The 56,199-nt window shown below is 63.9% G+C and carries 55 protein-coding genes and 4 pseudogenes; 39 read left to right on the top strand and 20 right to left on the bottom strand.

The genetic code is table 11. The features are described 5' to 3' along the window. Nucleotides 1-5: 5 nt before the first annotated feature. Both ACIBJI_RS40550 and ACIBJI_RS40545 read right to left on the bottom strand, forming a co-directional pair. Nucleotides 6-1,079 (bottom strand): HNH endonuclease, encoded by a 1,074-nt coding sequence (locus ACIBJI_RS40550; protein ID WP_397088408.1) that lies wholly within the window; start codon nt 1,077-1,079, stop codon nt 6-8. 171 nt (nt 1,080-1,250) lie between these two features. After that, entirely contained in the window at nt 1,251-1,655 is a 405-nt protein-coding gene (locus ACIBJI_RS40545; RefSeq protein WP_397088406.1) for a TerD family protein, read from the bottom strand. A 664-nt stretch (nt 1,656-2,319) separates the two neighbouring features. Between ACIBJI_RS40545 and ACIBJI_RS40540 the strand changes: the two genes are divergently transcribed. Next, nucleotides 2,320-3,420, top strand: a complete 1,101-nt coding sequence (locus tag ACIBJI_RS40540) for a hypothetical protein (RefSeq protein WP_364357770.1) — start codon at nt 2,320-2,322, stop codon at nt 3,418-3,420. Between the two features lies 1 nt (nt 3,421). After that, the gene (locus tag ACIBJI_RS40535) at nt 3,422-4,564 is read left to right on the top strand and encodes a hypothetical protein (RefSeq protein WP_397088403.1); all 1,143 of its coding nucleotides are present in this window, start codon (nt 3,422-3,424) and stop codon (nt 4,562-4,564) included. A gap of 223 nt (nt 4,565-4,787) precedes the next feature. On the opposite strand, the gene ACIBJI_RS40530 is transcribed toward ACIBJI_RS40535, so the two are convergent. Next, nucleotides 4,788-5,000 carry a hypothetical protein gene (locus ACIBJI_RS40530; protein WP_364357764.1) on the bottom strand — a complete coding sequence of 71 codons (213 nt, stop codon included), beginning with the start codon at nt 4,998-5,000 and terminating at the stop codon, nt 4,788-4,790. Between the two features lie 159 nt (nt 5,001-5,159). On the opposite strand from ACIBJI_RS40530, the gene ACIBJI_RS40525 reads away from it, so the two are divergent. From ACIBJI_RS40525 to ACIBJI_RS40495, 7 genes and pseudogenes are all read left to right on the top strand, one after another. Then, a complete protein-coding gene (locus ACIBJI_RS40525) occupies nt 5,160-5,507 on the top strand; it encodes a type VII secretion target (RefSeq protein ID WP_364357761.1) in 348 nt (115 codons plus the stop codon). Next, nucleotides 5,504-5,806: a WXG100 family type VII secretion target gene (locus ACIBJI_RS40520; RefSeq protein ID WP_396956428.1), complete on the top strand. Its 303-nt coding sequence runs from the start codon at nt 5,504-5,506 to the stop codon at nt 5,804-5,806. The genes ACIBJI_RS40525 and ACIBJI_RS40520 overlap by 4 nt, the downstream gene beginning before the upstream one ends. 87 nt (nt 5,807-5,893) lie before the next feature. Further along, on the top strand, nt 5,894-7,114 hold the full coding sequence (locus ACIBJI_RS40515; protein WP_397088400.1) for a hypothetical protein: 1,221 nt from the start codon (nt 5,894-5,896) through the stop codon (nt 7,112-7,114). Further along, on the top strand, nt 7,111-7,452 hold the full coding sequence (locus ACIBJI_RS40510; RefSeq protein WP_364357752.1) for a HEAT repeat domain-containing protein: 342 nt from the start codon (nt 7,111-7,113) through the stop codon (nt 7,450-7,452). Before ACIBJI_RS40515 ends, ACIBJI_RS40510 begins: the two co-directional genes overlap by 4 nt. 1,313 nt (nt 7,453-8,765) lie before the next feature. Then, nucleotides 8,766-9,347: a hypothetical protein gene (locus ACIBJI_RS40505; RefSeq protein ID WP_364357749.1), complete on the top strand. Its 582-nt coding sequence runs from the start codon at nt 8,766-8,768 to the stop codon at nt 9,345-9,347. 624 nt (nt 9,348-9,971) lie between these two features. Beyond that, the gene (locus tag ACIBJI_RS40500; protein ID WP_364357746.1) at nt 9,972-10,310 is read left to right on the top strand and encodes a hypothetical protein; all 339 of its coding nucleotides are present in this window, start codon (nt 9,972-9,974) and stop codon (nt 10,308-10,310) included. Between the two features lie 167 nt (nt 10,311-10,477). Then, nucleotides 10,478-10,668 (top strand): annotated as a pseudogene (locus ACIBJI_RS40495) (nucleotidyl transferase AbiEii/AbiGii toxin family protein); the annotation flags it as partial. Nucleotides 10,669-10,934: 266 nt separating this feature from the next. On the opposite strand, the gene ACIBJI_RS40490 reads toward ACIBJI_RS40495, so the two are convergent. Next, nucleotides 10,935-12,079, bottom strand: a protein-coding gene (locus tag ACIBJI_RS40490) for an IS3 family transposase (protein ID WP_397088397.1) whose coding sequence is annotated in 2 segments (ribosomal slippage) — nt 10,935-11,803 and nt 11,803-12,079 — 1,146 coding nt in all. Because the reading frame shifts where the segments join, the coding sequence is not laid out codon by codon here. An 88-nt stretch (nt 12,080-12,167) separates the two neighbouring features. Here ACIBJI_RS40490 and ACIBJI_RS40485 point away from each other — a divergent pair. The 6 genes from ACIBJI_RS40485 to ACIBJI_RS40460 all read left to right on the top strand — a co-directional run bounded on the left by ACIBJI_RS40485 (nt 12,168) and on the right by ACIBJI_RS40460 (nt 17,931). Beyond that, a complete protein-coding gene (locus ACIBJI_RS40485) occupies nt 12,168-13,322 on the top strand; it encodes a hypothetical protein (RefSeq protein WP_397088395.1) in 1,155 nt (384 codons plus the stop codon). Between the two features lie 102 nt (nt 13,323-13,424). After that, nucleotides 13,425-13,976 carry a tetratricopeptide repeat protein gene (locus ACIBJI_RS40480; RefSeq protein WP_364357740.1) on the top strand — a complete coding sequence of 184 codons (552 nt, stop codon included), beginning with the start codon at nt 13,425-13,427 and terminating at the stop codon, nt 13,974-13,976. A gap of 791 nt (nt 13,977-14,767) precedes the next feature. Beyond that, nucleotides 14,768-15,121: a hypothetical protein gene (locus tag ACIBJI_RS40475; protein ID WP_397088393.1), complete on the top strand. Its 354-nt coding sequence runs from the start codon at nt 14,768-14,770 to the stop codon at nt 15,119-15,121. Nucleotides 15,122-15,428: 307 nt separating this feature from the next. Further along, the gene (locus tag ACIBJI_RS40470) at nt 15,429-15,827 is read left to right on the top strand and encodes a hypothetical protein (RefSeq protein WP_364357734.1); all 399 of its coding nucleotides are present in this window, start codon (nt 15,429-15,431) and stop codon (nt 15,825-15,827) included. A 5-nt stretch (nt 15,828-15,832) separates the two neighbouring features. Continuing rightward, the gene (locus ACIBJI_RS40465) at nt 15,833-16,504 is read left to right on the top strand and encodes a TetR family transcriptional regulator (RefSeq protein WP_364357731.1); all 672 of its coding nucleotides are present in this window, start codon (nt 15,833-15,835) and stop codon (nt 16,502-16,504) included. Nucleotides 16,505-17,271: 767 nt separating this feature from the next. After that, the gene (locus ACIBJI_RS40460; protein WP_364357728.1) at nt 17,272-17,931 is read left to right on the top strand and encodes a hypothetical protein; all 660 of its coding nucleotides are present in this window, start codon (nt 17,272-17,274) and stop codon (nt 17,929-17,931) included. A 283-nt stretch (nt 17,932-18,214) separates the two neighbouring features. Here the strand turns inward: ACIBJI_RS40460 and ACIBJI_RS40455 are convergent, their stop codons facing one another. Then, entirely contained in the window at nt 18,215-19,114 is a 900-nt protein-coding gene (locus ACIBJI_RS40455; RefSeq protein ID WP_397088391.1) for a LysR family transcriptional regulator, read from the bottom strand. A 205-nt stretch (nt 19,115-19,319) separates the two neighbouring features. Between ACIBJI_RS40455 and ACIBJI_RS40450 the strand changes: the two genes are divergently transcribed. From ACIBJI_RS40450 to ACIBJI_RS40395, 12 genes are read left to right on the top strand one after another with little or no spacing between them, the layout of a single operon-like run. Beyond that, nucleotides 19,320-20,513: an acyl-CoA dehydrogenase family protein gene (locus tag ACIBJI_RS40450; protein ID WP_364357722.1), complete on the top strand. Its 1,194-nt coding sequence runs from the start codon at nt 19,320-19,322 to the stop codon at nt 20,511-20,513. A gap of 8 nt (nt 20,514-20,521) precedes the next feature. After that, nucleotides 20,522-21,055 carry a flavin reductase family protein gene (locus tag ACIBJI_RS40445; RefSeq protein ID WP_397088389.1) on the top strand — a complete coding sequence of 178 codons (534 nt, stop codon included), beginning with the start codon at nt 20,522-20,524 and terminating at the stop codon, nt 21,053-21,055. A gap of 46 nt (nt 21,056-21,101) precedes the next feature. After that, nucleotides 21,102-21,290: a ferredoxin gene (locus ACIBJI_RS40440; RefSeq protein WP_364357716.1), complete on the top strand. Its 189-nt coding sequence runs from the start codon at nt 21,102-21,104 to the stop codon at nt 21,288-21,290. Further along, the gene (locus ACIBJI_RS40435) at nt 21,287-22,471 is read left to right on the top strand and encodes a cytochrome P450 (RefSeq protein ID WP_364357713.1); all 1,185 of its coding nucleotides are present in this window, start codon (nt 21,287-21,289) and stop codon (nt 22,469-22,471) included. The genes ACIBJI_RS40440 and ACIBJI_RS40435 overlap by 4 nt, the downstream gene beginning before the upstream one ends. Before the next feature lie 13 nt (nt 22,472-22,484). After that, complete coding sequence (locus ACIBJI_RS40430; protein ID WP_397088387.1) at nt 22,485-23,876, top strand: MmgE/PrpD family protein; 1,392 nt, start codon at nt 22,485-22,487, stop codon at nt 23,874-23,876. After that, on the top strand, nt 23,869-24,687 hold the full coding sequence (locus tag ACIBJI_RS40425) for a mesaconyl-C4 CoA hydratase (protein ID WP_397088385.1): 819 nt from the start codon (nt 23,869-23,871) through the stop codon (nt 24,685-24,687). The genes ACIBJI_RS40430 and ACIBJI_RS40425 overlap by 8 nt, the downstream gene beginning before the upstream one ends. Before the next feature lie 4 nt (nt 24,688-24,691). Continuing rightward, a complete protein-coding gene (locus tag ACIBJI_RS40420; protein WP_364357703.1) occupies nt 24,692-25,915 on the top strand; it encodes an FAD/NAD(P)-binding oxidoreductase in 1,224 nt (407 codons plus the stop codon). 60 nt (nt 25,916-25,975) lie between these two features. After that, nucleotides 25,976-27,181: an FAD-dependent monooxygenase gene (locus ACIBJI_RS40415; protein WP_364357700.1), complete on the top strand. Its 1,206-nt coding sequence runs from the start codon at nt 25,976-25,978 to the stop codon at nt 27,179-27,181. Nucleotides 27,182-27,216: 35 nt separating this feature from the next. Then, nucleotides 27,217-28,380 (top strand): CaiB/BaiF CoA transferase family protein, encoded by a 1,164-nt coding sequence (locus ACIBJI_RS40410; RefSeq protein WP_396955203.1) that lies wholly within the window; start codon nt 27,217-27,219, stop codon nt 28,378-28,380. A 35-nt stretch (nt 28,381-28,415) separates the two neighbouring features. Next, on the top strand, nt 28,416-29,225 hold the full coding sequence (locus ACIBJI_RS40405; RefSeq protein ID WP_364357694.1) for a CoA ester lyase: 810 nt from the start codon (nt 28,416-28,418) through the stop codon (nt 29,223-29,225). A gap of 27 nt (nt 29,226-29,252) precedes the next feature. Further along, complete coding sequence (locus ACIBJI_RS40400; RefSeq protein ID WP_364357691.1) at nt 29,253-30,119, top strand: dioxygenase; 867 nt, start codon at nt 29,253-29,255, stop codon at nt 30,117-30,119. Next, nucleotides 30,116-31,171, top strand: a complete 1,056-nt coding sequence (locus ACIBJI_RS40395; protein ID WP_364357688.1) for a maleylacetate reductase — start codon at nt 30,116-30,118, stop codon at nt 31,169-31,171. Before ACIBJI_RS40400 ends, ACIBJI_RS40395 begins: the two co-directional genes overlap by 4 nt. 28 nt (nt 31,172-31,199) lie before the next feature. Here the strand turns inward: ACIBJI_RS40395 and ACIBJI_RS40390 are convergent, their stop codons facing one another. The 9 genes and pseudogenes from ACIBJI_RS40390 to ACIBJI_RS40350 form a co-directional block, all read right to left on the bottom strand. Then, entirely contained in the window at nt 31,200-31,697 is a 498-nt protein-coding gene (locus tag ACIBJI_RS40390) for a flavin reductase family protein (RefSeq protein WP_396955268.1), read from the bottom strand. Between the two features lie 147 nt (nt 31,698-31,844). After that, a pseudogene (locus tag ACIBJI_RS40385) lies at nt 31,845-32,159 on the bottom strand (FAD-binding oxidoreductase); the annotation flags it as partial. Nucleotides 32,160-32,188: 29 nt separating this feature from the next. After that, nucleotides 32,189-33,409, bottom strand: a complete 1,221-nt coding sequence (locus ACIBJI_RS40380) for a cytochrome P450 (RefSeq protein WP_364357685.1) — start codon at nt 33,407-33,409, stop codon at nt 32,189-32,191. 157 nt (nt 33,410-33,566) lie between these two features. After that, nucleotides 33,567-34,532 (bottom strand): LysR family transcriptional regulator, encoded by a 966-nt coding sequence (locus ACIBJI_RS40375; RefSeq protein WP_364357682.1) that lies wholly within the window; start codon nt 34,530-34,532, stop codon nt 33,567-33,569. A 225-nt stretch (nt 34,533-34,757) separates the two neighbouring features. Then, a complete protein-coding gene (locus ACIBJI_RS40370) occupies nt 34,758-37,076 on the bottom strand; it encodes an ATP-binding protein (protein ID WP_397088380.1) in 2,319 nt (772 codons plus the stop codon). 76 nt (nt 37,077-37,152) lie between these two features. Beyond that, entirely contained in the window at nt 37,153-38,355 is a 1,203-nt protein-coding gene (locus ACIBJI_RS40365; RefSeq protein WP_397088378.1) for a cytochrome P450, read from the bottom strand. Further along, entirely contained in the window at nt 38,352-39,650 is a 1,299-nt protein-coding gene (locus ACIBJI_RS40360) for an NAD(P)/FAD-dependent oxidoreductase (protein ID WP_397088376.1), read from the bottom strand. Before ACIBJI_RS40360 ends, ACIBJI_RS40365 begins: the two co-directional genes overlap by 4 nt. After that, nucleotides 39,628-39,954 carry a 2Fe-2S iron-sulfur cluster-binding protein gene (locus ACIBJI_RS40355; protein WP_364357670.1) on the bottom strand — a complete coding sequence of 109 codons (327 nt, stop codon included), beginning with the start codon at nt 39,952-39,954 and terminating at the stop codon, nt 39,628-39,630. The genes ACIBJI_RS40360 and ACIBJI_RS40355 overlap by 23 nt, the downstream gene beginning before the upstream one ends. Nucleotides 39,955-40,007: 53 nt before the next feature. Then, a complete protein-coding gene (locus ACIBJI_RS40350; protein WP_364357667.1) occupies nt 40,008-40,946 on the bottom strand; it encodes an SDR family oxidoreductase in 939 nt (312 codons plus the stop codon). A 679-nt stretch (nt 40,947-41,625) separates the two neighbouring features. Between ACIBJI_RS40350 and ACIBJI_RS40345 the strand changes: the two genes are divergently transcribed. The 7 genes and pseudogenes from ACIBJI_RS40345 to ACIBJI_RS40315 all read left to right on the top strand — a co-directional run. Next, nucleotides 41,626-43,104: an aldehyde dehydrogenase gene (locus tag ACIBJI_RS40345; protein ID WP_364357664.1), complete on the top strand. Its 1,479-nt coding sequence runs from the start codon at nt 41,626-41,628 to the stop codon at nt 43,102-43,104. 29 nt (nt 43,105-43,133) lie between these two features. Then, nucleotides 43,134-43,502, top strand: coding sequence for a nuclear transport factor 2 family protein (locus ACIBJI_RS40340; RefSeq protein ID WP_364357661.1), 369 nt, complete (start codon nt 43,134-43,136; stop codon nt 43,500-43,502). Nucleotides 43,503-43,510: 8 nt separating this feature from the next. After that, complete coding sequence (locus ACIBJI_RS40335; protein ID WP_397088371.1) at nt 43,511-44,521, top strand: fumarylacetoacetate hydrolase family protein; 1,011 nt, start codon at nt 43,511-43,513, stop codon at nt 44,519-44,521. Nucleotides 44,522-44,529: 8 nt separating this feature from the next. After that, nucleotides 44,530-45,735: a VOC family protein gene (locus tag ACIBJI_RS40330; RefSeq protein WP_397088369.1), complete on the top strand. Its 1,206-nt coding sequence runs from the start codon at nt 44,530-44,532 to the stop codon at nt 45,733-45,735. 11 nt (nt 45,736-45,746) lie between these two features. Continuing rightward, nucleotides 45,747-46,529 (top strand): SDR family NAD(P)-dependent oxidoreductase, encoded by a 783-nt coding sequence (locus ACIBJI_RS40325; protein ID WP_396955214.1) that lies wholly within the window; start codon nt 45,747-45,749, stop codon nt 46,527-46,529. A 52-nt stretch (nt 46,530-46,581) separates the two neighbouring features. Then, nucleotides 46,582-47,289: an alpha/beta hydrolase gene (locus tag ACIBJI_RS40320; protein WP_364357649.1), complete on the top strand. Its 708-nt coding sequence runs from the start codon at nt 46,582-46,584 to the stop codon at nt 47,287-47,289. A 64-nt stretch (nt 47,290-47,353) separates the two neighbouring features. After that, nucleotides 47,354-47,464: pseudogene (locus tag ACIBJI_RS40315) on the top strand (propionyl-CoA carboxylase); the annotation flags it as partial. 131 nt (nt 47,465-47,595) lie between these two features. Here ACIBJI_RS40315 and ACIBJI_RS40310 read toward each other — a convergent pair. After that, the gene (locus tag ACIBJI_RS40310; RefSeq protein WP_397088414.1) at nt 47,596-47,802 is read right to left on the bottom strand and encodes a hypothetical protein; all 207 of its coding nucleotides are present in this window, start codon (nt 47,800-47,802) and stop codon (nt 47,596-47,598) included. On the opposite strand from ACIBJI_RS40310, the gene ACIBJI_RS40305 reads away from it, so the two are divergent. Then, nucleotides 47,738-48,019: a hypothetical protein gene (locus ACIBJI_RS40305; protein ID WP_397088419.1), complete on the top strand. Its 282-nt coding sequence runs from the start codon at nt 47,738-47,740 to the stop codon at nt 48,017-48,019. The genes ACIBJI_RS40310 and ACIBJI_RS40305 overlap by 65 nt on opposite strands. 96 nt (nt 48,020-48,115) lie before the next feature. On the opposite strand, the gene ACIBJI_RS40300 is transcribed toward ACIBJI_RS40305, so the two are convergent. Then, complete coding sequence (locus tag ACIBJI_RS40300) at nt 48,116-48,703, bottom strand: TetR/AcrR family transcriptional regulator (protein ID WP_397088366.1); 588 nt, start codon at nt 48,701-48,703, stop codon at nt 48,116-48,118. Further along, nucleotides 48,693-49,466, bottom strand: coding sequence for an SDR family NAD(P)-dependent oxidoreductase (locus ACIBJI_RS40295; protein WP_396955216.1), 774 nt, complete (start codon nt 49,464-49,466; stop codon nt 48,693-48,695). The genes ACIBJI_RS40300 and ACIBJI_RS40295 overlap by 11 nt, the downstream gene beginning before the upstream one ends. 222 nt (nt 49,467-49,688) lie before the next feature. Between ACIBJI_RS40295 and ACIBJI_RS40290 the strand changes: the two genes are divergently transcribed. Beyond that, nucleotides 49,689-49,967, top strand: a complete 279-nt coding sequence (locus tag ACIBJI_RS40290) for a hypothetical protein (protein ID WP_397088364.1) — start codon at nt 49,689-49,691, stop codon at nt 49,965-49,967. A gap of 29 nt (nt 49,968-49,996) precedes the next feature. Then, nucleotides 49,997-50,086, top strand: a pseudogene (locus tag ACIBJI_RS40285) (hypothetical protein); the annotation flags it as partial. 99 nt (nt 50,087-50,185) lie between these two features. On the opposite strand, the gene ACIBJI_RS40280 reads toward ACIBJI_RS40285, so the two are convergent. The 3 genes from ACIBJI_RS40280 to ACIBJI_RS40270 form a co-directional block, all read right to left on the bottom strand. Next, the gene (locus ACIBJI_RS40280; RefSeq protein ID WP_364357637.1) at nt 50,186-50,629 is read right to left on the bottom strand and encodes a hypothetical protein; all 444 of its coding nucleotides are present in this window, start codon (nt 50,627-50,629) and stop codon (nt 50,186-50,188) included. 315 nt (nt 50,630-50,944) lie between these two features. After that, entirely contained in the window at nt 50,945-51,514 is a 570-nt protein-coding gene (locus ACIBJI_RS40275) for a TetR/AcrR family transcriptional regulator (protein WP_364357634.1), read from the bottom strand. A gap of 117 nt (nt 51,515-51,631) precedes the next feature. Next, on the bottom strand, nt 51,632-52,468 hold the full coding sequence (locus ACIBJI_RS40270) for an enoyl-CoA hydratase/isomerase family protein (protein ID WP_364357631.1): 837 nt from the start codon (nt 52,466-52,468) through the stop codon (nt 51,632-51,634). Nucleotides 52,469-53,044: 576 nt separating this feature from the next. Here ACIBJI_RS40270 and ACIBJI_RS40265 point away from each other — a divergent pair. Together ACIBJI_RS40265 and ACIBJI_RS40260 are read left to right on the top strand one after the other, a co-directional pair. Beyond that, on the top strand, nt 53,045-54,211 hold the full coding sequence (locus ACIBJI_RS40265; protein ID WP_397088361.1) for a serine hydrolase domain-containing protein: 1,167 nt from the start codon (nt 53,045-53,047) through the stop codon (nt 54,209-54,211). Between the two features lie 158 nt (nt 54,212-54,369). After that, nucleotides 54,370-55,971: a long-chain-fatty-acid--CoA ligase gene (locus ACIBJI_RS40260; RefSeq protein WP_364357625.1), complete on the top strand. Its 1,602-nt coding sequence runs from the start codon at nt 54,370-54,372 to the stop codon at nt 55,969-55,971. Nucleotides 55,972-56,199 lie beyond the last annotated feature (228 nt).

Raw genomic sequence — 56,199 nt, 5'->3', positions numbered from 1 at the left:
TCTGATCAGATTCGCGCGCCTTTTTCGAGATTGCATCTGCGGCAGAGGATCTGGAGATTTCCGACGCTAGTCGCGCCGCCTCGACTCAACGGTATGACGTGATCGAACTCGAGGTAGTGGCTATCGCCGCATTGGCAACACTTGCCGCCATCTCTTTGCCAGACTTCGGCTTTTATGTTTGGCGGTATCGAGCGGGTGTCCCGTTGCCCTGGAGCGAGTACGAGTCGCTTCGCTATCCGTAATGCCCCTTCGAGCACGGCCGCAACATATTCAGGGTCTGGGACGCTGTATGTTCCACCGCCGCGGGCCGTAGTCGCGGAGATAATGATATTCCCGTACTCGCTCGCTATCGAAACAATTTTCGCCCATGGAAGCTCGGTACCTGCTCCTGCCCCGACGAATCGGAACTTCTTGCTACTGCCGATAATCCTGCCGCTGTTGTGCCGCGGCCCACTTGCCGTGTATTTGATCTGTACTGCGTTGACGTCGATGTACGGTGTTTCGTCAGCTTCCAAATGTAGGTCCGATCGTTGTACGCGGGGCAGCTCGCCAGCGCGAACCTGGGTGAGCGATCGGCCACGGAGCATGCGTTGTCGAAGTTCGTTGACACGCGATTGGGCGACGCCCAGATCGACAGCCAATTGAAGATCAGTTACCGCTTGCTGAAAGCTGTCTAACTCGTGTTGCTCGATTTCGTCATCGGCGAAGGCGAAGGCGACCATCCGCTCCAGATAGCCGATTGCGAGTGGCCGCAATGCTTCCCGACCGCTTGTTTCGTGGATCCGCTGGAAGCGGAGGGCGATCCATAGCTCGTTCCATCCTGTGCCGCGCGGACCAGAGGTGGTCAGCACCTGCCACGCTTGGGACCGCCACATTTCCATGAATCCGTTCACGTCGGACTCACACCAGCGACACGGTGGTGGGGTACCGAAACGCGGCACTCGTTTCGCTCGGCCGCAGCGCTCGCAGATGGCCGGATCTACTGGAAACACCTGCCTGATTTCGTCGGTCCAGGTTGCACCGTTCCACCAGCGAAGACGATTCGAATCGATGGAGTCCGGATACCATGCGGGCTCCATATGCGGTGGGTATTCTTGCGGCGCAGCGTAGTTGGGCTCAAGAGCGGATGGTCCCACCGGAGGCGGGGTGGCGGGCGGGTCGTCGACCTCGACGCCGAACTCCTCAGCTAGTCCACGTAGCCCACTTGCCCATCCCTGGCCGACCGCCCGGAATTTCCATGCCCCGTTTCGTCAGTAGAATTCGCCGAGCACTATCGCTGTCACAGCATCGGGCTGGTCGACCTCGAACAAGATCGGTATGCTGTTCGTGCCCTGGACAGTCAGCGTGAGATCGGAAACATCTCGGAACGATCCCCGGTCGACCGATCCAGAAATGACGATTCGCGAAATGATGCCTTCGACATTAGTCAGGGAGACAGTGAGTTTTGCGCGCCCCACCGCTGACTCGTCCAGCGATACGGCGCCAGTCGGATGTTTCGCAGCGTTGTAGAATACGAAGTCATCGTTCGTCCGAATCTTTCCAGTTTCGGTCAGCAGCAGCGCTTGGGGGTCAACCTCGCACTGGGACCCCCATTCGAGTGTCACGGTCACGGTCGACGCGGTAACTGGAGCGTTTCCGCCACGTACGAGCTTCACGTTGTGCACACCGTTCCCACCGGGCCCGCTGTTACGCGCTGCAGCGGCGTGTCTGCTTTGCTGAAGGAGCCTCGCGTGTCGTCGCCCCTTCCGGGTGCGTGTGGGCAATCGGCGGCGCACACATCGGCTACCTAGAATGCGTTTACCAGACGCGGCCCCCCACTGCGACACACTGGTCCTAGACGTGACTTTTCGCTGATACAAACGGATCTCGGCCGCGACAGCCGCGTCGTAGTCCGGCGACCAACGACGTCGGAGTTTACCGGCGCGGCCAGCGCCCCTTGAGTGAGTCCTGCGTTGGATACGGGGATCGTCGAGCCGTGTGTAGCGTCGCCATGCGCGCCGCCCATTCGGTTTGGTCCGGTCCGAGTGCTTCGAGGCTGGCCAGCTTGCGAAACAGTGCTGTTCACTGTGGTCGGCGAAGTCGAGGAGTTCGACCGCCACGCCCCAGCCGTCGGCGCCGCGGCTGAGCGGATGGCGACCGGTGGGGTCGAACCAGAAGCGATTATGGGCACGGTGACCGCGTCGATGGTCAGGTCTGCAGGCACGAGATACAGGTATATGCCGGGCACGTTATACGCAGCCGCGACGGTTCGTTCGGTCGAAACCCCAGGAGTCGTCGGTGCGTTCTGTGATACTGGCCAGACCGAAAATGCTTGGGAGTGTGGTGAACACGGACGACGAGCCCGACAACGGCCAGTTCGTATTGGAGTGGGCGGAATCTGTTGCGCTCGCGACGATGCAGATCACGATGATGCAGGCCGATCTGGCGGCAACCCGGGACGAGGACGAGATCTCGGCGAAGCGGGTGGTTCGTGACGAGGCGGTAGCACGGTTGTGTACGAAGTTGTCGTCTGTCGAAAGTTCCACCGCCAAGACACAATTCGTATCGGAACTTGTCACCGAGATCGAGTCGAATGGCATCGCTCCCGTTGCGCAGCGAGTAGCCGATCTCGGTCGGCGGGCACCGCGAAGTATCGGTTCCCGCCCCCGGTCGCTGCTGGTGCTGGTCGACCTCGTGCTCTTCGATCCCTGGCCCGCCAAGCGCAAGTGGAATGCATCGGCTCGTCAGGAAATACTGCGGGTATTGACCGCGGGTTTTCCTGATGCGAGGGAATCAGACCTCGACGCGATGCTCGCCGAGCAGAAGGCACTCATCCGTCGGCTCCGCCGCAAGAACGTCCGTTGGGGTCGGGTAGCGGCGGCGGGTGTGCTCGGTCTTGGTGTCGGAGTTGCGACCGCTGGCTGGGCCGCGCCATTGATCGGCACCGCAATCGGCACGGCGGCAGGACTTTCCGGCGCGGCGGCCACCTCGGCTGGGTTGGCTACCCTCGGTGGCGGAGCGATCGCGGCGGGCGGCTTCGGTGTTGCCGGTGGTACGGCATTGGTCACCGGTGTCAGTGGCGTCGTGGTCGCGGGTGCAGCCGCGAGCGGTGCGCGTTGGACTCCGTTGGCCGCCGGACAGGTCGTGGTCGGGGCGATGCGTTTGGATCTGATCAATCGAGTTGTGCTCGCGGAGCAGACCGATCGGGACGAACAGCGTCGACGGGTGGTGCTGGCGCTGCATCAACGGTTGGAAAGCCTTGTCGCGGACCGTGAGTTGCTGATCGCGCGGATCGGGCGCCTCAGCGCCGATAACAAGCGACTCACGGCGGAGAACCGGCGGCTGCGCGACGAACTGCGCCTCGAGCGCGATCAGGTCGAAATGGTGGAGAGTGCAATCGAAGTCGTGCTCAGCCGCATCCCTGAATCGGCTGTGAGTTAAGATGGACGATTCATTTGATCGCAATCTCGATACCATCAGTCGGCGGATGGCCGAGCTCGAGGCCGCCACCGAATCGGCGCTCACCGACGGCGATGTGGTGATTGTTCGCGGCGAGCCGATGCCTGCTTCCTACGCCGAAATGACCGAGATCAACGATCAACTGCGCGCCGAATCCGGTTGGTCCGAAATAGATCTCGACGCCGCTCTCATACCCGGGCAACGTGCACAGTTCGAGAGTTGGCGGGCGCGCCAACGCATCGCCTGGGATCACGATGATCTGCTGGCGGTTGGTGTCACGGGCATCATCGGAGCGCTTGCGGCGTGGTTCGATTCGGCGCTGGATCGTGCCGTCGTCAAATCGATGGAGCCGATTCGACGCACCAAACAGATGCGGGCCTGGGAACGTGCCGGAAAGCGGCTGCCGATCGACTACACCGGGCCGGGATTCGGCGGGCGAGCACATCGTGTCCGCTCTGCCGGACACGATCTTGCCCGGCCGTTCGAGGCGCTGCGGCAGATCCGCACCGGCGAATTCCGTGGGGTGCGTTGGGATCACGGAGAGAAAGAAACGATCTCGAAATCGGGTAAGTTCCGTGAGGTCGAATCCACCCCGGAGGCGTTGGTACTGTGGCTCAAGCATCTCGCCGCAGATCTGGTGACACCGATGAGTCTGCCGCTGCCCGGGTCATCGTTGTTGTACGAGCTCGACAATCGAGATCTGCGTAAGTTCGCGCACGCGGTCTACCTCGGCCCTTCGGCGGGTAATGGGCTCAACATGCGATCCGGGGTCCTGACGCCATCGCTGAGTGTTCTGGCCACCGAAGTCGTCCTGCGAACCCACATCCATGCGAAAGCGTACGTCGTTACTGGCAGCGCCGATCTCGACGAGCGGCGTCAAAGGCTGCGTGCTGAACTTCTCCTCGCCGCGCACGCATTGGCGGGCGCCGCGGCGGCGGGCAAGACGCTGACCCGGTTCGTCACACTGGATGACAAACAACGCTGGACAGCGTTGCGTCACATGAATATTCCACTGGCACTGCGGATCGGTTGCCTAGCTGTCGAGAACGCGCGCGCGACGCGAGCCCGTCAGCAGTCCAGCGCCGAAGGATGGGATGAACTCGAGCGAATGCTGGCCGCAGACTAGCAAAAGGCAGCGCTCCAAGCGGCATGTCATCGAGCTTCATGATTTGTGGGCTGGGCCGATATTTCGGCACGACGTGAGCGTCCGCGACTTCAAGTGGTTGTCGTGAAATTGACCGGGGCACGGGCACGTAACGAGCCAAACGCCGCGGTCGAATACCACGACAATGCAGCCGGTGCCGCTCATCGATGTTGCTGGTCGTCGGTTCTCACCGGGTGGGTCGGATCTACTGGTGACCGTGGATATCGAGTCTGGGACGGGGTGTGAGTTCTCCGATGCGCGCCAGTGACAGATCGCAGCGATCGAAGAAGCGCAGGACATCCAGCAACGTCTCCACCACCAGTCGACCCCCAACCCAGTAGCGAGATAGCGTTGCGTCGGTTTCTGCGGCTCGCCGGACCAGCACCGGATTGTGCGTGGCGCAAATCGCGATCGGCAACGCTATCTCCCCGAACCAGAGCCACGATCGCGGCGGTGTGCTGATCGGTGTACAGACTGTCCACCCTGGGCGCATTCCGCGCTGAATACATATGTCCGTGCGGGCATGGCGGCGAGCAGCCTCGACGGTCTGACCGAAAGATAGGTAGTATTCGGCGGCATGAGCGACGGGGGTACGCCAGCTTCGGGACAGAACCTCTCGGTGGTACCCGAGAAAGTGCGCGAAGTGGGGGAGGAAGTATACGAGCTGTCCACCGCGATGCAGACCGCGCTGGGTTCAGCGGCCAGGGACGTCGAGTCGCTGGTCAACGGAACGTGGAAGGGCAACTTGGCCAACGAGTTCGCCGATGGCTGGAACGACATCCGCGACGGCGGTGGCCAGATCATCACCGCGCTGGCCGGGTTGGCTGAAAAGCTCGGGGTCACAGCCTCAACGTATGAAAACCTCGATGGCAGCAACGCGGAAGTGCTCTATAGCGCGAGTACGTCGAGCTTGGACCTGCCATGAGTTCAGAGGAGTTCGAGGTCGACCTGGACCACCTGGATGAGGTCGCGATCCGTCTGTCCGCCCTCGCCAGCGCTATCGCCGAACATCTCGATGCGATCGACGCCAAGGTCGCGACCTTGGCGGGAACGGGTTGGGACGGTGTTGCCGCGCAGGCATATTCGGATGCTCATCGTGAATGGGCAGCCGGGGCAAGAGAATTCGCCGAAGGTGCCCGCGATATCAGCGAGGTGGCGCGCAAGGCACACACCGGCTACACGACCGCGGTCGAGGAGAACTTGAAGATGCTCCGAGGGGGATGAGCGGTGAAGGTCAACTGGCGGACCTACTACGAGGCCGCCAAGCAATGCCACGACCTCGCCGGCGAGCTGCGGCACGCCGATAAACCCGTGCACGACGCGGTCAAAGGCGAGTGCGCAGGTATGGCCGGTGACGCTCCCGGCTGCAAACAGTGGGGCGAGGCGTACGACCGTTACGCCCGGGACACGATGCAGACCTGCACCGACCTGGCCGATGCGCTCACCAATCTCGGCAACATTCTCTACGCCAACGGGTACAAGTACGGGAAGGCCGACAACGCCAACCCTGAAAGCCCGCCTCTGCAACAGGTATCCGAGTACAAGGTCACCATCCCGACCTCGGTTCATGACAACGGCGACGGCGTCAAACACAACGGTGGCGTCGAGGAATTCTTCAACGAACTCACCTCGAAGATCGTTGGCACCTTCGAGAAACTTCCCAACGGCGACGTCGACAAGCTGTCGAAGGCCGCCACCACGTGGAAGACCTTCTCCACCCACGCCACCATCACCGGCGCACCCGCGAAGATCGCCACGATCGCCGCGTTGTTCGACGACATGGACGCCACCGAGAACCGCACGATCATCCAGGAACATTTCGGCACACTGAAATCCAGCGCCGACCTCCTGGTCTCCGCGTCCACCAACGTCGCCGCCCCTGTCGCGGATTATCACAGCTCGACAGTCGAAGTCGGTGACGGTATCAAGACGGCGATGACGACCTTCGCCTGGGCTGTCGGGCTGTTGGTCACCGGCGCCATCGTTGGTGCGATCTTCAGCTTCGGCGGGAGTATCGCTGTCGCCGGCGGTGGTGTCGCCCTCGCGGTCGAGGACACGATCGCGACCCTGCGCGGCCTCTACACGACGAAACGTCTCTTCCAGATCCTCGAGATCACGCTGGCCGCGAGCGTCGCCGTCGGCGTTATCGACGCCTTCGGCAAGGTCCCCGATCTCACCGAGTCCCTCGCCAAGCTCGCGGCGATCATCGCGTTGAAGGTCGCAATCGATGGTGAAGAGAAGAAGCTGACCTTCGAGCCTTCTCCGAAACATGGTCCAGAGCAACGAGGTAACGCTGCGCCGGAGCCGACGCATCCGCAGGAGACACTGGACAAGTCTTTACAGATCAAGCCCACCTCCTCCCGCCGCGTAGGCTTGGACTCCGAAACTGGGGAGTTCGACGTGTTCGATGAGACGTATCCGGAATCGGGGATCTTCCATGGCCACAAACGTGCATGGGACGAGCTGACACAGGAGATGCAGAACGCCTTGATCAAGGCGGGCGTGGTGAACAGGAAGGGCAAGCCGCTGTGAGTACGTACCAAAGCCTCGAACCGATCGGCCGGAACGAGGCGATCGCGATGCTCGATTCGGAGGACAACCTGGCGGTTTCGCAGGCCATACTGCGGTTGGCTCTTCACGACCCTGATGGCGGATGGGTCACCGACCGCGCGCTCGCCCTGCTCGAGAATCCGGACCCCAATGTTCGCTCCGGTGCGGTGACGGCCCTGGGACACATCGCGCGTATTCACAGGGCCATCGACACCGACCGCGTCGTTCCTGCGCTACGCGAACTCGTCAACGACCCGATCATCGGTGGTCGCGTTGAAGACGCATTGGACGACATCACCGTCTTCGGGGGACGGTCCTAGATCCCCAGCGCTGGCTGACAACAAGCAGGTGACCTGGCTGCCGGGTGGGATATAAGCGAGCCAGCGGATATCCGAATTTTGTTCTGCTACCGGCACGGTCACCGGGACCGGCCGTGGCTATCACGTCTTGGGATTCCACGGCGCTCGAGTGCCGACCGAACGGTGGTGTGGGCGACGTTCAACCGGTCGCCAATGCGGTTCAGCGACTCGCCGTGCTGGTAGCTGGTGACGGCGTGGTCGAGTTCGCTGGCGTAGGACGGGTCGTGGATCAGGAACCACTGGCAGATCCGTTCGAACCTTCGCGGCGGGGAAACGTCGTCTGCAGTTGCTCATGCTCTCAACAGGAGGAAACCGCCGCGTGCCATCACTGACCGAGCTTCTGGACCAGCTGGATCTATAAATTGCTAGTAGATTGCCAAAGTCATCAATGGGTCGGCGTGTCGGTCGGCGACATGCCGGAGAGTCTTCGGGAACTCGTGCCGGGTTGCAGGCGGGGTTCATGGTGCAAGCGGCGCCGCCTGTAGGGGCTATGCCCTTTTCGATCCTCGCCCTGCGTGCGGACGTCGTCTGCCATCGCGGTGAACGGCAGACTCTGTGAGGGACGACTCGACCAACGACACGCAAACGTCACGCTTTCAGTGGGAATTGACTGGATTCAACGGGATTTGTTGGGATCTTAATTTTCGGCATCCATGCAGCTCACGGGCACTATTGGGAACTGTCAGGAACTCAGAAACATCGCCTACTCAGAAACGGCAGGTTTCTGGTTCGAGTCCAGATGGGGAGCATAACTACCAGGTCAGGCACGGTCACCGTGCCTGACCTGTTTTAGTCTGCGGGCTGCTACCAAAAATACGCCAAGAATTCCGGGCCAAACTTCCTGAGGCGCTGTCACCGTTTCGCCTGTGGGTATGGCCCATCGGCCTGTCGCCTCTGGCTCGACGGCCCGGTCGGTTGAACGTCGCAGGTTCGTGCCCTCGGCGGGATCATCCACAGATGCGAACCGTACCGACCAGCATCTTCTTCTTCGTGGAGAGCTGACTATTGAAGCCGAATTTCCATTGCGATAGGCAGTGGGCCTCAGAAGCTCGAACATCGAACAGATCGACTGATAGCGTGAGCTTATGGCCGCTTGCGAGGCGGCCGTGCTCGAATGCTAGCCGGGGTGCGTTCCACTGGTGGTTGTGATCGCGTTCGCACGGTTCGCGTATAGAGCCCGCTGGTGTGCCTGGCGGGGGCTGGAGCTAGTGGGTCGTCTCATGGGTCGACACCAAAGTCTGTAGTTAATCCGTTGCCACGGATAGTATTTGGCCGTGTTGTCTCAATTGCTCGGCACGTTGGGTGGGGTTGTGATCGGCGGTGGGATCACCTTTCTCGCCTCTTACGTCAACGAGCGGTCGAAGTGGAATCGGAGTCAGGCTGCGCGGTGGGATGAGCGTCGATTGCAGGTGTATTCGGAGTTCCTGATCGTCACCAGGGGGATGCACACCTTGGCTGGCCGTTTGGTCAGGATACGAGCGGGCGAGACCGACACGTACGGGATCTCGTTGCAGGAGGGCATTGTTCAGCTCGGTGAGCTCGAGCGTGAGCGCATTCAGCGGTGGCAGGAGGTGCAGTTGCTGGGCAGTCCGAACGCGGTGGCGATAGGGGATGAACTCAACAGGTGCACATGGACTTTGGAATGGTTCGCGTACGGAGAGCTCGCCGGTGATGATGATTGGTTGCTGATTGTTCGAGAGGCTTACCGTCTGCGTAAGGACTTCAGTGTGGCCGCCCGTGAGGATCTCGGTGTCAGCGATACGAGTGTGGCGGTTCCTGTGTGGCGGGATGGGTGGACGCCGCGGGATCACATGATCGTGGTCCGGGGGAGGGCGCAACCGCTCCCGCCGGCCTAGTCGTCGTGCAGTCCGGGTGGAGGATCTCTACGCCAAGGCCATCTTCGGAGGTCGGCTGAGCTGGCATCCTGTTCTTTCGGTGCTCTGAGCTGGGGTGCTCGAGCTGACAGCAACCCCCCATGATGCGAACCTGCGACCGGCGACCTGGGGTTTCTCTGATGCGGTGGTCGGGTACTTGATGTGGGTACCCTGCCTGACCTGGTGAAAGGTCAAGGTCGGTGGTGCCCCGGCGGGGCGCGGTATAGATGGGAACAGGACCGACCAGCATCTTCTTGCTGGCCGAGTGGTTATCGAGGTTGATTTCGCCCTGCGCGGCGGCAAGCGCCAGGGGGTCATTGGCGTTGAGACTTCCTAGTGGCGGGTGGGTCGTTGCTGGGGTCGTCCCGTAGACGTGGATCGCCGATCGGCAGGGTTCAGGGACAGCCGGCCAGTAGTATGCATTTCAGTGGTTAATAGCCTACTAAATGCATACTCTCTGGGAGGTGGTGCTGGTGGCTGGGCGTCGCAACACCTTGTTGCCCAGTGAACTCTGGCGGGCACCGCTTCGGACCGTGCGGCCGCAGGACTTGGCTGGCATCTACGCTCAGCCGCGGCCCGAGGGTCGCGCGGCTTGTCGGTCAAGGTGTGCTGCACCGCGTTGCTCACGGCTACTACATCATCGTCCCGCCGGACTTCGTCGGCCGGACCTGGCTGCCTGGGCTCGAGGCAGCCGCCGCAGGTATTGCGTCGTCGATTTACGGGCCGGATCAGGCGATTGTCATGGGTATCAGCGCAGCGCGCATGCTGGGAGCCGTACCTCGTGGGCTGGCGACGGCGGTGATCGCGGTTCCGAACCAACACCGGCCGATCGCACTGACAGACCGCTCGGCGCAGGTTCGTTTCGTCCGTCGTGATACCGACACACTCGACGCTGAGCGCGTCGAAACGCCACTGGGCCCAGCGCTGGTCACTACTCCGGAATAGACCGTACTCGATCTTGCCCGTCGCCCGGAGCTGGGCAATGCCGAGGCGGAGGTTCGTTCGGCGATCGCGACGCTCTACCGCGGTAGAGATTTGTCGAGACTTACACAGCTCGCTGCAGATCACCGTCTGGGCGCGGCACTTCGACGTGTGGAAGGTTGGGTCGGGGCATGAGTTTCGGCGAACGTGACAGTGTCGCAGTGCGATTCGGGGTTCCCCGGAGCAGGTCGAACGCGACCATCTGATCTCCCATCTGCTAGCGGCAATCAGCCGCGGGTTCGGTGATCGGGTGCACTTCATTGGCGGAACTGCTCTTGCCCGTACGCATCTGGTGAGTGGCAGGCTAAGTGAAGACATCGATCAATGGGTGCTGTCGATGTTCGAAGTCGCGTGCACTGATGTTCGAAGTGGCTACACGCGGACGGGGTGTGGTGCATGCTCAGCCTGATGCGGATGGCGTTGGCCTGTCGCATTTTTCAAGCATCAACGCTGGTTTCGGTATCGCTGGAGTGGCGTGTGTGGGCGGCGTAGGATCCGGCAGTCAGAACTCAGAACATCGATGGCCGCGCCCGTGGCCGGTCCCCGATGATGCGACCATCCGGTCTTTGAGTCCGGGGTCGATCGGTTTCAGTTCATCTCGCAGACCACGGGGTGATGGGTGTGGCTGCAGGTGGCAGCGTACTCGGCCGGTGTCAGGTAGCTCAGTGCCGAGTGTCGGTGCCGGTGGTTGTGGTCGGTTTTGAAGTCGCCGATCACGACCCGGGCTTCGAGCAGGCTGGTCCAATGGTTGCGATTGAGGCATTCATGCCGCAGCCGCCGGTTGAACGACTCGATGTAGCCGTTGTTCCAAGGTGTTCCGGGTGGGATGTAGACGATCCCGACGCGATCAACGCAGAACTGTTGCAGCGCAGCCGAAATCATCTCCGGGCCGTTGTCCATGCGTAGTACCTTCGGTGGCCCGCCGGTGGCAGTGAACACGCGCTGCAGCTCGGCGACCAGCCGCTCGGCGGTGATCGACCGTTCCACGACGTGCAGTAGCGACTCGCGGGTGTGTTCGTCGACCATCGACGCGATCTTCACCGCCCGCCCGTCGACGGTCGAATCGAACTGGAAGTCCAACGCCCACACCGTCTTGCGAGCATCGGCGTCGACCACCGGCACCGAGGATTGCCCGGCCCGTTTCCGTGGCGAATGCGCACGGACCTGCAGACCTTCTTCACGCCAGAGCCGATGGACCCGCTTCTTGTTCACCGGGAAGCCCTCGTCGAACCGCAGTGCCGCCCATGCCCGCCGGAACCCGTGGCACGGATGTTTGCCAGCATACGAACGCAGCCATGCCCGCGCACCGGCGTCAGGATCGGCGGGTGTTTGCGCGGCCGGCAGCCGCCGATACGTGGATCTGTGCAGCCCAACTACCTTGCACGCGAACCGTTCCGACATGCCCATAGCCTGTTGAAGCATGTCGGCGGCGCGCCGCTTGGCGGCTGGGCTCAGAATTTTCCCCGCGAAATCTCGCGCAGCGCGTCTTTCTCCAACTCCGCATCGGCGAGTAGCCGCTTCAACCTCGCGTTCTGTTCGCGCAGCTCTTTGAGCTCTTTCGCCGCATCGGTATCCATGCCACCGTACTGGCGGCGCCAGTTGTCGAGTGTCGCAGCCGATACTTCGAGGTCAGCGGCGATCTGTTCGCCCGTCCGCCCTTCCGCGGCGAGCTCGTCGGCACGGCGCAGCTTCCGCACGATGTCCTCCGCGGAATGCCGTTTCCGTCCTGCCATGTCCTTCAGTGTCCCTTCCAGACCCAACCAGGGCCAACAAGGACCCTAAAACTGGACGGACTCATTCACCGGGGACAGGCCACCCGGTATGGTTCCGCAGCAGCCGGTCGACTTCATCACTCGTGCGCCGTTGGGCCGGTTACGCAAGCTGGTGCACCGTTCGCCGGTCGTCGTGGTGGTGACAGGGATGCGGGGTGTCGGTAAAACCGAGCTTGCCGCCGCTTATGCCCGCGAGGTGTTGACCGGTGATGGTGAGGGGTTGGTGGGGTGGGGCAACGCTGAATCCCGGGGTGTGTTGTTGGAAGGGCTGGCAGCGATCGCGCAGCGTCTGGGTGTGGATGACCCCAATGGTGATTCGGAGATCTCGGCGCACCGGTTGCGCGAGTTCTGGACCGGACGCCCGGTGGCGGGATTGCTGGTGCTGGACAATGCCACCGCACCCGATGAGGTCAAAGCGTTTCTACCGGCCGCGACCGGGATCAAGGTGGTGATCACCAGCACCGAACACGCCTTCACCACCCTGGGCGCCGCACTGGATCTCACGGTCTACACCCGCCGTGAATCGCTGCGCTATCTGAAGAAAGCCACCAAGCTCGCCGATACCGACGGTGCGGATCGGGTGGGCAGGGAACTGGGTGATCTGCCCTTGGCGTTGACCCAGGCCGCGGCCACGATCGACCGTCTGGGTATCGACTACGAGACGTATCTGGGGTTGCTTGCCGGATTCGGGGACCAGGCGTTCACCCGGATAGCGGGGCACGAATACCCCTTGCAGGTGCATCGGGCGATCCTACTGTCGATCGCTACCACCGAAGCCTCCAGTGGTGACCCCGCCTTGGATACCGCGGTCCGAGGCGTCCTTGAACTCGTTGCGATGCTTTCGCCTGCGGGTGTGGCCCGCGACCTGCTGCCCGATTATGGCGGGCGCCGCGATGAAGCCGTGGCCCGTTGCGTGCAAGCTAGTTTGCTCACTCGCTCGGTTGATCGGACCGCGGTCGTGATGCACCGGCTCGTCGCCCGCGTCATACGCGACCGCGCCGACAGTGACCAGGCCCGGGCGCGGTTGCTGGGCAATGCCCTCGACGTGATCGAACCCGGCCTGTTCGACCGTGGTCAGGCTTGGCAGCGCCGGATCGAAGGCGCTGGGCTTATCGACCACATCGACGCCATCACCGCCACCGGGCTGACCGGCCTCGACCCCGACAAACACAGCCCGCGTGGTCAATGCACGGATCTGGGCTAGCAATCAGCTGACCGCGGCCGCGGACCTCGCCGAGCGATCGACTACACCCGCCGAACACTCCTCGACGCCGAAACCCACCTCGGTGCCGAGCACCGCCACATTTTGAGTACCCGCCACAACCTCGCCGACGCCTATCGGAGTGCGGGGCGGCCGGGTGAGGCGATCGCCCTGCTCGAGCGGTTACTCCCCGATCGGGAGCGAGTGCTGGGCGCCGAGCACCCCGACACCTTGAGCACCCGCTACAACCTGGCTGGCGCCTATCGGACGGCGGGCCGACCGGGTGAGGCGATCGCCCTGCTCGAGCGGTTGCTCCCCGATCGGGAGCGAGTGCTGGGCGCCGAGCACCCGGGTACCTTGACCACCCGCCACAATCTGGCTGGCGCCTATCGGGCGGTGGGGCGAGCGGACGAGGCGATCACCCTCTACGAACAGGTGCTCCCCGATCGGAAGCGGCTGCTGGGCGCCGAGCACCCCGACACCTTGAGCACCTGCCACAACCTGGCTCGCGCCTATCTGTCGCTAGGGCGCACGGGTGAGGCGATCACCCTCTACGAACAGTTGCTCCCTGTTGTGGAGCGGGTGTTCGACCACGATGCTCAGATTGTTCGCGGGTTGCGCGAGCGACTGGCTGCTGCGGATAATCGGCCGGTCTGAGTAATCGAGGGCTCAAATTCCATTTGTCTAGTTGAGGTGCACCCCAACACCACAGCCCGACCGGCGCGAACAGCGTCAAAATATAGTCAGTTGTCGAGATTCTTGAGCTGGCGATCGACGCTAGCCACAAGGTCCATCAGCAGGTCGAGCGTGAGGCTAGGCTGGACCCGACCAGCACTCCGAGCAACTGATCCACCGAATGTGGTTCCTGCACAACAAACTCAAGCTGACTTTCCGATTCAGCGAACATGGGCACCGGCGGCAGGTGATCGTGATATTCCGTGAGGGCCGGGCTGGCTGTCGCACGGTCTGCGTGAGCAATTCGCAGACTGACCGGATGTCGGAGCGGTGGCCGGTCGCATCATCCAGCCGGCGACGTCACGAGGTGCCGCCAGGGTGTTCACAGCTGCTGATGGGGTGACGTCGCGCCAGGTCTCTACCAGCCGCCGCACCGACCGATGGCTGCCGGTGTAGGCGCGTTCCCGCAGCTCCTCAAGTAGGCGTAGCGCATTCGTGCACCCTGGTCCCAGCGTTGCCGCAGGCAGGGTGTGCTGTCCGACTTCAAGAAGACAGCCATCTCACGCCTCGCGGCGCAGCACGACGAAATCACAAGGCTGCGAACCACTTTGGCAGACCGAGGCGACGTTCACCCCTTGCCGCTCCCGCCGGCAAGACACGTCACGCAACGATCAACCCGACAACAACCCCCGCCGAACCGATGATCACCTGATCGCGGCGAACGATAACGACAACAACGAAAATCGTTGCCCTCCAACAGAAAGAGCACCCGAGTGTTCGTTTACCGATTGACCGAACCGATCGACTCCTTCGGCGGACTCATCCCGATGGACGACTGGCTCGTCGGCGACCCCGGCCGGGCAGCCTGGGCGCTGCAAGCCGTTCTCGCTCTCGCCGACGCCGCTGACGCCCCTGGCTGGCAAGGCGACATGCGCCATCTGCCCATGGTCGGAGGCCTGCCTGCTCCGGCCCTGCGTGTCAAACAGGGCAACAACGGAGACTGCTTCGTAATCAGCGCCACCGACGACATCCATCGACTCGATGCGCGTGCACTCTCCGTCGAAGTGGCCAACCGGCCTATCGGAGCGTGGTCGCTCGACGACGACAGTCACGAGCCCCCGTTCTGACTGTCGTTTGGCACCGTTGTGCTCACCACGTTGCCAGTCGTGGGACCACCGACAGCAGGTGATCCACTGAGAGAACATGTTCCAGATACGTTTATTCGGACCGATCATGGCTCCGGAAGCGGAGTGATGAACATTGGCATGGGGCGCGGTGCCGGTTTGATGTCCGGCCCGTTTGCCCAAGCATGCGCTCCCGAACCGGACAGGCCAGCTTTCCCGGCACGGTGTCGCGGCACTCACACTTGAACGTGTTCAACAAACAGCCTAGCCTCGTAGTTGAACACGTTCAAATAAGTGAGGAGCTGGGACAATGAACCTCGTCGTCGCCACATACGCGGCCTACGCGACCATCAGCTTGGTGCTCACGTTCTGGGTGGCACGCACCCTGCACAGCACCGGCGCACGGTTTCTGGTGGATGTCATGAATGGAGACAGCGATCTCGCCGAAGTCGTGAATCATCTGCTGGTCATCGGGTTCTGGCTCGTCAATGCGGGCTTCGTGGCGCTGGCGTTGCGCATCAGCGGCCCAGTCATCGATGCGCGCGCCGCAGTCGAGGAACTCGCCACGAAACTCGGCATGGTTCTGCTGGTGCTCGGCGGTATGCACTTCGCAAACCTGATCGCCCTGAACAAGATCCGCCGCAGCAGGCACCAGGAGAAGCAGGTCACCGTCCCTCCCGTTCCGGTCGCCGCAGCCACGCTAGCCTGAGCCGCATGACCCGCCCCGAGCCCGCGACCGCGCGCGGAGAGGAAACTCGCCAGCAGATCATCGACGCCGCCCTGCGTCTGTTCGAGCAGAACGGCTATACGAAGACCACCATGCGCGCGATCGCGGGCGAAGCCGGCGTCAGCGTCGGCAACGCCTACTACTATTTCACTTCCAAGGAACACCTGGTTCAGGGCTTCTACCAACAGATCCAGACCCTGCACGAACAGCGGGTCGAGCAGACTGCCCGCGGCGACTCTCTCGCCGCCCGGTGGCAGACGATGGAACTGGCCTTCGTCGACGTAGCCGCCCCCTACCACGAGTTCGGCGGTAAGTTCTTCGCCAGCGCCGCCGAGCCCACCAGTCCGCTCAGTCCGTTCAGCGACGAAAGCCGGCCTGCCCGAGAGGCATCCACCGCCATCATGCGCAACCTGGTCATCGGCAACGACGTCAAGGGTGACAAGCGGCTGATGGCCGAGCTGCCGAATCTGCTGTGGCTGGCCCACATGGGCATCGTCCTGTTCTGGGTCCACGATCGCAGCCCCGACCAGGAACGCACCCGACTGCTGGTCCGCCGGATCGCCCCACTCGTCGAACGCGTCGTGGCGCTGTCGAGACTCCGTCCACTTCGTCCCGTCCTGTACCCAGCCCTGGATCTCATCGAGGACCTCGACAACTAGACGTATATGCCGACGGAGGTAGCGGCCCAACGTGGAGGCGCGGTCAGCCCACGTCCAGACCTGGACGCACAACGTATCTCCATGCGCTGGTCGCGCTGTTCAGAGCGGCCACACGGAGGCTGACCGAATGCACTCTAGTAGCCGCATATCGGTCGTTCGGGAACGTTGCGTTCGCCGACCGGCAAAGCGATAACCTGTTTCGCTTGTGCGCTGCTGTTGGTGGTCCCACGAGAGGTTCGCGCTAGCACGAACCCCGCCAGCACATCGGTTTCGAACGCTGCCAGCTCCTCTGGGCTCGCCAGCTCCCGACGTTCACGCAGATCCTGCACCGCCGCCAGGCTCAACCTGACACCCTCACCTTCAGCTCGGACCGCAGAACCTCGGACCGGCCGAATCTACTTCAGAAATCCCGAGATCTGATCAAAATCCGAAAACCGGCTCAGGACACCCGAAACCCCCAGCTCCCATGCCAGACACTCGAGCCGAGACCACAGGAAACTCAGGGGTTATCTCTTAAGCCCTGGACAGTTTGCAGGCCAGCTGGCTGACCGCAAAGCTTGTCAGGGTCCTCCGAACCGGCCTGCCATCGATCATCCGCGAGGCTGTGCGCGACGGCCACGGCGAATTTGGTTGTATTACAGACAAATTCGACAGGTGTGTGTCAATGCCGAGGGAAGGTTCGCTCGGCATTGACGGCGCGGTGCCAGCCTTTCACCGGCGGCGACACACCGACACCCACGATCCCAGCTAGAGTCTAGGCTCCTGGCATGAGCACGGCCCAAACCGAGAAAAGCCGACCGGGGAACCGACGATACCGGTCACTGCTTAGCAGACATCTTCTGCTCGTCTGCACCATCGTGGCCTGCCTTGGGATACTCGTCTCGGCGAGCGAGCCGGCCAGCACCAAGCTGAAGTCGTTGTCGCCGTCGCCGTTGTTGATCCTCGGGGGGACATTCGTGGTGGTTGTGGTGTGGTGCATGGTCATCGTCTACCCGATCCTGGCAGTCCGATCCCGGCGGCTTCGGGTACCTGAGCTCGGCCCCCTGGCTGCTCCCGCACTGATAATCGCGCTCACGCCCATTTTATGGAGCGCAGACCTGCCAATGGCTGTGCGCTGGCACCTCTCGGCGCACGCCTTCGACGATGCGGCACAGCAGGTGAGTGCCGGTGTCGATCCACGGACGTTCGAAGGTGACCGCCTCGGCCTTTATCGCATTCGCGGTGTGGAACGCCTCGACGACGGCATCTACTTCAGGACTGGCCCTATGGCGGCCTATTGCTCGATGGGAAGTGGCTTTGCCAATCTTTCTGGCCACCGGCCCGCATCCCATCACCTCAGCGGCGAATGGTATTGGTTCTGTTTCAACAGTGCGTTCAACAGCGCGGGGGTTACAGTGCCCGACCACCCCATCGGAGAACTGCACTAGCCGGTGATGACCGCACTCAGCTGCGCTACTACAGGGTGCACGAGATGCCTTCCTTCCAAGGCCCGACGCGGGGCTGGACGCAGATACCTGTTCAGTTCAGTTCTAAGCCGCGGCGGCGGCCCGGGCCGAGGTGGCGCGCAGTTGGCAACAGCGTAGGGAACTCGATCTCGGGGTGCCGTTAATGCCCACCACGTCTGAGAAGTTGTTGAGCTGAAACTGACGGCCCGGCAGACCCGCCACGAAGGCGCTGGTGTCCCCACCTCGTCCGAGCGGTTGCGGTGATTCATCGACTTGTGGGGTGCTGCTGACGTTCGGTTTGCTCCGCGACAAACTCCAGGAACCGCCGGGCCGCGCGCCCACTCGGACCATGTGTGCGAGTCACCGCACCGTACTGCCGGAAGACAGCGTGGTCGCGAAACGGGATGGTAGGAGTCGTGGGCGGGTGCCCCGGCTGTGCGGCCGGGATGATGGCTACGCCCATTCCTGCCGCCACGAGTGCCCGGAGGGTGGACAGCTCGGTCACCTCGGTTTCGATTCTGGGGCTGAATCCCGCCTCGCGGCAGAGGCGGTCGGTCACCTGACGCAGGCCGTACCCGACTTTGAGCGCTACCATGGGCTCGTCCATCAGGTCGGCGACCGCGATATCGCCGCGACCCTCGAACGCGTGGCCCGGCGGGACGCCGAGGCCCAGTTCCTCGTGGCCCAGCGGCAGCCAATGCAGATCGTCCGCGGTGGGTTGGGGAGCGACGAAGCCGATATCGATTCGCCCATGGCGGACATCATCGACCACGGCGTCGGATGCACCGCCGCAGAGCTCGAAGGATGTGCGTGGCGCGAGGGCACGATAGCGATCCAGAAGCCGCGGTATCAACCATCCGCCGAATGAATGCAGGAACCCGAGTGAGACCACTCCGCGGTCCGGGTCCACGAGGGTGGCGATTCTCTCTTCTCCCTGGTTGATCTCATCGATAGCGCGGACCGCGTGCGCGCGAAAAATCTCGCCGTACTTATTGAGCCGCAGCCGATTCTGGCTACGGTCGAAGAGTTTCACGCCGAGTTTGCGTTCGAGCCGGGCCAAAGCCCGTGAGAGCGTCGGCTGACTGATGTTCAGTTGGTCGGCCGTAGTTGTCATATTTCCGGTTTCTGTCAAAGTGATGAACCATTCGAGCTCACGCAATTGCATGCCGGGGATGATACGTCGAAAAACGTTGCGGCCGAGAGTCGATTTTTTGGGTCGGTTGCTGCCCGAATGTGACTATGCGCCGGACGCATAGTGTGTGCGAAGTTCCTGGTCTTGTACTCCATCCGGCCGATTACGCATTCTGAAATAGCTGGCCCGTGATGTCGATCACGACAGTTTCTCGCATGATCACCAGGAAAGAGGCACCATGACACAGTCGTCGTTGACCGCCGTCAGGTCCGACATCGGCGCTCCGGACGCGGAGTTGGTTGGCCGCGCAACCAATCTTGTCCCATTGATCCGCGAATACGCCGCGCAGGGCTCCGAGGCTCGCCGAATCGCCCCGGAGGTGGTCAAGGCGATGACCGAGGCCGGCCTGTTCCATCTGCTCGTGGATCGGCGACTCGGCGGGCACGGGGCCAGCATGCGGACGACCGTTGAGGCGGTCGCCGAGGTCGCACGAGGCGACGGTTCCACCGCGTGGATTGCCGCATTGCTCGCCTCCGCCACCGGATTCGCGTCGACCTTCTCCGAAAAGGCCCGGGAGGACATGTTCGGGTCGAATCCGCAGGCGACGTCGTGTGGCATTTTCTCACCGGGTAAGGCGGAGCCGGTCGAGGGCGGTTATCACATCAATGGCCGCTGGCCGTACGCATCCGGTTCCTTCGCGGCCGACTGGGCGACCGTGGGTATTCCCCTCGACGGTGGCAAGGAGGTGGGACTGGCGTTGATTCCCGCTGAGGCCTTCACCATCGAACCGACCTGGTTCGTCACCGGAATGCGGGGCTCGGGTAGCGACACCATTGTGGTGGAGGACCATTTCGTGCCGGAGCATCGGGTACAGCGATTCCAAGAAATGGCCGAAGGCCGATACCTCACTCCGCACAAAGACGAGCACATGGCATCGATCGGCTTCACCGCTGTCGCCTCGGCCATTCTCGTAGCGGCACAGATCGGTATGGTTCGGCACGCGCTGGAAATCACTCGAGCCAAATTGCCGGAAAAGCCCGTGGCCTACACGAATTTCCCGCATGCGAAGCTGTCGGCCACCCATCAGATCGCCGTGGCTAAGGCAGCCACGAATTTGCACCTCGCGGAAATGACCTTGAATCGGATTTGCCTCGACATCGACCAGGCGGCCGCCGAACGCCGGCGACTCGACCTGGAAACCCGGGCGCGCATCCGGAATGACACCGGCGTGGTCGCCGAGCTGGCCACGCGAGCGATCGACGAGCTGATGAACGCCAATGGCTCGGGTTCGTTCGCCGAGGTCAATGTGCTGAGCCGAATTTGGCGGGACTCCTCGATCGCGGCCCGGCACGCCTACGTCAGCGCCGACATCGGCAGGGAAGCCTACGGTCGGGTGCTGCTGGGCAACGAAGAGCCCACGACGGTTCTGTAAGGACGGCCATGGATACCACAGTGAAAGCCGTCGAGACCGAACCGGCCGCAGCTCCCATCGACTACCGGCGCGTTCTCGGCCATGTCCCGACGAGCGTGGCCGTGGTCACCGCGGCCACCAGGTCCGGGCCGGTCGGTATGACGATCGGCTCGTTCACCTCGGTCTCGCTGGATCCGCCGCTGATCGCCTTCTTCATCGACCGCTCCTCCAGGAGCTGGCCGCGCCTGTACGGTGCGAGTCGCTTCGGCGTCAATATCCTCGGGCACAACCAGAGCGAGGTGTGCCGGACGTTCTCGCGACCGAGTGACGACCGCTTCCACGACGTGGGCTGGAGTGAGTCCGTCAACGGCGTGCCATTGCTCGACGAGGCGATCGTCGCCCTGGAGTGCACGCGATTCAAGGTGGACCTGATCGGTGACCATTACCAAGTAGTCGGCCGGGTCGAGACGCTGGAACTGCGTGCCAGCGAACCACCGCTGATCTTCCTGCGCGGTGGGTTCGTCGACTTGAGCGACGGCTCGGACAAATGCCAGCGGAGCTAGCCGAATTATTCGGCATTACGCCGCATCTCAGATGAAGGACCCCGAGATGATCAATGTCAAAGTAGATTTCGGCCGTTGCGATGCCAACGGCACCTGCGCCGCACTGATGCCCGATGTATTCGAGATCGGCGCGGACGGCTCGCTCGCACAATTGAAGACGCGGATCGAGGACGATCGGCAGGAGGAGTTCGACGAGGTCGTGCTGTGCTGCCCGATGGGAGCGATCTCTCGATGACGGAGACACTACTGCCCCGCTTCGATCCGTTCGCTCCGCAGGCCCAGGCACACGAGGGCGGAGCCTTGCCGGACGGCCCACTGGCGCTCGGTCCATCCGGTTACACAGTGCTGACCTACGATCTCGCGACCACGGTCCTGCGCAATACGCGCTTCAAGAACGCCGCGCTCGAACTAATGGAACAGTTCGGAATCACCGACGGACTGGCTCACGAATTCCGTGCCAATAGCGTCATCATGGCGGAGGGTGCGCGTCATTTCCGACTGCGCGCGCCGATGGCGCGGTTCATGGGTCCGCACACTGTGCAGGAAATCCGCGGAATTGTTCGCGAGATCGTCGAGAGCATTGTCGCAGATCTCGACACGAGCGCTCCCATCGATTTCCACACCGGGATCGACCAGCGCATTCCCGCGCGGATCTATTGCTATCTCGCCGGCGCACCCGCGGCGGACGAGCCCTTGGTCGCCAGCCTGTCGGAGCGGACGCTCTCACTGCTGCAACGGGACCGCTCCCTCACCCCCGTGATCGTGAACGCCTACGCCGAACTCTTCACCTATCTGCGTGCTCTCATCGCGCGAAAGCGAGAACAGGCCCTCGGCGAGGACATGCTGTCCTTCCTCATCGGCCAGCAGGAAGCGGGCAAGCTGTCGGAGGATGAACTGCTCAACGAGGCCGCCGCCATGCTCGAGGCGAGCTCGGTCAATACCTCGCATCAAACCGGCCTCGTCGTGTGGACACTGCTGCGTGATCGAGAGACCTGGCGGCGACTCGTCGAGGATCCCGAACTGATTCCTGCCGCCGTGGTCGAGGCCATCAGGTTGTATCCGCGGCCCGGAATCGTGAGCAAGGTGGCGACCGAAGATATCGAGCTGAACGGAACGATCATTCCGGAAGGCTCCGATGTGCATGTGGCGGTCTGGTCCGCGAACCGCGATCAGGCGCGCTTCGAACGTCCCACCGAATTCCGCCTCGACCGGGAATCCAATTCCCCGCTGACATTCAGTACCGGCAGTCACGGCTGCCTCGGTCAAAGCTTGGCCAGGGTCGAAATGGAAGAAGTGGTCAGGTATCTGGCCGACCGGCACCCCGATGCGCTGGTGGTCGACGACGGCACCGAAATCGGACAGAGTGGCGGCCGCTGGCTCGTCAAGGCGCTCACCGTGAACTTGAATCCGGTGTAAGGGGAATATGGTGATGAATGCCGAGTCTTTGACGGAGCGCCTGGCATCCAATTGGGCGAAAATTCAATTCGACGATATTCCGAGTGAAGTCGTCGCTGGTGTCAAGAAGAATATTCTGGACACCCTGGCCGTGGCGATGGCCGGTGCTCACACCGATGAGGCCCGGCGGGTGCGGACCGCGCTCACGGGCGTGCGCGCCGAGTCCGGAAGCCTGGTGTGGGGCACTCCCTTTCGGGTTTCGCCGGCTCATGCCGCGCTCGCGAACGGCACCGCGGCCCATGCGCGCGACTTCGACGACGGGGGTGGGCCGGGCCACGCCGGGTCGACGGTGCTGCCCGCGGCGCTGGCCGTGACGGAGGCGGCGGGCGGCGACGGGCGGACACTCATCGCGGCGACGATCGCCGGATACGACATCGGCTACCGAGCGTTGCAGGCGATCGGCGGTTTCGCCGCGCATACCGGCCGAGGCTGGCACTCGAGCGGCACCATGGGCAGTTTCGCCGCGGCCGCGGCCGCGGCGAAAACCCTTGGCCTGGATACGGAACGGTTCGCCGACGCGCTCGGAATCGCCGGCTCGTTCACCGGTGGTGTGTGGGCGTTCAAAGACGACGGCGCCATGACCAAACGCATCCATCCCGGCAAAGCGGGGGAGACCGGCGTGGACGCGGCGCTGCTCGCCCAGGCCGGAATTACGGGTCCCCGTAGGGTTTTCGAAGCCGAATGGGGTGGCCTGTATGCCACCTACAACAACGGACAGGGGTTCCCCGAGCAGGCGCTCGCCGACCTGGGCGTGGATTACAACGTGGCCACCGCGTACATCAAGCCCTACGCCTGCTGCCGGGGGTGCCACTCCACGATCGACACGGTTCTGGCGATGATTCGCACGCGCGACGTGAAACCTGCTGATATACACCACATTTCGATCAAAGCCTCGGAGACCGCGGTGAACATGCTGTCGGTCGACCCGATAGAGACCGTCTTCGATGCCCAGTTCAGCCTCGCCTACGCGATGAGTGTCGCACTGTGCAACGGCAGTGTCGGACTGGACCAGTTCGAGCCGCCCCGCATGAACGACCCGCTGGTGGCGGAGACCTTCGCGAAGATCTCGATGCATGTCGACTCCGGCATCGAACTGGAGGACGGACCACGTCTGGACGTGGAGTTCACCAGTGGCGAAACGATCACCCTGTTCGCCGGAAACCCGACTACCGCCAAGGGCTCGGCGCTGAACCCGATGTCCCACGAGGAGGTCGTCGCGAAGGCAGAAGCACTGCTGGCGCCGATCGACCCCGAGCTTCCCCGCCGACTCGTGCACGCGGTCGGGAACCTGGAAGACGCTTCCGATCTTTCAGAACTGCTGAGTGCACTCCGAGCAGAAAGACGAGACAACTGCCTTGGTGACTGATCAGAAGTCAGAGACGATCGAGCGAACGGAAATGATCGCGGCCGAGCCGACCGAGTCGCTCGCCGCCATGCTCGACATCGAGATGCCTTGTGCCGCTGATGATCCGGTGCCGCCGCTGTGGCATTGGGCGTATCTGCTGGAGCGCGGTCCACAACGTGAGCTCGGTCCGGACGGTCATCCGGTCACCGGGATACCGGCCCCTCCCGGGCCCGACCGCCGACGGATGTTCGGGGGTGGACGCGTGACGACCTTCGGTCACTTGGTGATCGGCGAGCCCGCTACCAAAGTGACCTCGGTCAAGAGCTCGCTCGACAAGGACGGCCGAACCGGCCCGTTGACCTTGGTCACGGTCCTCCAGGAGATCTTCCAGGGCGGCGAGCTGGTGATTCGCGAGGAGCAGGACATCGTCTACCGCGCGCCCGGATCCGGCACGCTGCCGCCCGCGCCGGCTGCTCCCGCGCCGCCGAGCGGGCCGACGCTCGAGCTGGCCGTGGACGAGCGAACGCTGTTCCGGTTCTCCGCATTGACATACAACGCGCACCGGATTCACTACGACCTCGGGTGGACAGCGCAAGAGGGTTACGACGGGCTGCTCATCCACGGGCCCTTGCTCGCGCTCATGATGGGTGAGCATATGCGGCGCGAGGGAATCGACCTGCGCGGCAAGACATTCGGATACCGCTTCATCTCACCCATGACGAAACCGCAGACCTTCACCGTCGTACCCGGCCCCGAAGGGTTGATCCACGGGGCCGAGGCTCGCAGTGCCGCCGGCGCCGTCTGCGCTGTGAGCACGCTAGCGGAGCTCTGAGAGCATGACAGCGGTATCCGATGTGGTCATCGTGGGTGGTTCCATCGCCGGGTTGCGGGCGGCGGAGACTGTCGTCCGACTTGCGCCCGAGCTGAGCGTGACGGTCGTAAGCGATGAGGCTCACCTGCCCTACGAGCGCCCGCCCCTGTCCAAAGTTGCGTTGCGCGATCCGCTCGAACTGGACGACCTGGTCTATCGGTCGGTCGGCGAGCTCGGTCGGCACGGAGTCGACTTCATGCTCGAAACCCCGGCCCTGGGTCTCGATCTCGCCGCGCGACGGGTCCGCCTCGCCGAGGGCGAACTGGGGTATCTAGCGCTCGTCATCGCGACCGGCTGCGAGCCGGTGATACCGCCTGTGTTCGCCGGGCTTCCGGAGGTTTATCCGCTGCGTAGTTTCGAGGATGCCCGCGCCCTGCGTGCGGCGGTCGCCGATACCTCGAAGTCGGTGGCGATCGTGGGCGCCGGGTTCATCGGTGGTGAATTCGCGTCGACGCTCGTCAAGGAGGGTCGTGCGGTCTCGCTCGTCGATATGGCCCCGAAGCCCCTCGGCAGGTTCGGCGCTCCGGTAGCCGACACCTACGCGGCGTTGCATCGAGACGCCGGTGTCGAGCTGTTCCTCGGCAGGGCGGTCACCGATGTCGCCCACATCGCGGAGGGCCGGGAATTGGTTCTCGACGACGGCACCCGAGTTCGCGCGGACGTCATTCTCGTCGGGGCCGGGGTGCGTCCCTCCACACGATGGCTGGAGGGCTCGGGTCTGACCCTCGACAACGGGATTCTGTGCGATTCCCAGCTGCGGGTATCGGAGGGTGTTTTCGCCGCCGGCGATGCCGTTCGGTGGCCTAATCCGCGATTCGACGCGATCATGCGGGTCGAGCACTGGACCAATGCGGCGGAGCAAGGGCGTATCGCCGCCATGAACGCCGTGAACCATATTCGGGAACTCGATGGCGCGGTCTGCGCGAACGTGCCGTATTTCTGGTCGGACCAGCATGGCATTCGCATTCAATTCGCCGGATATCTGACGGGCGACGAGGAATTGCTGGAGAACCGCAATTCCGACGGCTCGCTCTTCCTGTACCGGCGCGGCCAGGCGGTGACCGGCGTGCTGGCCTTCGAGCGGCGGTCCGAGTTCGTCAAAATTCGTGCGGCACTGAGGCGAGAGAATCCCTCACTGCGCCAAGTCGTTCCCGATGTGCCGGATCACGAAGAAGTGCGCATCGGCTGAGTTTTCCCGGGCTCCGGCCGGTAACGGACGGGCATTCGGGATCGTCACCGTGGAGGATTAGTGCGAGAAGAACAGCAAGTGATAGTCGTAGGCGCAGGTCCCGTGGGACTCTTGAATGCGCTGGGTTTGGCGCAGCAAGGTGTCGTCGTCACTGTGCTCGAGCGAGCGTCGACTCTCTCGGACGCGCCGCGGGCGATCGTCTATCACTGGGCAGCGCTGGATGGCCTGGCCCGCTTGGATCTCCTCGACGACGCCGTAGGGGCCGGATTTCTGAAGCAGGACTACGCCTATCGAGTGCACAAGACCGGCGAAATCATCGAGTACGGATTGCAGGCGCTCGAGGGAAAGGTGGAACGTCCGTACAACCTGCACCTGGGGCAGGGTGCCCTGGCTCGCCTGATCCTGCACCGCCTGGAAACCTACGACAACGCGCGCGTGCTCTGGAACCACGAGGTCACCGCGATCACCCAGGATGACGACGGAGTCCGAGTCGGCGTCCGATCCGGGACCGGCGAAAGAGAACTTCGCGCGTCCTGGCTCATCGGCGCCGACGGCGCGAGCTCCAGGATTCGGAGCGAGCTGGATCTCGGCTTCGAGGGGATGACCTGGCCGGAGCGGTTCGTCGCCACGAATGTCCGCTTCGCCGAGGAACTTTCGGGCTGGGCGCAGTCGACATTCTATGTCGACGACGTCTTCGGCGCGATCATCGCCAGGATCGACGATTCCGGTGCGCACGGCATGTGGCGGTACACGTATATGGAAGACGACGCCCTGCCCGCCGAATCGGCGGCCGAGCGCCTGCCCGAGTTCCTCACCACCGTGTTCGGTGAAAAGACCGCTGCCGCAGCCGAACTCGAGGCCATCTCGCCCTACCGGATGCATCAGCGCAGCGCGAGGTCCTACCGCGCGGGCAGGGTACTGCTCGCCGGTGACGCGGCACATGCGACCAATCCCACCGGCGGGCTCGGGCTGACCATGGGCCTGTTCGACGCGTACCTGTTGAACGAAGCCCTGGGCGCGGTCGTCTCCGGCCGCGCCGACGACGGCATCCTCAACGTCTACTCCGACGAACGCCGCCACGCGTTCGTCGATGTCGCGAGTCCACGAGCCAGCGCCAACAAGCGGCTGCTGTTCCATTCCACCGATCCGGTCCAACTCGATCGTGACCTGGACGTGTTCCGGAAGATGTCCCGCGACCGAGAGTTCGCCGCGGAACGCCTCTACTTCACGAAAACCCTGGAAACACCCTCCCTGATCGCGCATTGAGTGTGGCTGGTTTCGTATCGAACGAAGGAATTCCTATGAACCCTCTCGACGGACTCACCGTCGTATCGCTCGAGCAGGCCGTGGCCGCCCCGTTCGCCACCCGCCAGCTGGCGGATCTCGGCGCGCGGGTGATCAAGGTCGAGCGTCCCGACGTCGGCGACTTCGCCCGCGGATACGACGAGACGGTGCGCGGAATGGCCAGCCATTTCGTCTGGCTCAACCGCTCGAAGGAATCGGTTTGCCTCGATCTGAAGTCCGAGCACGGCAAGGACAGCATCCAGACCCTGGTCCGCAACGCGGACGTGTTCGTCCAGAACCTCGCTCCCGGCGCGGCGGAACGACTCGGGCTCGGCAGCGACGAATTACGAAGAGTCAAGCCGGAACTCATTCATGTCTCCATCTCCGGTTACGGTCCCGGTGGACCGTACTCGGCGAAGAAGGCCTACGACCTGCTCGTGCAGTGCGAGGCGGGCCTGGTCTCCATCACCGGTACCCCGGACGAGCCGGCGAAGGTCGGGATATCCATCGCCGACATCGCCTCCGGAATGTTCGCCTACTCCGGCGTTCTCACGGCGCTGATCCAGCGTGATCGCACGGGTGAGGGCGCCACCATCGAGATCTCGATGCTCGAGGCGCTGTCGGAGTGGATGGGCTACCCGCTGAACTACGCGATGTATGGCGGCACGGCGCCGCAGCGGACGGGTGCGCGGCACGCGTCGATCGCGCCGTACGGCCCGTTCCGGTGCGGAGACGGAAATCAGGTGTTCCTCGGACTGCAGAACGAGCGCGAATGGGCGACGTTCTGCGCGGAGATCCTGGACGACCCCGCCATAGCGGCGGATCCCCGGTTCCTTCGAAACTCGTTGCGGGTGAGCCACAGTCGAGAGTTGCAAGAGGAGATCGAGCGCGCATTCTCGGCGTGGGGCGCCGAAACGGTCGCGAAGCGGCTCGAGGCGGCGGGCATCGCGAACGCGATCCTGCGGGACATGCACGACCTGGCGGAGCACCCGCAACTCGAGGCGAGGGGACGGTGGTTCGACTACGAGTCACCCGTCGGTTCGCTGCGGGCACTCGTTCCACCGGCGACATTTGTCGGAACGAAGCCGGTGATGGGCCCCGTGCCAGGGGTCGGTGAGCACACTGAAGCCGTACTCGCCGAGTTCGGAATCGCCTCAGCGGCAGCCGAATTACCGAACTGAGCACCGGCCACCGAACCGAGAAAGGCGGAGAACCCATGAATCAGGAGGAAACCATTCGGGTCGCCAGATCGTTTCTCTTCGTACCCGGTGATCGTCCGGAGCGTTTCGACAAGGCGATCCGGTCCGGGACCGACGTCGTCGTGCTCGATCTGGAGGACGCTGTTGCGGACGAGGACAAGGGCAGCGCCCGAAGGGAGGTAGTCGACTGGCTGTCCCGCGGTGGACCGGCATGTGTGCGAGTGGTTTCCTCAGCGGGTCAACACTTTTGGGACGACGTGGCGGCACTGAAGGGCCTGCCCGGGCTGATCGCCGTGATGGTCCCCAAAGCCGAAAGCCCCGATGAACTGTCGGTCGTCGCCGAGCGGGTCGGGGTACCCGTGATCGCGTTGGTCGAGTCGGCGCTGGGGATGGTCCGAGCACAGTCTCTAGCCACCGCTCCTGGTGTTTCGCGAATTGCGTTCGGGCACTTGGACTATGCGCTCGACCTGGGGTGCGACACCGGCCGGACGGCCATGCTCCAGGCCCGGTCCGCGCTCGTGCTCGCATCGCGGGCCGCGCGGCTTCCGGGACCGATCGACGGTGTGACCGCCGCTCTGGACGATGCCGCGGCCCTGGACGAGGATCTCAGGTGTGCGAAGGAGCTCGGCATGACGGGAAAGCTGCTGGTGCATCCCCGTCAGGTGGTGGGCACCCACGCGGCGTTTCGGCCCGACGCGGCGGCAGTCCGCTGGGCTCGGCGGGTGGTCGAGTCCAAGGCCGAAGGCAAGGCGGTCCGAATTGAGGGGCAGATGGTCGACGCGCCTGTCGTCGCGTGGGCGCGGGCGATCTTGCGAGATGTGCGTTGAAGAGGCGACCGCGAAAGGAAAACCGCTGTGGATTTCAATGAGACCGCCGCGTTGGATGCCGTCGTTGCAAGCTTCGAGGGTACGTCCGACCCGAGACTGAAAGAGATATTGCAGGTGACGACGCGTCACCTCCATGCCCTGGTTCGTGAGTTGCGGCCGACGCAGACCGAGTGGCAGCAGGCCATCGACTTTCTCACGGCTGTCGGTCACACCTGCGATGACACCAGGCAGGAATTCGTTCTCCTCTCCGATGTGTTCGGCGTATCGATGTTGGTCGAGACGATCAATGGTGACGAGCACGGCACCGAGGGCACCGTTCTCGGTCCTTTTCACATGACCGAGTCGCCACGTCGCGAGCTCGGCGACTCGATCGACTTGATGGGCGGTTCGCCGCCCTGCTTGGTTACCGGGGCGGTAGTGGACGACGCCGGCCGGCCATTGGCGGACACCACCATCGACATCTGGCAATGCAGCGTGGACGGCTTCTACGACGTGCAGGAGCCCGACAAGCAGCCGCCGGGTAATGGGCGCGGTCTGTTCACGACCGATGAGCAGGGGCGCTTCTGGTTCCGAACGGTAGTGCCCAGTCACTATCCGATTCCCACGGACGGCCCGGTGGGCGATCTGCTCGGTGCGTCCGGACGCCATCCATTCCGTCCCGCGCACATTCACGTAATCGCCGAAGCGGCGGGGTACCGGCCGGTGACGACACACCTGTTCGTCGCGGACAGCGCGTATATCGACAGTGATGCGGTGTTCGCGGTGAAGAAGAGCCTCATTGTCGATTTCACCGAAATCGACGATACCGCGGGGTTCGAGCACTACGGCATGACCGGACCTTTCCGCCATGCGCACTTCGATATTCGACTTGGCCGAGAGGGCGGACCGCAATGACAGGCACCTTCACGTATGACGCGCTGCCCATGCGGGTGGTATTCGGGTCCGGGAGCATCGAGCAGCTCGCGGCCGAAACGGACCGATTGGGGTTGCGGCGCGTGCTCGTCCTGTCGACCCCGCAGCAGCGCGACCTCGCCGACAGAGCCGCCAGCCTGATCGGGAAATCCGCTGTGGGAGTGTTCGATTCGGCACGGATGCACGTCCCGGTCGAGACGGTCGAGGCGGCGGAGTCGGTGGCGTCCGAACTCGCGATCGACGGCTGTGTCGCGGTCGGAGGCGGATCGACGATCGGTTTGGCCAAGGCGCTCGCGCTCGGCAGCGACCTCGGCATCGTGGCGGTACCCACGACCTACGCGGGCTCGGAGATGACCCCCATCTGGGGAATCACGAAGGGCGACAAGAAGACAACCGGCCGCGACCGCAAAGTCCTTCCGAGCAGCGTCATCTACGACCCCGATCTGACGATGACACTGCCCGTTCCGGTGTCCTGCACGAGCGGAATCAACGCGATGGCGCACGCGGTCGAGGCGCTCTACGCCCCCGACGGCTCGCCGGTGATCGCCGCCATGGCCGAACAGGGCATCCGCGACCTCGCCGACGCGCTACCGGCGTTATCGGCTGCCCCGAACGACGCGCGGGCACGGGCGACAGCATTGCAGGGCGCGTGGCTGTCCGGAGCCTGCCTCGGGGCGACGACCATGGGCCTGCACCACAAGCTGTGCCATGTCCTCGGCGGATTGCTGGATCTTCCGCACGCCGAAACCCATGCGGTAATGCTCCCGTACGTCACGGCATTCAACCTCCCGTCGGCTCGCACGGCCGCCGCTGCCCTCGCCCGCGCACTACGCACCGACAATGCGGTTACCGGCCTCCTGGCATTGACCGCCGACCTCGGAGCACCGCGAACTCTCCTCGAGCTGGGTGTGAACGAGAGTGACCTGACTCGCGTCGCTGACGAGGTCGTGAGTAACCCGTACTCGAACCCCCGATCGTTCACGCGGGAGGAATTGATCGAACTCCTCCACAATGCCTGGAAGGGCATCCACTGAGTTTTCGCCCTGGCCGCTTGCGGGCCCTTTACAGGTCCAGCACGAGCCGATCGGTGCGGGCGCGCGAAACGCACACCATCATGCAGTCTCCGACAGCCTGCTCTTCGGGGGACAGCACCACGTCGCGATGTTCCGGCTGTCCGTCCAGAACTGGTGTTTCACACGTGCCGCAGGTGCCGGTCCGGCACGAGGACGGTACCGGGATGCCGGCCATTTCGACGATGTCGAGCAGGCTTGCCTCGGCCGGCACGTGTAACTCCATACCCGACCTTTGCAGGACCACGTCGAATTCGCGGGCAGGCTCATCCACGACAGGTGCCTTGAATCGTTCCGTGTGCAGCGCTCCGGGCGGCCAGTGCAGGCCGGCTTCTTCGACCGCTTCGAGCAGTCGCTCCGGGCCGCAGCAGAAGATCGCGGTGTCGGTACGCGGCTCGTGGAGGAGGTCATCGAGATTCAACCGCTGGTCGCGGTCGCCCGACACTACCGAGACGCGTGGGTCGTCGGGAAGTGCGTCGACGTACGCCATCGCCGACCGTGAGCGTCCACAATAGACGAATCTCCAGTCGGCCCCACCCGCGCGGACCCGATTCAGCATCGGGAGCACCGGGGTGATACCGATTCCTCCGGCGATGAAGAGATAGCGTTCGGCGTCGACGAGCCGAAAGTGATTGCGGGGCAACGATACCTCAACAATATCGCCGGGTTCGGCGGAATCGTGAATGTATTGTGAACCACCGCGACCGCCCTCCTCGCGCAAAACGGCGATGCGGATGGACCCTCGATCTTCCGGATCTCCACACAGCGAATACTGACGCACGAGGCCGTTCGGGAGGTGAATATCCACATGTGCGCCGGGTTCCCATTCCGGTGCACGGCCGCTGTCGGGCTCGAAAACCAATTCGACGACACCCTGTGCCAGCGGACGTTTCTTCGCCAACCGAAATGGGAACGACTCCCCAGCTGCCGAGGGCGGTGTCGGCGCCACCATCCAGCTGGGCAATCCCACATTCATCGCAGTCAATTTCCCTCCACCACACCGGGCGTGAATCGAACGGGTAGCCGACCCATGTGCACATAGTCACCGCCGCTGAACTCGTACTCGGGCTCAGCGATCTCCACCGACAGGTCGGGCAGCCGCCGCAGTAGCTCTTCCAACGCGACGCGAAGTTCCATGCGCGCCAGTGCTGCGCCCGGGCAGGTGTGCACGCCGGAGCCGAAGGTCAAGTGACGGTTGCGACCTCGATCCAGACGGAATTCACAGGGATCGGCGAACACCGCCGGATCCCGGTTGGCGGAGGCCCAGCCCAGATAGACATCACTGCCCTCGGGAATATCGATGCCGGCGAGCTGCGTATCCGCGGTCGCCCGGCGGAAGAAGCCGAAGAACGGGGGCCGCAGACGGAGCGACTCCTCGACGGCGATCGGAATCAATCGCTTCGGATCCGCCGCGATTCGCGCGGAAATATCGTTGTCGCTGAATACATCATGTATGAGACTACTCATCGCCGAGGTGGTGGTGTGGTGTCCGGCACCCAGGAATCCGGTGAACAGCGCCACGTAGTCGTCGTCTTCCAGCGACCTGCCCTCCACCTCGATATTGGAGAGATATGTGAGGTAGTCGTCGCGTGGTGTGGTCTTCCTGTCGTGTACCTGGGCAAGGGCGATCTCGGCGAATTCGGTCTGGCGACGGCGGAATTCGGCGGGGTCGCCCTGCGCGCCGAACATAGCCGCCGCTCGATTTCGCACTTCCGCGACGAGTTCGTCCTCGATGCCGACGAGCCGGCAGATCGCTTCGGCGGGAATCGGCTCGGCCAACTCCTCGACCAGATCCGCCGTGCCACGCTCGATGAAGCCATCGATGCGCTTGTTGATATCGGCCCTGACCAAAGGCTCCAGCACACTGACGGTATGCGGTGTCACCGCCTGGTCGAAAAGCCTGCGCCACTCCTTGTGCTGCGGTTCATCCATTTCGAGTGCCGCAAACGAGTTGCGCGGCAATATCGGCCGCAGCACCTGCGGTTCGGACGAGAAGAGCTTGTGATCGCTGGTACCGCGTTTGACGACATCGTATTCCAGCAGAATGTGAAATCCGCCGTGTTCTTCGCTGTGCGCGACCGGGCACCGGCTGCGAGCCGCGTCGAAGAGTTCGAGGGAGCGCTTCGGGGTCGTGGTGTGCGAACTCAGTCGGCCGATTTCCTCGTCGAGCTGAGTCTCCGGAATGTCTTGCGAATCAATCATTGATTCCTCCATAGCGCGTGAATCAAGTCATAGGTCGGCCGCTGAATCAAGAATGTGAGGTATCCGCTTTTGTGTAAAGAACAGGAATTTCGGATAAGCGATGCGCGTAGCGCATCGGATTGCGGCCCGTACGGTGTGATCGTGCTGTTCGTCGGTACTACGCCGACACCGGCCAGGCGGCAGGTACCGCGGTCCGCAGCACATGTTTCGGATCGCCTTCGGACGGCGAGCGATTGGATCGGGCCGGCAACGGCGAGACACCGGCGACGAATTTCAGGAAGCGCCGTGCGGCCTGGCCGCTCGGACCATTCCGGCGGACGACCGCTCCATAACATCGGAAGGCGGTCGGGTCGCTGAGCGCGACGGTACCGATCGCGGCCGCGTGTCCCGAGTGGGCGGCAGGCACGACGGCGACGCCCATTCCGGCCGCGACCAGGGCGTGCAGTGTGGAGAGTTCGGTGACCTCGATTTCGATCCGGGGGCTGAACCCGGCCTCCCGGCACAGCCGGTCGGTGACCTGCCGCAGGCCGTACCCGGCCTTCAGTGCGATCATCGGCTCGTCCGCCACGTCGGCCATTGCGACGTGATCGCGGCCTTCGAACACATGGCCCGCGGGAACCCCCAGACACAGCGCCTCACGTCCGAGCGGTACCCACTCGAGATCGTCCGCGGTCGGCTCGGGAGCCACGAAGCCGATGTCGATTCGCCCCTGCCGCACGCTATCTACTACGGAATCGCAAGCGCCGCCGTGCAATTCGAAGGATGTGCTGGACGCGACCCCGCGGTACCGGTTGAGCAGGTCTGGTATCAGCCAGCCGCCGAAGGAATGCGCGAACCCGAGCGACACCGAGCCTCGATCCGGATCGACCAAAGCGGCGATCCGCTGTTCCCCACGGTCGATCTCGTTCAGTGCTCGCAACGCGTGGGCTTGGAAGAGCTCGCCGTATTTGTTCAGTCGGAGCCGGTTCTGGTGTCGGTCGAAAAGCTGTACGCCTAGCTTGCGTTCGAGTCGGGCCAACGCTCGGGACAGGGTCGGCTGGCTGATGTTCAGCCGGACCGAGGCCTCCGTGATGTGCTCGGTGTCCGCCAGCGTTGTGAACCACTGGAGTTCGCGCAATTGCATGGTCAACCTACCTCGGGAAGGGACGCCGTCACTGGCGGATACCTACCGGTTGTCCAGCGCTGGAGACCCGATCATCGTGGGACCATCTCTCGACCTGAGCCTCGGGATGGGAACTCCACCTTCCCCCCGGGAGCATGTCCGTGACATGCGGGCGAACACCTAAGCGCTACGCAATTGGGGATCTACGTAGCCTGTGACGTGGGACACCGTATCGGGGATGTGCCGTCACGGCTTCTTGCCGAAGGCGGTGGCCGCCCACACACCGGCTTCGGTGCGGGAGCCGACGCTGAGCTTGGTCAGAATGTGCTCGACGTGAGCCTCCACCGTGCGCGGGGAGAGCACCAGCTTGCCGGCGATAGCGCGGTTGCTGAGACCCTCCGCCAGCAACGACGCCACCTCCCTTTCTCGGGGCGTCAGCAGCCCGGCCAAGGCCACCCCTTCCGCCTGATCCGCTGCGACGGTGGCGGCCGACCCCAACGCCAGGCGCATCCGTTGCCCTCGGTCGAGTCGGCGCCCGATCTCGTGATGGCGGGTGAACAGGTCCTGCCCGAGACGTTCCTGGGTGGCGGATTTGATCTCTCGATAGCGCGAGCCCAGCAGGCCCGGGACCTCAGTATCGACAATGGACAGCAGTTCCGCGACGACACCCAACAGCTTTGCCGCCTTCTTGGGATCGCCGGTGTCCAGCGCGATTCCGGCCATCAGATTGAGGACGACCGCACTGCCGAAATCGTCGTGGTAGTCCCATCGCAGTGTGAGACTCTGTTCGGCGTACTCCTCGGCGACAGCGAGGTCTTGGCGCGTCCACGCGTCGAATCCCAGCATCCACAGCGAATAGGACCGGCCCCACGTATCGCCCAGCCGCTCGCTTCGCTCGACTGCTTCCCGGCCGGCTGCCGCGGCTCCCTGATGATCTCCGGACAAGCTCCTGATCAATCCGAGTAGGAACAGGGTCATCAGCAGACCCTCGACATCCGCGTGCTCGCGGTGCCTGGAGTAGGCCGCTTCGAGAGATGAGCGGCAGCCCTCGAAATCCCCGGCGACCATGGCGGTCAGGCCCGTCCACGTGGCGGCGCGCGCGGCCATGCGCGAATCGCCGAACCTCTGGGCTATCCCGTCGGCTTCGTCGAGAAAGTCGCGGGCAGTGCGCGTTTCGCCGTGCAGTGCCTCGAACCACCCCGCTGCCCACAGCGCGTTGCCGCGCTCGGCGCAGGCGGTCGTGTCGCCGGCGAGAGCTCGCTCCAACCAACGTCGACCTGCGCGGAGATGGCCGCTCATCCACGAGAAGCGGAGGTCCGCGGCGAGCTCCAGCGCGCCATGGGAGCCAGGGGCCGCCCGCAGGAGATCATCGAAAGCCAGCTCGAGGTTGGTGATATCGGACTCCCACCGCCGGACTATGTCGGGTTGGCCCGGGCCGAAGAAGTTCTCGGCGGCTCGGGCCGCCCAGGTTCGGTAGTACTCCGTGTGGGCACGGCGGGCGCGGCCGCAGTCTTCGCTGTCCCGAGCTTGCTCTCGAGCGAACTCGCGCAGCGTTTCCAGGAACCGGTAGCGCATATCACCCTGTGCCGTCTCGGTGAGGACGATCGACTTGGACACTAAGCCGTCGAGCGCGTCGAGAAGTTTGGTTCCTTCCAGTGGCGGGAGTCCGCACACCGCCTGGATCGCGGGGAGATCGGCGCTGCCGCTGAACACGGCCATTCTCTCCCAGAGCAGCTGTTCGGTCGGGGAGCACAGGTCATAGCTCCACCGCACCAGCGCGTCCAGGGACCGGTGGTGCGGTGCGGCGGTGGGATCGCCGGAGGTCAGCAGCGCGAATCGGTCGTCGATGTGGGCCAGCAGCTCCTGCACCGACAGCGACCGCAGCCGCACGGCGGCGAGTTCGATGGCCAGCGGCATTCCGTCCAGAGTGGCGCACAGCCTCGCGACCGCCGCCGTGGTGTGCGCGGTGATCTCGAATTGATCGTTGACGGCCCTCGCTCGGGCTTCCAGCATGGCCGCGGCCGGATATTCGCGTAGTTCGTCCGCGGTAACGTCGCGATGGCTCGGGGGGATCGCCAGCGGGCGGACGACGATCACACGTTCGCCCCTGATTCCCAATGGCTCTCTGCTGGTTGTCAAAACCCGTAGCTCGGCGGACGCGGCGAGGAGCGCGGACAGCAGTCGCCGGCATCCGGGCAGGACATGCTCGCAATTGTCCAGTATCAACAGCATCGAGCGTTCGGCTACGTGCCGGCAGAGCTGTTCTTCGGCATCCACGGTGGCCAGGGCGCTCAGCCCGAGCTGGGTCACCACGGCCTCGGCGACGGTGTCCGAACTGCGTTGCGCGCCAAGCTCGACGAACCAGGTGCCGTCCCGGAATGCCCGGTCGAGTGTGGCGGACAACGCCGCGGACAACGTGGTCTTGCCCACGCCACCGGGGCCAGTGAGTGTCACGAGGCGGGTAGCGGAAAACAATTCACGTGCGCTCGCCAGCTCGCGCTGGCGCCCGAACAATTCGGCTGGTGGTGGCGCCAGTGCGCGAGCACGAGATACTTGCTTGCTCATCCCGGCCATTGTGCTCCAGCGACAAACCGGTCGTCATGGATTTCTCCGGTCGGGCGAACCAGCGGGCCGCGGCATGTCAGTTCCAGGCCACCGGCAGCGCGGTGAGCCCGCGGAACACCCAGCCGAACCATGCCTCGTCACGACGCGAATCCACGTGCAGCCCAGGGAGTTCCGCGTACAGTATCGGTACCGCGATCTCCCCGATGCCGATGCGCGCGGCCCAGTGACCGGCGCACAGGTGCACACCTCCGCCGAAGGCCAGGTGCGGATGCCGCGGGCGGGTGATGTCGAACTCGTCGGCACTCTCGAAAACCGTGGTGTCGCGATTGGCTGCGGCGACGAGAATGCCAACCATCGTGCGCGCAGGCAACCGTACGTCCTCGAGCACGGTCTCGCGTGTCGTCTCCCGTGGGTAGTAGCCGATCGGTGACAACCACCGGACCGTCTCGTCGAACACGGCGGGCCACAAGGCCGGATCGGCCAGCACGTGGTCGCGCTGCTCGGGATGGCGGTCCAGCGCCCACACCGTGCTCGTGATCGCGTGCTGCGGTTCATTCATGCCGCCGGAGATGACGAGGTCGACATTGGCGGCGATCTGCGTCATCGGCATACCCGCATTGGCGAACGCGGAGATGATGCTGCGGTCCGGGTGCGCCCGGTAGTAGGGGACGAGCTCCTCGAGCCTGGCGTCGACCTCCGCGCGGGCATCGTCGCAGCGCCGCCAGGTTTCCGGATCGTCGAAGATATTGCCGATTCCCTCGACGAAGGTGTTCGACCAGCGGCGCATCACCTCGACCTCGACGTCATGGAAACCGAGCAGGTCGATCAGGTTCTGCGCGGCGACCGGCGCGGCATAGTCGCGATTGAGGTCGGCACGGTCGGGACCCTGCTCGCGCATGAGGGCGAGATGAGTCCGGGCATTGCGTTCGAAGATGGGGGCCCAGTGCGCACGCATGATTCCCGGCCGCAAGGTCGGATTGACGGGTTGCCGTTCGCGCGCATGGTCCGGATCGTCCTTGTTCACCATCGGCTGCGAGCCCACTGCCCTGGCCATCTGCGCGGTGGCTCCGGTGGTGACATTCGCGCTGAAGGTCTCTTGGTTCGCTTCGACGGCCCGGCACGCCTCGTGGGAGGTCACCAGGTACTGGTTCAGCGCGGGGACCCAAGCCACGGGCGATTCGTCGAGCAGACGCCGGTAGGTGGGGTAGGGGTCGGTCAGCATCGCGGCGGGATCGACCCAGTCGGCGGTGGGGACTGCGGAAGTCGACTTCGTTGTCATGAAGAGCTCCTCGAGGAAAGGGCGGATTCTCGATGGGGTGCCACGGAGGCCTGCGCGAAGGCCTTGAGACTGAACGCTGGATCGCTCAGCTGGCGGATAGCCGGTGAGCGGCCGGCCGCGAGCAAGCGGCGCGCCGCGACGTGGTCGGCGGGGCGATTGAGTGATTCGACCGCGGCGAGACGGCCTTGCCGATAGCAGCAGACCGAGAACCGGTCGGTGCTGGGATCGCCGATGACGATGTGTGCGTCGTCGGGCCGGCGCACCCCGGCGATCTGCAACTTCAGCCCACCCTGGTGGCTCCAGAACCAGGGCAGCTCGGTGTAGCCATCGGTGTCGCCGAGTATCGCCGAGGCCACGTGGCGGGCTTGATCGGTGGCGTTCTGGATTGACTCCACCCGCATTCGGACACCGGCGTAGACATTCGGATGGTTGGCGCAGTCCCCGATGGCGTAAATCGCGGAATCGGGGGTGCGCAGGTTCTCGTCGACCACGATCCCGTCAGACACGGGAAGGCCGGCGTCGGCCGCGAGTTCGTCCCGGGGCACGACTCCGATGCCGACCAGGACGATATCGGCGCGGTACCGCTCACCTGTGGTACCGACCGCGCCGACCACGTGATCGTCGGTGCCGATGAATCGCGCGACCGCCTCGCCGAGCCGGATATCGACGCCGGCCTCGCGGTGTGCGGCAGTGAGGTGGTTCGCCATTGCCGGGGACAACGCTCGTCGCATCGGGCGGTCCCCGGATTCGAGGACGGTGACCGCGAGCCCGTGTTCGCGGGCTGCCGCCGCGACCTCTAGGCCGATGAATCCGGCGCCGACGATCAGGATCGACCGGCTCCGGCTCAGTGCGGAGTGCAGTATCTCGGCTTCGGCGAGCGTACGCAGCGCGCGAATACCGGCTAGGTCCGCTCCGGGGACGGTGATCGTGCGATTGGCTGCCCCTGTGGCGAGAATAACTGTGTCGTAAGGTAATTCACCGCCATCAGAGAGCCGCACGGTCCGCGATAGGCGGTCCAGTTCGGTAGCGGTGACACCGGTGCGCACATCGATCCGGCGGTCGGCGAAGTATTTCGGCGTCCGCAACGGCATCGCCGTTGGTCCCTCCGAGGGGGAGAGGAATTCCTTCGACAGCGGTGGGCGATGGTAGGGGTGTCCAGGCTCGTCGCCTACAACCGTCAAAGGCCCGGCGTGGCCACGCGCTCGCAGCGCGTCGGCGACCTCGACTCCGGCGTGTCCGGCGCCGATGACGACCACACGCTGAACGGCAGGATCAGACCTGGGATTCCGGGACATCGACCTCCACCTCCTCGAGATCGGTGCCGATCAGCAGTTGGCACCCCAGACGGCTGCGCTGACCGTCACGCGGGCTGGCGGTGCACTGGAGCATCTCCTCCTCGTCCTCGCCGATGGGCGGCAGTCTGTCCACGTAGGGCTCGCGCACGAGGACATGGCAGGTCGCGCACATCGCCTGCCCGCCACACTCACCGACTATGCCGGTGACGCCGTTGTGTACGGCCGCGTGCATCACGCTGACGCCGGCATGGGTCTCGACGATGTCGGTATCGCCTCCGACGTGGTGAAAGATGATCTTGTGCAATGGAACTCTCCTGGTCGGCCGACAAGCTCGGTTTGCGGGAACGCGCGTGCTCGCTACGAGACCGCGCCGATCTCGTCGTAGCGCCGGGTCTTCACGCGCTCCATCACGGTGCGCAGCGATTCGGGCTCACGGCCGGTGATCAGCTTCACGTGGTGCGACAGCAACGCCTGGTATCCCTCGGCCACCGCGACTTCGGCGGAAACCAGTTCATCGCTGGCCCACATATGCCCGTCGGGGCTGGGCGGCATGCTCGGGTCATAGGTGCGGGGAATGCCGACGGAGTCGAAGAACGCCAGACGCTCGTCGGACGTCACTCGCTCGTACTTGATCGGAACGCCGAAGACCTCCGAGCCGAGTCGCGCGATATTCTCGAAATTGAACAACTCCGGTCCGGTGATTTCATACACGGCTCCCGCATGCCGCCCGGGCTCCACTAGGCATGCGGCAGCGCAGTTGGCCACATCGCTTTTCGCCACCGGCGCCAGGTATCCATCTCCGGTGGCCTGGGCCATCACTCCGGCTTGCGCGGCGGGCGCGACCAGTATTTGACTGACGATTTCGGAGTAGAGGGAACTGCGCAAAATTGTGTGCGCGATGCCGGAGTCGCGGAGGTCGATCTCGGTTTGACAGTGGTCCTTCGCCGACAGCGCCGGATTGGTGGGGTGCACGCCGCCCACTGAGGTGTACACAATGTGGCGGATGCCCGCCCGCTGTGCCGCGTTGATGGCATTGAGATGCTCGGGAACTCGCCGTCCGAGGTTGAGCCCACTGATCAAGAACAGGACGTCTCCGCCGCGGTAGGCGGCGTCCAGTAAATCAGGTTCCTGGTAGTCGCCGCGTCGGACGTGGATCCCTTCCGTCTCGCGCTGTGCGAGCTTGTCCGGGGTGCGGGTCACGAGCGTCAACTCGTGGCGTGGGTTCGCGTTCGAGAGCAGAGCGGTGACCCGCCGCCCCAGGTCGCCCGAGGCTCCGCTGATAACAATCCGACTCATTGAGTTTCTCCTGTCGATTTTTGGTCCGGGCTCGCGTAGTGAACGATCCGAGGCGGTGCGATGTAGTGGGCTGCAATCGCGTTCGCGATCACGTCCGATCGGGGGTGTGGCGGGGAAGGTCTCGGTGGGTCCTCGACTCGCTCCCGGCCGACCTGAAGCAGGTACGTATCGAGGTGATCGACATTGCGGATCGGTTCGGCGAAAACGCATCCCGGCGACTGCAGCAGCAGGTGCCGGACTCTGGCGAAATCCGTCGTGAGCCGCGGCCCGTCGCCGGACCGGACACGGAGTTCGGTGTGCTCGTAGATCATGAGGTCACATCCAGGTCCGCGCGTTTGGGTGTTGCCGACCCACGATGCCGTGATCGAAATCACGCAGTGGGCGAAAGTCAGAATGCGGATTCGCCATGGGGCGTGTAAAGGTCAAGAAGTTCAGGTCGACGATGCGCTGACCGCATAAGAAGCGTGCTCGGTGCGTGAATTCCTTTATCCCGCCGCGCTTGCGCACTCGGCCTCGGCTGTCGTCATGAAAATGGCAGATCATGCATGCGATGCATGGTCTGACTGAAATTCCTGGCCTTTACGTGTCATTGATGCGATACGCATGCTTGCTACGACGGAATTTGCCGCGCCACGCAAATTCACCACATCGCCTCTGATGACAAATCCAGGAGGACCACATGTCCCTCATTGCCGAGCGACACACCGACCTCGACCGCACGCGGTTCTTCATCGACGGGGAGTGGGCCGAGCCTCGGAGCAGCCGCACCTACCGCGTGGTCGAGGCGGCGACCGGGGAGGGGCTCGGTATCGCCGCGCTGGGTGGCGAGGACGATATCGACGCCGCGGTCCGGGCTGCTCGCACCGCTCTCGATCACGGGCCCTGGGGCCGCACGTCGGCGGCCGAGCGTGCGACGGCGATGCGGCGGTTCGCCGCTGCGCTGGAGCGACGCGCCGATCACACCTCCACCTTGGTGACGCGTGAGAACGGTATGCCCATTCAGTTCTCGCAGCAGGTGAACGGTGGCCTGCCGGCCGTGCTGCTGCGGATCTATGCGGAGGTGGTCGAGAAGCTTCCACTGGAGGAGGTGCGGCCGAGTCCGAAGGGGTCGACGATCCTGCGGCGGGAGCCGGTTGGTGTGGTGGGGGCGATTACGCCGTGGAATTTTCCGCAGGCGTTGGCGATGTTCAAGGTGGCGCCCGCGCTTGCCGCGGGGTGCACGGTGGTGTTGAAGCCGTCGCCGGAGACGGCGCTGGATGCGTATGTACTGGCGGAAGCGGGGCTCGAGGCCGGGCTGCCCGCGGGGGTGCTGAATATCGTTGCCGGTGACCGTGATTCGGGAGCGGCGCTCGTCTCCCATCCTCTGGTCGACAAGATCGCGTTCACGGGCTCCACCGCGGCCGGAAGGATCATCGGTGCCGAGTGCGGGCGGTTGCTCCGGCGCCACACCCTGGAACTGGGCGGGAAGTCCGCGGCGATCTTCCTCGACGATGGGGACATCGACACCTTGCTCGCGGGTCTTGGTGGCGCTTCGTTCCTCAACAACAGCCAGACGTGCACGTCGCAGTCGCGGATTCTCGTGGCCCGTTCGAGGTACGACGAGGTCATCGACGCGGTGGCCGGTTATGTGTCCGCCATGAATATCGGAAATCCGCTCGATCCGGCTGTGACCTTGGGGCCGATGGCGACCAGCGCACAGTTGGACCGGGTTCTGGGCTACATCGACATCGCGAAGAAATCGGATGCCCGGCTGGTCACAGGCGGTGGCCGTCCGACCGGTCTCGATCGGGGCTGGTTCGTCGAGCCGACCGTATTCGCCGATGTGGACAACAACGATTTACTCGCTCGTGAAGAGGTTTTCGGTCCTGTGATCGCACTGCTGCCGTTCGACACCGATGAGGAGGCGGTGCGGGTCGCCAACGACAGCGACTATGGGCTCGCGGGTTCGGTGTGGAGCGCGGACGAGGATCGCGCGCTCGAAATCGCCGGGCGGGTGCGCACCGGCACGATCGGCCTCAACTATTACGAGCTGGACCTGGGCGCGCCGTTCGGCGGCATGAAGTCCTCGGGCGTCGGCCGTGAGCTCGGGCCGGAGGGAATCGACGCGTACCTCGAATACAAGGCTGTATACGCATCGAAGAAATACCTGTCGGCCTGATCAGTGTGAATGCCGGAAAGGATATGAATATGAGTGATCCCGTTGCCGTGGTGCGTGCCTATTTCGACGCCGTCGCGGCCGGTGACCCGAGTGCCGTCGGAGCGCTTTTCGCGCCGGACGCGGAATTGCACAATGCGGCGGGCACGCTTCGGGGCGCGGAAGCGATTACGAGGATGTACGAGGGCGGTCTCCGGCCCGGCGCCATGAAGCCCAGCCCCGGACCCCTGGTGGTCGACGGCGAACGGGTCGCCGTCGAGATCGATCTGAACGCCGACGGGAAGTCTATGAAGCTCGGCGACTTCTTCACGGTTCGCGAGGGAAAAATTCATCGCCTCGCGATCTACAGCCTCAATCCGGTAAACCCGAAGTTCTTCGACGCTGCTGAAGAGAATTCGTGAGGAGAATAATGAAGATTGCAGTCTTTGGACCTGCTCGCAGGGTCGGCGCCGTCCATGAAGGATCCATCGTCGATATCAACGGTGCGTACGCAAAGTATTTGGCCGAGACATCCGATACCGCGCGGCCACATGCCCGTGCCGCGGCGGAGGTCCCGGCTTCGCTGAACGACTTCATCGAGGAAGGCGACCGGGCTCTCGACGGCGCGAGAAACGCTCTGGAGCACCTGTTCTCCAAGGCGTACGACGATCGCGGGGTGGCGGGAGAGCGACTTCGCTACGAGACGGATGAAGTCATCCTGCACGCACCAGTGGAGGGCAGGTCGCGGATCTTCGCCGCGCTGGCCAACTTCGCCGACCACATGGACAGCGCCGCACAGAATTCCAGCTCCGAGGATCAGGCCGAGACGCTCCAGCGGCTCACGTCGGGCGGTCCGAAGTTCTTCCTGAAGGACTCGCGGGCGGTGTCCGCCGACGGGCAGCCCCTACGCTATCCGAGGCGAACCCAGCGGCTGGACTACGAGGCCGAAGTAGCGGCCGTGATCGGCAAACGTGGCCGTGACATCCCCGGCGGTGAATTCCGTTCATACATCTGGGGTTACACCTTGCACAACGACTGGTCCGTGCGCGACAACGTCTCCTTCGGCCCGGACTTCCTGTATTCGAAGAACTTCGACACCTCGGCGACCGTCGGGCCCTGGATCGTCGTGGACGAGGACATCGACCCGCAGAACATTCCGCTCGAATGCCGTGTCAACGGCGAGGTCAGACAGTACGGCAACACCAGCTCCATGGTGCACAGCTTCGCCGCATTGGGCGAATACCTGTCCGCCGACACGACTTTGTGGCCCGGCGATCTGATCAGTAGCGGTACTCCGAAGGGCACGGCCGTCGATTCCAGCAAGCAACTGCCCGATGGAACGCTCCCGGACACGCTCTTCGTGAAGCCGGGTGACGTTGTGGAGATCTCCTCCAGCCTCATCGGATCCATCCGCAACAAGATCGTCGCGCCCACCGAATGAAGGAAGTCATGGCAACAGGGCAATTCCCGGTCGGCGGGGTGCTTTACGATCGCCCGTTCAAGATCCGCCGACTCAATCATTTCGGCATCAGCGTGGATGACACCGGCCGCGCGCTCGCCTTCTATCGAGATGTGCTCGGATTCTCCGTCTCCGACAAGATCGATCTGAAGATCGTCGAGCCAGGGGAGTGGATGGACGGTGTTCCGGACACACACATCTATTTCCTGCGCCACAACAGCGACCATCACACCTTCGTGTTGATGCCGCGTCCGTGGATCGACCAGACCGCCTCCGCGCCGCGTTCCGATATCACCATCAACCAGATCACCTGGCAGGTCGGCAGTCTGCGGGAGGTCGTCGAAGCCCGGGTGTGGCTCGAGTCGACCGGAACCAAGATCAGCCGGTACGGCCGCGATCCCGGATCCAATTGGCACACCTACTTTCCCGAGCCCACTGGGCACATCAACGAACTCGAGTACGGCATCGAGCAGGTGGGCTGGGACGGGTTGAGCAAACCGGAAGCGATGTGGCCCTGGGGGATTGGGCACCCACCGCTGCCGACCAGTTCCGAGAGCACCGAAATGGCAGTGGCCGCGGTCAAGGGCATCGACTTGAACTCCGGTCACCGGTGGGTCGACGAATTGTCGAAAACTCATGATGTGGGAGGGGTGCTGCTGTCGCGGCCGTTCAAGGCCGTTCGGATCGGACCTGTCAGCATCTTCGTCGAGGACGTCGCTTCGAGCGAGCGCTACTACATCGAAACACTCGGCCTCGCGCCGAGCGAGGAGGTCACCGTCCTCGGCCATCGCGTCGTCTTCTTGCGGGCGAACACCGAACATCACAGCATCGGCCTGTTCCCGCTGGAACTTCGTGCGGCCCTTGGGCTCAGCGAAAACACCACGCTGCTCTCCTTCGGTGTGCAGGTCGGCTCCTACGAGCAGTTGCGCGCGGCTCGGACCCACCTGCTCGAGCGCGGCGTCACGCTGCTGGACCTGCCGCCCGAGATCCACCCCGGTATCGATTACGTCATTCACGCCGTCGACCCCGAGGGACATGTGATGCAGCTGTACTACTACATGGAGCAGATCGGCTGGGACGGCAAACCCCGTCCGGCGGACCAGCGCCGCCGGGTCGAGCCCGGTGTCTGGCCCGAGACCCTGCCCGCGTTGCCCGATACCTATTCGGGCGAAACCTTCTGGGGGCCACTGGGATGACCGACAGTATTGTGAACGAAAGAACCGCGGTCGTCACCGGGGGAGCCCAGGGTTTGGGCGCAGCCATCGCATCGCACCTCGCCCGGGACCGGTTCGCGGTCGCGCTTCTGGACATGCAGGAGGATGCCCTACAGCGCGCGAAGAAGAGTATCGAGACCCGGTTCCGTGACGCCCACGTTTTCGCCGCCGCCGTCGATCTGTCCCGGCCGGAGGACGTCGAGCGAGTGTTCCAGGAGATCGACTCCGAGTTCGGCAGGATCGATGTGCTGGTGAATACTGCGGGAGGCAGCGGAACCGTCGCGGTGCGCGAGATCGAGGACTTGCCGCCGGATGTCTGGAACACCGTCATCGGCAATAATCTGACGAGCGCGTTCCTGTGCGCTAAGTACGCCGTTCCAATCATGCGGCGCAAGGGCTTCGGCCGCATCGTCAACTTCTCCTCGGCCGTGGCGAATGGCCTCGCGGGTCCATCGGGGACGGTGGGTGCGCTCCTGCCGTACGCCGCCTCGAAGGCCGCCGTCAATGGCTTCACCAAGCAGCTCGCCAAAGACCTCGGCGGTAGCGGCATCACCGTGAACGCGATTTCCCCGGGGCTGATCCTGCCGGAGGAGGGCCGGGTCCGGGCGACGTTCGACGCGTTGCCCGCCGAGGCCCGAGCCGCTACCGAGGCGGCGATTCCGGTCGGGCGCACCGGCACGACGGACGAAATCGCCGCAGCTGTCGGGTATTTGGTTTCCGAGGATGCCGGGTTCACTTCGGGTTCCGTGCTGAGCGTCGACGGCGCCGCGTCCTGATTTCACCAGTTGCCGCCGCGAGGCGAGCGACGTCGCGAGAAGGGATTTAAGAATGCTCCCGTACCCGTTGGTCCTGCTGCCCGCGCTCGGCGCGGATTCCCGGTTGTGGGAACCGGTCGTCGAGCGGCTCGGGGATATTGTCGAGTCGACCGTGGTGGCGCATGCCGGAGACTCCGTCGAGTCGATCGCCGACAATGTGCTCGCGCAGGCACCGGATCGGTTCTATCTGGCGGGACTGTCCATGGGCGGCTATGTCGCCGTCGACATCGCGCTGCGGCGGACCGGTCGGCTCGCGGGGCTGGCGCTGGTCAACACCTCGGCACGCGCGGCCTCGCCCGAACGGCGGGCCAGCGGGGAGGACATGATCGAGTTGGCGGAGGCCGGTCGTTACGACATCGCGATCGAACGATTGGCGGGCGCTGTGGCGCCGCCGGGGCGAGACGATGTGGTCGCGCTCGCCGCCGCCATGGCTGGTGATCTCGGGGCCGCTGCGTTCCGCGACCAACAGCGCGCTGCTCTGGACCGGCACGACCGTCGGCCAGAGCTGTCGTGGATCGATACTCCGACGGTGGTGGTCTGCGGTACGGCCGATGGCGTGACGCCGCTCGAGCACAGTGTCGAACTCGCGGAGGCGATTCCTGACGCGGAGTTGATCACCATCGAAGGCTGCGGACATTTCTCGGCTGTCGAAGAGCCGGCGCGGATCGCGGAGATTCTCCGGACACGACTACTGCGGGTCGACGCACCCACCGCGCGGTAGCACCCGGAAGGTATTTCGCCATCCACTTCGCGAGGAATCACAGCACTTACTTGTTCTCCAAAGTATGGTCGCCAACCGCGGCACGATCGCCATTCGCGCCGCGTACGAATTCGGCATCGGCACGGTCGCCGTCTTCCCGTACGAAGACCGCAACTCGGTGCATCGATTGATGGCTTTAGCCATGTCGCACGGTGACGCGCCAGTGAGTTTTCGGCAGCCGCAATCAGCCAGCGAGTCGGATTTCTCGGACATATCGGCGCGGCCGAAATCGTGGAACAAATGTCGTCGTTCATATGGCGGCGGCCTTCACCGGGGCTTTCGTGTGGTACGGCCGCGAGCTGGGCGCTGGGCACACACGATGGCGAGCGCAATATCGATATAGCGTGCTGCCAGCTCCTGCGGTGCGAGCGGTCCAGCGGGCTGGTACCAGCGTGCGATGGACTGGCACATGCCCAGCAGTGCAGTGCCGTCTCTCTCCGTTGGATCGGCGGCGGTGAAGGTCCCCTCGCGCACACCCGTCCCGATGATTTCGGTCAGCAGGGTCCCGACCGCGCACCGCGGCCCCGGCCGCACGGCGCAGCCGGAGGGTGACCCGGGCCAGGTGCACGACCGGTCGGTTGTCGTTGTCGTTGTCGACCGCGGTGACGACCAGGCCCAGCAGCCGGGTCGCATCGTTGAGCGTGCTCGTGGCTCTTCTGTTGTGATCATCCTGCGTAGACAACAGGAATGATCACCGAGGGCCACGGGCTCCTCCTCCGCGCCCTATCAGGTGTGTCTGGCGGTCCGTAGACCCCGATCAAGTTCGAAACCACCTGAAACTCTCAATCTAGTCACTGCCACGAAGGGCGGCCCAGATCCGCGGCGGAAGGACCTTGGCTGCCCTTGCGAGGTCGATGTCCGCGCCGCTGAGCCATCTCCGGGACAGTTCCGACACCGGGCCGATCAGCAGCATCTCGGTCAGCGAGTCCGTCAGGTCCATGATCGCCCCGGCCGCGATGTGGGGTGCCAGCCATTCCTCGATGCGGGCCATGCGCGGAAGTTTCGCCTCCGCGATCACGTCAGCGTGGGCAGGCAGGTAGGCGATGGGCGCCGACGAGTAGAGAAACCGGGCCTTGGCCGGCTGGTGCATGACGAACGACAGGTAGGCCGTCACGATCGCGGTCACTCCGATGCGGGCAGTTCTCGCGCGCTCCAGCGTGGCCACGACGCCGTCGAGCAGTTCCGTCAAGCACTGGGCGTGCAGGGCCGCGGCCAGGCCGTCGAAGCTGCCGAAGTGGTGGTACAGGCTGCCCAGGCTCACCCCGCTTTCGGCAAGTACCGCCTGCACCGTGAACTGACCCGCCTCATGGGTGGTCAGCGCGGCGTCCAGCAGGCGCTGCCTGGTCTGCTCGCCTCGGCGTTGCCTAACGGGCACCGGTCAGTTCCCATGCCTGGTCCCACACTCGGCGCACCAGCTCAGGCTCCTGCGGAAGCGGTTGTTCCTTGTCGATGTTGAAGTACCGGCCCGTGCCGGTCTGCGTCTGCTTCTCCGCGGCCAGGCGCACCACGGGTGCCGCGCCGGTCGCCGCCGCAGGCCACAGCCGTTTGAACAGGCGCAGCAGCGTGCCCTGCACGCCACCCCGATCACCCAGGTTGGTACGGATCACGCCGGGATGCACCGCGTCGATGGTCGTCCCGGCATCCTGCCAACGTCGCGCGAACATTGGCACCATCAGCAGGTTCGCCCGTTTCGTGTCGCAGTAGGTGCGCATCGGGTCGAAGTCCTTGCCCCACGGCGTCCGCTCCGGATCGATGCGGCCCCTCGCGTACAGGCCGGCACTGACCTGGACCACGCGCCGCAGTCGCGGTTCCAGCGCCAGGTTCAGCTGGAACGGCGCCAGGTGATTGACCGCGAACGATTCCTCGATGCCGTCTTCGTTGTGCCGCAATTGGGTCGGCCACACGGCCGCGTTGTGCACGAGCACGTCGATCGTGGGGCACCTCTCCGACAGAGCCACAGCCAGCGCGTTCACTGTTCGCCGCGAGGCGAGATCGCCTTGGACCACCTCGACATCCGGCGGCGCCGACGCCGCCGGGTCACGGGACACCGCAACGACACGATAATCCTTGGCCGCCAATGCTTCGCAGACCGCGTAGCCGATACCCCGATTGCCGCCCGTCACCACAGCCGTTTGCATGCAGCAGAGCCTAATTGGAGATTTTTTCTAGAGCAACTTTCTAGTTCAGGGTGGACTCGTCGCACATGGCGCTCGACCGGGCCCGCCAGCAGGACGGATGGCCCTGAGGGTGTCGCTTCTACGCTTGGATCGAGACCGCGGTCGTGCGCTGGCCCACCGGCGGCCCGTCCTATCGGGCGTACGTCGCGCCTACTGGGGCGGGTCGAGGGCGTCATCGACGAGGTGCGGTATCGGCGCACCGCCGAGGTGCGATGCCGCCGCGGTCGGGCTGGGGATCGGGAACGGGAACTGCGTAACAAGCTCGACGCCAATGTGGAGAACCGTGACGGGGACAGGGGCCGTGCGATGGTCGCCGAGTTGGCAGACCTGGACCAGATCGGGCCGGTGGTGCTGGCCGCGTGGCTGGCCAAGGAGGAACTTCGTCATCTGCTCGCGCTGGCCGGCGCCGGAGCCGACCGGCACTGCATCTCCCATCGGCTGCACCGGTTCTACAGCGTCTGAGCTGAGGGTGGTGTCGCCGAGTCGAGCGTCTGGCCGGCACCGTGCAGACCTGGTGGCCACAGATCCAGGCGTTCATCCATACCGGGATCACCAACGCCGCCAGCGAGGGCATCAACCGGGTCGTCAAGCTCGACGCCTGCACGCATACGGCTTCCACAACCCGGTCAACCAACGGCTCCGCACTCGCTGTGCGACCACTCGACGAGGACGCGGATGCCTCAACCCCGCCCAACTTCGAAGAGCCCTCGATCGCCGCTCTGACGGGTTTCGTGCTCGGTGGCGTTGGTCGGTTCGGCGGTAGCGGCGGGTCGGGAGAACACGATGGCGACCGATTTGGGGCCGTACCCGGACGACGTTGTCGTCGAAAGGAATTCGATGCGCATTGCCGGGTGGGCGGCCTTGCCGAGCGCTGTGAACGCCGATCGGCTATAGGACCGTAGCGCGCTGATGAACCCATCGTGGGCCATATGTCTGAACGACGACCGTACTGCCAGCATCGCCACGGCCACAGGCGCCATCAGCAATGACATGACGAGCAGACGCATCGGAGGCTGGCGTTCGAGGTCGATGACGAGGAACCGGTTGCCGACCCGGGTGGCTTCGGCGATGGCGCGCACTGCGGTGGCCGGCGGTAGGTGGTGAAACGCCTGGGCAAATACCACGTACCAGGTCTCGTGCGTTCTCCTCGACGAGTTCGACCGCGCGCCCAGGATCTCCGGCGGCCATGGCGTGATCGACTGCCTCGCTGAGCATTTGGTGGAGGCGCGCGGTGCCAAACCCGGCCGCCACCGCCACTGCCGCCGCGGCACAGTCGGCGGCGTCGTCCTGTCTGCAAGCTGGGATACCGCGACTATGGCTGGCGTGCCACCGTAGTCGGCTTCGTCTCCGAGAGCCCCGACGTCATCCACACTGTGTTCTTTGATGAAGGCATGAAGATGTTCCACGTACGGGTGGCAAGCCGCAATCGCCGCGGCCGTCTAGAGCTCCTTGAGTGCCGCCGCAGTCTCGGAGAGGATGTCATCGGAGAAGTCGACGTCGCTGACAGCTCGCGCCATGGCTATGGCGCCGACCAGCGCGCTGAGTACTAAGCAGGCGCGACGTCGATCGGCAGCGGCGTCCGAACTCGGCGTCAACCCGGCGAAAAGCTCGAGATACTGCTCGACTTGCTGACCGTAAGCCAGGCGGGTTCGATCATCCGCGCGCGAAATATCTTGAGCCAACCCGGCCACCGCGCATCCGGCCTCGGGATGGGCGCGGTGGGCATGACTTAGGTAGTCGTCGACGATCGCCTCGAACGCCTGTCTGCCGCCTTCCTCGGCCGTGCCCATAGTCCGTGCGCTTCCCTGGACCAAGGCGCGCTCCACCGCGGCACCGACCAATTCCTCTCGGGACTTGAAATGTCGGTAGAAGCCACCATGGGTCAGGCCGGCTTCCTGCATCACCTCTGCTACCCCGACGCCGTTGATGCCACTACGGCGCATTCGGGTCGCAGCGATGTTGACGATGCGGTCGTGGCTTGCCGCCTTGTCGGCCTGCGAACTACCCACGAATAGACCTCCGAGCCTGATCCGACATCAGTCTGATACCGGCGAACTTAACTTTTACCCTGTGCAGCCGAACGTACGCCATGGCTGTGGCCGTACTCAGGTGAGCCGCTCTGGGTGTCAATTGGAGTCACCGCCAAGATCGCCGAGGTGATGGCCGAAGCGTGCTTCGAAGTCGGGACCCACTTCGCCTGCTCGATGGCGGATTCGGGCCCCCCTCTGCTGCACAGTGGGCCAGGAGAATGCGTCGAGGAATGCGTCTTGTGTCTGCACCAGATCCTCAGCGGAGGGCAGTGTGTTGCGGTTGATCAACCGCTTGGCCTCAGCGAGCGCAGGCTTGTCGAACGACGCGATGCGCCTGGCAAGGTTGTCGACGTAGGCGTCGAGCTCGTCGTCGGGGAACGCGCGGTTCACCCAGCCGTAGTTCTCCGCGGTTGCTGCGTCGAAGTCGTCACTGCCGAGGACGATTTCGAGTGCCCTGGCCCGTCCGACGAGCAGAGGCAGGCGCTCGATGCCGCCACCTCCCGGGAAGACGCCCGCCCCGACTTCGATCTGCGCGAAGATCGCTCGCTCCAGACTGGCGAAACGCATGTCACATGCCAGGGCGATCTCAGACCCCCCGCCGCGTGTGCGACCGCGGATGGACGCGATGGTTACGACCGGGGAGGTGGCCAGCCGTGTCGTGGTGTCGATGAACGTCGGCAGACCAGTCGGCCCGGGCGCCAAGGGGAACTCGACGAACCGGGAGACGTCATAGTGATTGATGAAGAAGTCGGGGTCAGCGCTGTCGAACACAACGACCCGCAGCGTGTCGTCGGACTCGATGAGACCGACGACACGCTGTAGCTCGAGGAGGGTGTCCGTATCCGACAAGTTGATCGGCGGATTGCTGAACGTCACCCTCCAATATCCCGGCGCTGCCTCGGTGATCGTGAACTGGGTCAATGATTCGGCCATCGGAAGATTCCTTCATTCTCGGGCGCTGCGCACCCCAAGCGGAGTGCAGCGCATGTGGCGACCTGCAATCAGGATTATGCACATCATCTTGATTGTCAATGGACGCCCCTGCGGCGCCGCTCGCCCGCCGGGCGTGCGAGTTGGGTAGCGGATCCGGGATCGCTCATCAGTGCGGATAGTGGGAAGGCTCGCCACTCCGACGCATCGGCTTCTGTGTTCGTAGGTCCGGTCCACCCGTTCGGGCTGCCGTTCGCACCAGTAGCGAAATCGGTCGAATCGGCTCGGGCTGATCACGTCGCCGGCATGGGCGGCATGAGGTCCGCCGTCGTCGTCGTTGGGCTGTTCGAGCCTTCGGGATTCACATTGCCTTCGCAAGGGCTTGCGACGCGGTTGCCCGAGGGGTCGTTCCTCAGGCGATGTGTGCCGGAAGTGTTCGGTGTCGCAGCCCATTTGGCGATTGACAATCAGGATGATGCGCATCATCCTGATTCTGACGACGAATCGAGGCCACGTTCAACAGCTGGACAAGCGAGTTGGACAGCGGAGCCACTGATTGCAACAACTGAGGAGTCCAACATGACCACTGCCACACAATCACTCGGCATCGACGCGGAACGTCTATCGCTTCTTCCGGCGGCCATCAAGTCCGACATCGACGCCGAGAAATACGACGGGGCAGTGGTCCTGGTCGCCCGGCGTGGTGAGGTCATTCTCCACGAGGCGATCGGATATGCCGACCGGGCAGCCGGGCGCCCAATGCAACTCGACTCGGTCTTCGTCACGCTGTCGATGTTCAAGACGATGACCAACGCCGCTGTGCTCCAATTCATCGATCGCGGTCAGATTTCCTTCACTACGCAGGTCCGCGAGGTCATTCCCGAATACGCGGCAAATGGCAAGGGCAACACCACCATTGCCGATCTGCTGTTGCACAAGGCAGGGCTGCCCCTGGGCGCGCCTCTTCCGTCGGAAGTATTGGGCGACATCCAGGCGACCACTGCCGCTGTGTGCAAGATGGTTCCACAGTCCGTTCCCGGGACGACCATCAGCTATTCGGCGGTGGTCGGACACAGTGTCCTCGCTGAGATCGTGCGCCGATTGGACGGCGGCAGCCGTACGTTCGGTCGAATCTTGCACGACGACTTGCTCGAACCACTCGGCATGTCCGACACCTCACTCGGTGCCGGGCTGCGGGCAGACCTCGCCGATCGAGCGGTTCCCGTGATCGTCCGTGACCGCGGGGCCGCCCTGTTCGATCCAGCGATGCTGGAGGGTGTCGCTGTCGCGTCGGCGATCGAGGGGGTCGAGATTCCGGCAGGTGGCGCGTTTACCACCGCGACGGACTGGCTCCGATTCGCCGAGGCCTTGCGTCGCGGCGGTGAACTCGACGGTGTCCGCGTGCTGAGTCCGGCAATCCTGCGGCTGGCCACCACCGTGGCGACAGGTGATCTCCCGAACAGTCTGTGGGATTACACCCGCCAACAGCGCGGATGGCCCGAATTTCCGGCGAACCTGGGACTGGGCTTCTACGTTCGAGGATCCGCAGCCTTCGTCCATGCGTTCGGGCTTCTCTCTTCGCCAGGAACGTTCGGTGGAGTAGGTTCGGGCTCCACGTGCTTTTGGGTCGATCCGGCCCGTGACATCTCCTACGTCTTTCTCTCCGCAGGCCTGATGGAAGACTCGCGCAGCTCTGAACGGCACCAGCGCTATGCCGACCTCGTCCAGTCGGCCGTCCTGGACTAGACACACTACGGCGAGACTGCGATTTCTTGACGCAGACCTGAAGTGCAAACGATTTCGGCCGCTGTAGTTGTGGCGATGTACTACAGCCGCCGCAACCGGTTCCCTCTACACAGTCGTCGATGCACAGATGTCACCCGCTGACGAGAGAAGAAAAGACGATGATCAACGCACTCACGATGGACGAGCACCCCTTATTGCTGACCACTTTGGTCGAACGGGCGCAGTTGTTTACCGACGCTGACGTGGCTATGCGCCGACCAGACGGTCGTATCGTAAGGTCCAATCTCGGCGAATGTGCCCGTCGCGCAAAACGTCTTGCGACTTCTCTCGCCGACCTCGGAGTCGCCCCGGGGGACCTGGTGGCCACGCTGCTATGGAATCAAACCGAACATCTCGAGTTGTACTTCGCCGTGCCGGCGATGGGCGCGATCCTGCATACACTCAATCCACGACTGCACCCAGACGAACTAGCGTTCATCGCTGACGACGCCGGCGACTCGGTACTTGTCGTCGATGAATCGCTATGGGATGTCGCTTCAAGCATCATCGAAACCCACTCCTTCAACCATGTCATCGTTGTCACGTCGGGCGAGCCGGTTCCTGACGGAACGATTGCCTACGAATCCTGCATCGCGACAGCAGAACCAATGGTTTGGCCAGCGCTCGACGAGCGTAGCGCGGCGGTGATGTGCTACACCTCGGGCACAACAGGACGCCCCAAAGGCGTCGTCTACTCGCACCGCGCCCTCGTCCTTCACTCGATGGCCGCAGCACTGCCGGACGTCGTGGGGATCTCGATGCAAGACACCGTTCTTCCGGTTGTTCCGATGTTCCACGCAAACGCCTGGGGCTTGCCGTATGCAGCTGCACTCGTTGGTGCGTCGATCATCTTTCCCGGACCTCTGCTTGATCCCGCGAACATTCTTGACTTGCTGGCGAGCGAGCACGTGACCGTGACGGCTGGCGTTCCCACGGTGTGGATGGACATGCTGGCCGCCCTCGACGCGGATCCGCATCGGTGGGATCTGTCACGACTGAACCGGCTGATCGTGGGGGGAGCTGCTGTTCCACGCTCGATGCTCGAGGGTTACGACAAGCACGGCTTGGAAGTGATTCAAGCTTGGGGAATGACCGAGCTGGCGCCGCTGGGAGCGATCTCCCGGCTACCGCGCGAACTCGAGACCGATGACGATCCTGACGCTGGGTACTCGCATCGAACCAGGCAGGGCACGGCGCTTCCGCTGATCGAGATACGCGCGGTCGACGATACTGGCTCTCCGATCGATTGGGACGACACAGCGGTCGGTGAACTCGAAGTACGCGGACCATGGGTTGCTGCGGCCTATCACAACGGCAGGGGCGCCGACAGCTTCACCGCTGATGGATGGTTCCGCACAGGCGATGTCGTACGCATCGATAGACGAGGGTCTATCCGCATCTGCGACCGCGTGAAGGACTTGGTGAAATCCGGAGGCGAATGGATCTCCTCAGTCGACCTGGAAAATCACCTGATGGATCACCCAGCCGTCGCGGAGGCGGCGGTAATCGCGGTCCCTGACCCCCGATGGGGCGAGCGTCCACTCGCGGTCGTAGTGCCCCGAAGCGGGCACACCGTCGCATCCGACGAACTCAGAGAACACCTCTCGACCCAGTTCGCGAAATGGCAAGTGCCGGATCGATTCGAGTTCCTCTCCGAGATCCCCCGCACGGCTACTGGCAAGTTTCGCAAAACCGCTCTGCGTGAGCAATTCGCAGACTGACCGGATGTCGGAGTCAATGGCCACTTGTAGGTGGCTCTGGCGCACTTTCGGTGGCGGCGTGCTACTCGACCAAGAGAACACGGCGACGTAGGAGGTCGAAGTTGGCTCTGCCGAACATTTGCCGTTTCAGCATTTTAAAAGTTACGTGGAATCTGGCTCGGGATGATCATGTCTCCCTGGGGTGACCACGGACTTTGGAGGCAGGTTGAGTGGCGCGGTGGCGCTGGT

The organism is Nocardia sp. NPDC050408 (assembly GCF_044458905.1).
Lineage (GTDB): Bacteria > Actinomycetota > Actinomycetes > Mycobacteriales > Mycobacteriaceae > Nocardia.
Note: the sequence above shows the minus strand (reverse complement) of the source record. Positions and strands in the feature narration are given on the sequence as shown.

Excerpts from the sequence above, each read along its gene's own strand:
- ACIBJI_RS40550 (WP_397088408.1), bottom strand. The coding sequence starts at position 1,079 with ATGGAGCCCGCATGGTATCCGGACTCCATCGATTCGAATCGTCTTCGC.
- ACIBJI_RS40535 (WP_397088403.1), top strand. The coding sequence starts at position 3,422 with ATGGACGATTCATTTGATCGCAATCTCGATACCATCAGTCGGCGGATG.
- ACIBJI_RS40525 (WP_364357761.1), top strand. The coding sequence starts at position 5,160 with ATGAGCGACGGGGGTACGCCAGCTTCGGGACAGAACCTCTCGGTGGTA.
- ACIBJI_RS40520 (WP_396956428.1), top strand. The coding sequence starts at position 5,504 with ATGAGTTCAGAGGAGTTCGAGGTCGACCTGGACCACCTGGATGAGGTC.
- ACIBJI_RS40485 (WP_397088395.1), top strand. The coding sequence starts at position 12,168 with ATGGTTCCGCAGCAGCCGGTCGACTTCATCACTCGTGCGCCGTTGGGC.
- ACIBJI_RS40470 (WP_364357734.1), top strand. The coding sequence starts at position 15,429 with ATGAACCTCGTCGTCGCCACATACGCGGCCTACGCGACCATCAGCTTG.
- ACIBJI_RS40465 (WP_364357731.1), top strand. The coding sequence starts at position 15,833 with ATGACCCGCCCCGAGCCCGCGACCGCGCGCGGAGAGGAAACTCGCCAG.
- ACIBJI_RS40460 (WP_364357728.1), top strand. The coding sequence starts at position 17,272 with ATGAGCACGGCCCAAACCGAGAAAAGCCGACCGGGGAACCGACGATAC.
- ACIBJI_RS40455 (WP_397088391.1), bottom strand. The coding sequence starts at position 19,114 with ATGCAATTGCGTGAGCTCGAATGGTTCATCACTTTGACAGAAACCGGA.
- ACIBJI_RS40450 (WP_364357722.1), top strand. The coding sequence starts at position 19,320 with ATGACACAGTCGTCGTTGACCGCCGTCAGGTCCGACATCGGCGCTCCG.
- ACIBJI_RS40445 (WP_397088389.1), top strand. The coding sequence starts at position 20,522 with ATGGATACCACAGTGAAAGCCGTCGAGACCGAACCGGCCGCAGCTCCC.
- ACIBJI_RS40440 (WP_364357716.1), top strand. The coding sequence starts at position 21,102 with ATGATCAATGTCAAAGTAGATTTCGGCCGTTGCGATGCCAACGGCACC.
- ACIBJI_RS40435 (WP_364357713.1), top strand. The coding sequence starts at position 21,287 with ATGACGGAGACACTACTGCCCCGCTTCGATCCGTTCGCTCCGCAGGCC.
- ACIBJI_RS40430 (WP_397088387.1), top strand. The coding sequence starts at position 22,485 with ATGAATGCCGAGTCTTTGACGGAGCGCCTGGCATCCAATTGGGCGAAA.
- ACIBJI_RS40420 (WP_364357703.1), top strand. The coding sequence starts at position 24,692 with ATGACAGCGGTATCCGATGTGGTCATCGTGGGTGGTTCCATCGCCGGG.
- ACIBJI_RS40410 (WP_396955203.1), top strand. The coding sequence starts at position 27,217 with ATGAACCCTCTCGACGGACTCACCGTCGTATCGCTCGAGCAGGCCGTG.
- ACIBJI_RS40405 (WP_364357694.1), top strand. The coding sequence starts at position 28,416 with ATGAATCAGGAGGAAACCATTCGGGTCGCCAGATCGTTTCTCTTCGTA.
- ACIBJI_RS40395 (WP_364357688.1), top strand. The coding sequence starts at position 30,116 with ATGACAGGCACCTTCACGTATGACGCGCTGCCCATGCGGGTGGTATTC.
- ACIBJI_RS40390 (WP_396955268.1), bottom strand. The coding sequence starts at position 31,697 with ATGGCGTACGTCGACGCACTTCCCGACGACCCACGCGTCTCGGTAGTG.
- ACIBJI_RS40380 (WP_364357685.1), bottom strand. The coding sequence starts at position 33,409 with ATGATTGATTCGCAAGACATTCCGGAGACTCAGCTCGACGAGGAAATC.
- ACIBJI_RS40375 (WP_364357682.1), bottom strand. The coding sequence starts at position 34,532 with ATGCAATTGCGCGAACTCCAGTGGTTCACAACGCTGGCGGACACCGAG.
- ACIBJI_RS40370 (WP_397088380.1), bottom strand. The coding sequence starts at position 37,076 with ATGAGCAAGCAAGTATCTCGTGCTCGCGCACTGGCGCCACCACCAGCC.
- ACIBJI_RS40365 (WP_397088378.1), bottom strand. The coding sequence starts at position 38,355 with ATGACAACGAAGTCGACTTCCGCAGTCCCCACCGCCGACTGGGTCGAT.
- ACIBJI_RS40360 (WP_397088376.1), bottom strand. The coding sequence starts at position 39,650 with ATGTCCCGGAATCCCAGGTCTGATCCTGCCGTTCAGCGTGTGGTCGTC.
- ACIBJI_RS40350 (WP_364357667.1), bottom strand. The coding sequence starts at position 40,946 with ATGAGTCGGATTGTTATCAGCGGAGCCTCGGGCGACCTGGGGCGGCGG.
- ACIBJI_RS40345 (WP_364357664.1), top strand. The coding sequence starts at position 41,626 with ATGTCCCTCATTGCCGAGCGACACACCGACCTCGACCGCACGCGGTTC.
- ACIBJI_RS40340 (WP_364357661.1), top strand. The coding sequence starts at position 43,134 with ATGAGTGATCCCGTTGCCGTGGTGCGTGCCTATTTCGACGCCGTCGCG.
- ACIBJI_RS40335 (WP_397088371.1), top strand. The coding sequence starts at position 43,511 with ATGAAGATTGCAGTCTTTGGACCTGCTCGCAGGGTCGGCGCCGTCCAT.
- ACIBJI_RS40330 (WP_397088369.1), top strand. The coding sequence starts at position 44,530 with ATGGCAACAGGGCAATTCCCGGTCGGCGGGGTGCTTTACGATCGCCCG.
- ACIBJI_RS40320 (WP_364357649.1), top strand. The coding sequence starts at position 46,582 with ATGCTCCCGTACCCGTTGGTCCTGCTGCCCGCGCTCGGCGCGGATTCC.
- ACIBJI_RS40305 (WP_397088419.1), top strand. The coding sequence starts at position 47,738 with ATGCCCAGCAGTGCAGTGCCGTCTCTCTCCGTTGGATCGGCGGCGGTG.
- ACIBJI_RS40295 (WP_396955216.1), bottom strand. The coding sequence starts at position 49,466 with ATGCAAACGGCTGTGGTGACGGGCGGCAATCGGGGTATCGGCTACGCG.
- ACIBJI_RS40270 (WP_364357631.1), bottom strand. The coding sequence starts at position 52,468 with ATGGCCGAATCATTGACCCAGTTCACGATCACCGAGGCAGCGCCGGGA.
- ACIBJI_RS40265 (WP_397088361.1), top strand. The coding sequence starts at position 53,045 with ATGACCACTGCCACACAATCACTCGGCATCGACGCGGAACGTCTATCG.
- ACIBJI_RS40260 (WP_364357625.1), top strand. The coding sequence starts at position 54,370 with ATGATCAACGCACTCACGATGGACGAGCACCCCTTATTGCTGACCACT.